This window comes from Nocardia sp. NPDC051929, from assembly GCF_044548645.1.
GTDB lineage: Bacteria > Actinomycetota > Actinomycetes > Mycobacteriales > Mycobacteriaceae > Nocardia > Nocardia sichangensis.
The window spans coordinates 163300-220621 of the sequence record NZ_JBIUCG010000015.1; the positions used below are offsets into that span (position 1 = coordinate 163300).

A 57322-nucleotide genomic window follows, 5' to 3' on the forward strand; every position below is an offset into this window, starting at 1 on the left:
GGCCCCGTGGTCGGCGTTCGCGCCGCGGCCGGTGCGGCTGCCCAACGGGCGCATCGTGGTCGAGACGGCCTTCACCAAGCTGACCGGGCGCTCGCCGATCCTGCTCGCGGGCATGACTCCGACCACGGTCGACGCGAAGATCGTCGCGGCCGCGGCGAACGCGGGCCACTGGGCGGAGCTGGCCGGCGGCGGGCAGGTGACCGAGCAGATCTTCGCCGACCGGGTGGCCGAGCTGCGGACGCTGCTGCACCCGGGGCGCTCGGTGCAGTTCAACTCCTTGTTCCTCGACCCCTACCTGTGGAAGCTGCAGCTGGGCGGAAAGCGACTGGTGCAGCGGGCCCGCACGGCAGGCGCCCCGTTCGACGGCGTCATCGTGACGGCGGGCATTCCCGAGCTGGAGGAAGCTGTCGCGCTGATCCAGGAACTCACCGAGGTCGGGATCAGCCACGTCGCGTTCAAGCCGGGCACGGTCGCCCAGATCCGGGCCGTGCTGCGCATCGCCGACGAGGTCCCGGACTACCCGGTGATCATGCACATCGAGGGCGGCAAGGCCGGTGGTCACCACTCCTGGGAGGACCTGGACGACCTGCTGCTGGACACCTACTCCGAGCTGCGCAACCGCGCCAATGTCGTGGTGTGCGTCGGCGGTGGCATCGGAACCCCCGAGCGCGCGACGGAGTACCTCACCGGCCAGTGGGCGGTCCGGCACGGCTACCCGGTGATGCCGCTGGACGGCGTGCTGGTCGGCACGGCGGCCATGGCCACGCTGGAGGCCACCACCGCGCCGGAGGTCAAGCAACTGCTCGTGGACACTCCCGGCACGCCCGACTGGGTCGGTGCGGGCACCGCGTCCGGCGGCATGGCCTCGGGCCGCAGCCAGCTGGGCGCCGACATCCACGAGATCGACAACGCCGCTTCGCGCACCGGCCGACTGCTGGACGAGGTCGCGGGCGACGCGGAGGCGGTCGCGGCGCGTCGCGACGAGATCATCGCGGCGCTGAACGCCACCGCCAAGCCGTACTTCGGCGACCTGGCCACCATGACCTACCAGGACTGGCTGGAGCGCTACGTCGAGCTCGCGGTCGGGCTGGACCGGCGCAAGGACTTCGACTGCGGCAGCGACCTGGGCGACGCGATCGCCGAGGCGACGCGTTCGGTGTGGTTGGACATCACCTGGCGGGACCGGTTCGCGGAGATGGTGCGCCGCACCGAATCCCGGCTGCACCCGGCCGACCGCGGCGAGATCCCCACGCTGTTCGCGAGTGACGACGACTTCGAGAACCCGGTCGCGGCGCTGTGCGCCTTGAAGGACGCCTATCCCGCCACGGCGCAGACGCTGCTGCACCCGGCCGACGTCCCGTTCTTCATCGCGTTGTGCAAGACCCCGGGCAAGCCGGTGAACTTCGTGCCCGTCGTGGACGGCGACGTGCGTCGCTGGTGGCGCTCGGATTCACTGTGGCAGGCGCACGATCCGCGCTACTCGGCCGATCAGGTGTGCGTCATCCCCGGCACGGTCGCGGTCGCGGGCATCACCCGGGTCGACGAGCCGGTCGGCGAACTGCTCGACCGCTTCGAACAGGACACGGCGTACTCCCTGGTGCGCGCGGGCGTGGCGCCAACCCCGGTGGACGCGCGTCGCACGGCGGGCGTCACGAGCGGCCCGATCGACGCCGTGCTGGCCGCCCCGGACGTGCAGTGGGCCGGACGCACCGCGATCAGCCCGGTGCACCGGCTCGGTGACCTGTCCGAGTGGGTCGTCGACGGCAAGGGTGCGGTGCATCCGCCCACCGGCGCGACGCTGGTCGAGACCGCAGGCGCCGAGCCGGAGCACGCCTACGTGGAGCTGACCGTCCCGCTGCTGGCGGGCAACGCGGTGCGCATCCGGATCACCGTGCCGACCTCGGTCTACAACGGTGGCGCCCCGGTCGTCACCGAGGCCGACGCCGACGAGGCCATGGCCGCGCTGCTCGCGGTCGCCGCGGGCCAGGATCTGCCCGAGGTCAAGGGCAAGGTCGCCCACGTGAATCTGGCCTGGACGCCGGATCTCATCGCCGATCACGCCGGGGTCACCGGCTCCGGCCTGCCCGCCACGCTGAGCACGCTCGGCCGCACCGTGCCGGACGTGCTGGTCGGCGCGTGCTGGCCCGCCGTGTTCGCGGTGCTCGGCGCGACCCGCACCGCGAAGGGCGAGAGCGTCATCGAGGGCATGCTCGACCTGGTGCACCTGGACCACCAAGTGCACCTCGCCGGTGCGCTGCCCGCCGAGACCAGTGTGCTGGCGGTGCGCGCGGAGGCCGGTGAGACCGTCGACACCGACCTGGGCCGGGTCGTCGAGGTGCACGTGCGGATCACCGCCATGCTGGACAAGCCCGAGACCGGGATGTCGATGCCGGTGCTGGCCACCCTCACCGAGCGGTTCGCGATCCGCGGGCGCAACGGCGCGGGCGAACTGGCCGATCCGCCGCGCGCGGCTGGCACGGTGTCCGACGCGGCCACCGACACCCCGCGCAGGCGTCGCCGCGACGTCACGATCGTGGCTCCGCGCACCATGCACGCCTTCGCCGCCGTCTCCGGCGACCACAACCCGATCCACACCAGCGATGCCGCGGCGAAGCTCGCCGGGCTCGGCAGCCCGATCGTGCACGGCATGTGGCTGTCGGCGGCCGCGCAGCACGTCGTGTCGGCGGTCGATCCCACGAGTTCGGTACCCGCGCGGACGGTGACCGCGTGGACCACCCGGTTCCTCGGCATGGTCCGTCCCGGGGCGCAGATCGATGTGCGCGTCGAGCGGGTAGCGCTCGACGCGGGCAGCGAGGTCGTCGAGGTCTCCTGCCGCACCGAAGGCGAGCTGGTGATGACCGCGACCGGTCGCACCGTGGCGCCGAAGACCGTCTACGCCTTCCCCGGACAGGGCATCCAGCGCAAGGGGATGGGGCTGGACGCCCGCTCCCGGTCGAAGGCGGCCAAGGAGATCTGGGACCGCGCGGACAAGCATACCCGTGCGGCGCTCGGCTTCTCGATTCTCGCCGTGGTGCGCGACAACCCGACCTACCTGAAGGCGCGCGGCGTCGAACACCGCCACCCGGACGGCGTGCTGCACCTGACCCAGTTCACCCAGGTCGCCATGGCGACCCTCGGCGTCGCCCAGGTGGCGGAACTGCGCGAGTCCGGTGCGTTCGTCGAGGGCGCGCTGCTCGCGGGCCACTCGGTGGGCGAGTACAACGCGCTCGCCGCCGTCGCCGGAGTGCTGCCGCTGGAGGCGGTGCTCGAGGTCGTGTTCCAGCGCGGTTCCGCGATGCACGAGCTGGTGCCGCGGGATGCGCAGGGACGCAGCGACTATCGGATGGCTGCGATCCGGCCCTCACAGATCGGATTGCCCGACGCGGAGGTCGTCGGCTTCGTCAAGGAAGTCGGCGATCGGGTCGGGGAGTTCCTCGAGGTGGTCAACCTGAACCTGCGCGGTTCGCAGTACGCGATCGCGGGCACGGTGGCCGGGCTGGACGCGCTGGAGCAGGAGATCGACCGTCGTCGCGCCGAATTCGGCGGCAAGCGGGCGTTCATCCTGGTCCCCGGCATCGACGTGCCGTTCCACTCGACGGTGCTGCGCAAGGGCGTTCCGGAGTTCCGGCAGAAGCTCGAGCAGCTGCTGCCGGTGGATCTGCGCCCGGAGACCTTGATCGGCCGCTACATCCCGAACCTGGTGCCGAGGCTTTTCACACTCGAGCGGGCGTTCGTGCAGGAGATCGCGGACCTGGTGCCGTCCGAACCGCTCGCGGAGGTGCTGGCCGACTTCGACAGCTGGGCCGCCCGGCCGACCGAGTTGTGCCGCGTGGTGCTGATCGAGTTGCTCGCGTGGCAGTTCGCCAGCCCGGTGCGCTGGATCGAGACCCAGGACCTGCTGTTCACCGACCCCGCACAGGGCGGCCTCGGCATCGAGCGGTTCATCGAGATCGGTCTCGGCGCGACGCCGACGGTGGCCAACCTGGCCAGCCAGACGTTGAAGCTCCCCGCTTTCGGCGGAGCCAAGGTGGAAGTGCTCAACATCGAGCGCGAGGCGGCGATCGTCTACGCGACCGACACCGATCCCGCCCCGGTCGACGAGCCGGTGGAGGAGCCTGCCGCCGCAGCGGCTCCGGCAGCGGCCGTCGCCGCCGCACCCGTGGCCGCGCCCGCCCCGAGTTCGGGCGGCCCGCGTCCGGACGACATCGCGTTCACCGCCGCCGACGCCACGCGCGTGCTGATCGCGCTGTGGACCAAGTTGCGGCTGGACCAGATCGGCCCGGTGGACACCATCGAGGGCCTGTGCGACGGCGTTTCCTCCCGGCGTAACCAGCTGCTGGTCGACCTCGGCTCCGAGCTCTCGCTCGGCGCGATCGACGGCGCGGCCGACGCCGACATGGGTGCGCTGTCCGCGACGGTGGAGCGGCTCGCCCGTACCTACCGTCCGTTCGGCACGGTGCTCACCGACGCCATCGGCGACCATCTGCGCAAGGTGTTCGGGCCGTCCGGCAAGCGTCCGGCCGCCATCGCGGACCGGGTCAAGAAGGTCTGGGAACTCGGTGACGGGTGGGCCAGCCACGTGACCGCCGAGGTGTCGCTGGGCACCAGGGAAGGCACCAGCGTGCGTGGTGGCGACCTGGGCGGCCTCGTCTCCGGCGCGCTGGGCGACGCCGCCTCGGTCGACGCGGCCATCGATGCCGCCGTGCAGGCCGTCGCGGCCCGTCGCGGTGTCGCGGTGTCGCTGCCCTCGGCGGGCGGCGGTGGCGGTGCGACCGTCGACGCCGCCGCGCTGGGCGAGTTCACCGAGCAGATCACCGGACGCGACGGCGTGCTCGCCACGGCCGCGCGCGTCGTACTGGAACAGCTCGGACTTTCCGAGCGCGTCTCCGCGCCGGAAGCGACCGACAACTCCCTGGTCGATCTGGTGTCGGCCGAACTCGGTTCGGACTGGCCGCGTCTGGTGGCGCCCGCGTTCGACGCCCGCAAGGCGGTGCTGCTGGACGACCGGTGGGCCACGGCGCGCGAGGACTTGGCCCGGCTGTGGCTCGCCGACGACGCAGGCAGCGCGAACGGACCGGTCACCGGGTTCATCGGTGCGGGGGAAGCCGTTGCGGCGCAGGCGAACTGGTGGCGGCAGCGGGCGATGCACGAAGCGCGCTCGGTGCTGGCCGGCCTGTACGAGCGCATCGCCGAGGCGGCGCTGAGCACGGAGGAGCCCGGGCTGTGGTCCTCCGACATCGCGGTGATCACCGGCGCCAGCAAGGGATCCATCGCGGCGGCGACGACCGGCAGGCTGCTCAGCGGTGGCGCCACAGTCGTGGTCACCACGTCGTCGCTGAACGACGAACGCCTCGCCTTCTACCGGAAGCTCTACCGCGACAACGCCCGGCACGGCGCGGCTCTGTGGGTGGTGCCCGCCAACATGGCGTCCTACCAGGACGTCGACGCCCTGATCGACTGGATCGGCACCGAGCAGGTCGACAGCGCGGGCGGCGCGAAGATCAAGGTCAAGGACGCGATGACGCCCACGCTGCTGCTGCCGTTCGCGGCGCCGCGAGTGGCCGGTGACCTCGCGGACGCGGGCGCGCGCGCCGAAATGGAGATGCGCGTGCTGCTCTGGTCGGTCGAACGGCTGATCGGCGGGCTGTCCAAGCTGGGCGCCGATCACGACGTGGACGCGAAACTGCACGTGGTGCTGCCGGGTTCGCCCAACCGCGGCATGTTCGGCGGCGACGGCGCCTACGGCGAGTCGAAGGCGGCGCTGGACGCGGTGGTCGCCAAGTGGCGGGCCGAGAAGTCGTGGTCGACCCGGGTCACCCTGGTGCACGCGCTGATCGGCTGGGTGCGCGGCACCGGCCTGATGGGCCACAACGACCCGATGGTCGAGGCGGTCGAGAAGGCGGGTGTGCAGACCTGGTCCACCGCGGAGATGGCCGACGAGTTGCTCAAGTGGTGCACCTCGCGGGCCCGCCAGGTGACCGCGACCGGCCCGCAGCAGATCGACCTGACCGGTGGGTTGGCCAGGGCCAAGCTGGACCTGCCCGCGCTGGCCAAGCAGGCCGCGGAGCAGGCGGAGGCGGAGACCGACGCGGACGCGGGTCGCACGATCGCCGCACTGCCGGCGCCGCCGACCGTGACCTCCGCGCTGCCGGTGCCCGAGTGGGGCGAGGTGACGGTGGATCCGGCCGACATGGTGGTCATCGTCGGCGCGGGCGAGCTGGGCCCGTACGGCTCGGCGCGCACCCGATTCGAGATGGAGGTCTCCGACGAACTGTCGGCGGCGGGCGTGCTGGAACTGGCTTGGACCACCGGCATGGTCACCTGGGAGAACGACCCGAAGCCGGGCTGGTACGACGCCGCGTCCGGTGACTACGTCCCCGAGCACGAGCTGGCCGAGCGTTACCACGACGCCGTGGTCGCCCGTTGCGGTGTGCGCCGCTACGAGGACGACGGCGCCATGACCGACAATTCGGCCCCACTGATGACCTCGGTCTTCCTCGACCAGGACCTGTCGTTCACGGTGGGCGGCGAGGCCGAGGCGCGTGCCTTCCACGCCGCCGATCCGGAGCACACGGTGATCACACCGGTCGCGGACTCCGGCGACTGGACGGTGACGCGCCGAGCGGGCACGGAGATCCGCGTGCCGCGCCGGGCCAAGCTCTCGCGCACCGTCGGCGGCCAGATCCCGACCGGCTGGGACCCGACCATCTGGGGCATCTCGCCCGATATGGCCGCTTCGGTGGACCGGGTCGCGCTGTGGAACATCGTCTGCACGGTCGACGCGTTCATCGGCTCCGGGTTCAGCCCCGCTGAGCTGATGAGCTGGGTGCACCCCTCGCTGGTCGCCAACACGCAGGGCACCGGCATGGGCGGCATGTCCTCGATGCGCTCGCTGTACATCGACAACCTGCTCGGTGAGTCGCGGCCGAACGACATCCTGCAGGAGGCGCTGCCGAACGTGGCGCTGGCGCACGTGGTGCAGTCCTACGTCGGCAGCTACGGCGCGATGGTGCATCCGGTGGCGGCCTGCGCGACCGCCGCGGTGTCGGTCGAGGAGGGCGTCGACAAGATCCGGCTGGGCAAGGCCGATCTGGTCGTGGCAGGCGGCTACGACGATCTCGGCATCGAAGGCATCGTCGGCTTCGGTGACATGTCGGCCACCGCGGATTCCGCGGCCATGAGCGCCAAGGGCATCAGCGACCGGTACTTCTCCCGCGCCAACGATCGCCGCCGCGGCGGGTTCATCGAATCGCAGGGCGGCGGCACGGTCCTGCTGGCGCGCGGCAGCGTCGCGCTGGAGATGGGCCTGCCGGTGCTGGGCGTGGTGGCCTACGCGCAGTCCTTCGCCGACGGCGTGCACACGTCCATCCCGGCTCCGGGCCTGGGCGCGCTGGGCGCCGGTCGTGGCGGGACGGAATCCCGGCTGGCGACCGAACTGCGCAAGCTCGGCGTCACCCCGGACGAGATCGCGGTGGTGTCCAAGCACGACACCTCGACGGCCGCCAACGACCCGAACGAGTCGGAACTGCACGAGCGGCTCGCGACGGCCATCGGGCGCTCGGACGGCGCTCCGCTGTTCGTCGTCTCGCAGAAGACCCTCACCGGGCACGCGAAGGGCGGGGCGGCCGCATTCCAGCTCATCGGCCTGTGCCAGGTGCTGGAGCAGGGCGTCATCCCGCCGAACCGCAGCCTCGACTGCGTCGACGAGAAGATGCTGGCCTTCCCGCACCTGGTGTGGCTGCGCGAACCGCTGCGGCTGGGCGGGCGCCTTCCGCTGAAGGCGGGTCTGGTCACCTCGCTCGGCTTCGGCCACGTGAACGGTCTGCTGGCGATCGTGCACCCGGAGGCGTTCATCCAGGCCATCGAGCCGGGACGGCGCGAGGAGTACCAGCGCACGGCGCAGGAGCGTCAGCTGACCGGCCGCCAGCGGTTCGTGGAGGCGATGTGCGGCGGCGCGCCGCTGTACGAACGTCCCGCGGATCGCAGGCTCGGCGGGGAGGGCACCCCGTCCCAGCGGGCGCGTCAGCTGGAGGCCGACGTGCTGCTCTCGCCGGAGGCGCGCCTGGATCAGGACGGCGCCTACCGCGCGAAGGGCATCGGATGCGCGTAACCGGAAGCGCGGCGGGGCAACTCGCCGCGCCGGGTCCGTGCGCGGGCTCGCCGAGGACGTCGTAGGCTGGCCGCCTATGACGATCCTCGGTATCGGCTTGGACTTGGTGACCATCTCCGAGTTCGCCGAACAGCTCGAACGCGCCGGAACGACGATGCTCCGGGAAAGTTTCACCGCGGGTGAGCGGCGCTACTGCCAGAGCAAAGGGACCGACCCGGCGCGCAGCTACGCGGCGCGGTGGGCGGCGAAAGAGGCGGTGCTCAAAGCATGGGCGTCGTCGCGGTTCGCCCGCCGCCCGCAGATCGGGGACAACCCCTATCCGCTGATCGAGGTGGTCAACGACGCGTGGGGCAGGCCGAGCATCAAGCTGCACGGCCTGGCCGCCGAATTCCTGCCCCGGGTAAGGGTTCACCTGTCGCTGACCCACGACGGCGACACCGCCGCCGCGATGGTGGTGCTGGAGGACCCGGGCGAGCTGGCCGACCTCATCGAAGGCCGCGAGAGCGCCGGTTGAGTCGCGCGGTTGGTCCCGGTTCCGGCCGGGACCACCACTTATTTTTGGCCGCCGGTCCGCGATTCCTTCTCCGCGACCAGCAGGTAGGCGACCATCAGCCGCTTGAGTTCGGCGACCGCTTCGGCGCTGCTCTGCTCGTCCTGCACGGAGAAGTTGAGCATCGAATAGACCACGTGCACCAGCACTTCCGCCATCATGGTGCGCCGTGCCCGCGGAGTGCGCGGCGTGAGCGGGCGCAGCATCTGCGACACGACCTCGGCGAACTGCTTCTCGTGGATCGCCCCGGTGGCCCGGGTGGACGGCGTGGACTGCATGGCCAGCCACACCTCCCGCCGGGACGGGTCGGTCATCCAGAGGTTGGCCAGGTGGTCGACGAACTGGTTCATGTGCCGCAACCAGTCCAGCGAGGGAATCTCACCGTGGAAGTCGGCCAGCTCCTGGGAAACGGCAACCAGATCTTGGCGATTCAGCTCACAGACGATGACGTACTTGTTGGCGAAGAACTGGTACAGCGTGCCGATCGGCACCTCCGCCCTGGCCGCCACCTCCTCGCAGGTGAACGACTCGAACCCGACCTCGACGAGCAGCTCCCTGGACGCCTGGAGTAAGGCGTCGAACTTTCGTTTGCTGCGTTCCTGCGTCGGCCGGCGTCGCGGCATGAGCTCCTGTGGGTCGTCCTGCAGCTCCAACGCAGGGTCCAGACGGTGCTTCACCCTGGCCTCCGCGCGTACTTCCACGCATCCAGGCTAACGGTAGGGACAAGCGTGCGATACGCGCATCCGCCGTTCGCGTCCAGCTGACTTGATTTCCGCTACCCATCCGTAACCGATGCGGCATCGAACATATACCGAGCGCGCGTGCATCGCGACGTGTGTTCCGAGCAGGGGAATCCATGGGGCTCATGGCTTTCGGCAAGCCCGTGAGCTCGGTCAATGCACAGAGGGGAAGGCGTGATCAGTGGTAGCTGAATCTGTGGTGACTCTCGGCGTTTCGACCGAACGCGGTGCCGTGCACGCGGTAGCGCTCGCCGACGGCAGGAAGCTGGCCGATCGGGTGCTGCTGCGCCGGATCGAGCGAACGGACGGCGACAGCAAGGCGGACGTGGCCGAGGCGGTCGAGACCGCGCTGGACGCCCTGGCCGCCGGGCTGGGCTCGGAGCGGGAAGTCGGTGGCGTAGCCGTCGCCTATCGGGACGCCGCGGAGCGGCGCGCCATCGTGACCCGGCTGGCGGCAGGCCCGTGGCACAGCGCCTCGCTGGTCTCGGTGAAATCGGCCCACCTGAGCGTGGCGAGCATGATGACGTGGCTCGACGCCTACGACAACCTGCTGGTGTGCGAGGTGGTGCCCGGGTACCACGCGTTCACCCTGGTCGACCGGGGCCGCCGCCGGGTGCTCGCCGCCGTGGGGCAGGCGGGCCGGGCGACGCCCCGGTCGCTGGGCATCGGCGTCACGGCGGCGTGGGATCAGCTGGACGCGGCCGGCGCGCGGCCGGACGCGGTGGCGCTGATCGGCTCGGCGGGCGCGGGCTCCGCGGTGCTGAGGGCGGTCGAGAAATTCGGGGCTCCGGTGATCCCCTGCACCGTAGGCGCTTTCGCGTCCGCCGCGGGCGCGGCGTTGAGCGCCCGGCTGGAGCAGGACAGCTACGTCGGGCCGGTGAGCGAGTCGAGTCGGGCGCGCGGCGGCGTCGCGGTGTTCGCCGCGGCCGGTGTGCTGGCAAGCGGAATGGTCGTCGGCGGGAGCTATCTGCTGAACGATTCCGCGCAGCCGACACCGACCGTCGTGGCGGACGCCCGGATCGAGGGCGCAGGCGCGACGCATCCGGTAGAGCCGGTCCGTCCCGCGGACACCGAGGCGGACGAGTCGTTCGACGGGCCGCGGGGCGGCGACGCCACCACGACCGGAGTGTGGCTTCCGGACCAGCGCGGGGGGCTCGCCCCGCGGCATCGTCCGTTGCCGTTGGTCGCCGCAGACGCGACAACCAGGCCGGAGACGGAAACCCCGGAGCCGCTCCTGCCGGGGACCGGGGTCCCGACCGATCGTAAGGTGGGCGCACCCGACGCCGCGTTGCTGTTCCCCGGTGAGGCCCCACCACCCGCCGTGTTCACCCCGGAAGCCGCGGACTGGTGGGACGAGCACCTTCGCCTGATGGCGCAGTGGGCAGCCCAGCAGGTGTGGCAGGTCTGATCCGATCCACCCGACTTCGGCCCGGCGCCCCTGCGGCGCCGGGCTTTTCGTTGCCCGCGCTACACCGACAGATCGCGGCGCAACTTGGCGACGTGGCCGGTGGCGCGGACGTTGTACTGCGCGACGGCGATCTTGCCCGCTTCGTCCACCAGGAAGGTCGAGCGGATGACGCCGACGACCGTCTTGCCGTACATGGTCTTCTCTCCGTACGCGCCCCACGCGGTGAGCACGGCGCGATCGGGATCCGACAGCAGCGGGAAGGTCAGCCGTTCCGCGTCGCGGAACTTGGCCAGCTTGGCGGGCTTGTCCGGTGAGATGCCGACGACGTCGATGCCCGCGCCGTCCAGGTCGGCCAGGTTGTCGCGGAAGTCGCAGGCTTGCTTGGTGCAGCCGGGCGTGCTCGCGGCGGGGTAGACGTACACGATCACCTTGCGACCGCGGTAGTCCGACAGCGAGACGTCCTTGCCGTCGGCGTCGGGAAGCGTGAAGTCGGGGGCGGTGTCGCCCGGGGAGAGTCGTTGGTTGGTGGTCACCTTCTGCACGGTATCCGAAGGTCCCGACCGGAGATCCTCGCGCGGCCGGATAGCGGCGCGTGGCGGCGGATAGACTCGTCCGCGAGCCCCGGGTGCTCCGCGAACGGCCGAGCGTGCGGCCCGATTCGTGCACCGGGTGCGGCAATCGACAACAGGAGGGTGGAACGTGGCAAGGGATACCGAGCGGATCGAGCAGGAGATCGAGGCCGCCCGCACTCGGCTGGCGAGCACGCTCGACGAACTCGCGGTACGCGCGGACCCGCATCGGATCGCGGACGACACCAAGCAGATCGTGGTCTCGAAGCTGAACGAGCCGAAGGTGAAATACAGCCTGATCGGCGCCGCCGCGGTCGTCGTCGGGCTGGTGCTGCTCAAGATCTTCCGCTGAGCTGGAAAAACGACGACACCCGGTGTGGCGATGCCCACCGGGTGTCGTCGTTTCGCGGTCGGTTCAGACCGTCGGGCAGGCGAAGCCGTCGCCGTCGGGATCCAGGTGCGGGCCGTAGCCCGGTTCGCCGCGGAACAGCGGCGCGTGTCCCGCGGCGCGGGCGTCGTCGCAGTTGGCGTAGGCGCCACCGGCCGAACCGGTCTGCGACAGACCGGCCGAGCCGGTCGCGGCGGAGCCGGTGTCGACGGCCGAGGAGCCGGTTCCGGCGGATCCGGACGGAGGGGCGGCTAGGGCGGCAGGAGCCGCGAGAAAGGTCAATCCCGCGATGGCCGCGCTGACGGAGAGCCGGCGAACGTTCATGTATTCCTCTATGTATGTGGTTGCTGCGGTGGATGGGCGTCCGACCGGACGCCGCATCCACTGTTGTGACGGGCCGCTCTCTTGTCAACCTCGCGGGGACGGAACTAGGGGATTAGGGGATCGCACCCAGTGCCGTGGCTCAGGGGGCCGTCCCGATGCCGCGGATGTGTTCCGCTGGGATGTTTCCCATGCGTCCGGCCTGGTAGTCCTCCATCGCTTCGATGATCTCCGCGCGAGTGTTCATCACGAACGGCCCGTACTGCACCACCGGTTCGCGGATCGGCTGTCCGCCGAGCAGCAGGACTTCGAGCGCTCCGGTCCGATTGTCTTGGCGCGCATCGGCTGTCACGCTGATCGCGTCTCCGCGGCCGAAGACCGCGAGCTGCCCCTCGTTCAGCGGCCTGCGCTCCGCGCCCACCGTGCCGCTGCCGGATAGCACGTACGCCATCGCCGTGAACTCTTGCGGCCAAGGTGTTTCGAGGATTCCGCCGGGCGTGATCGACGCGTGGGCGTAGGCGATCGGGGTGTATGTCGAACCGGGGCCGGTGAATCCGCCGACCTCTCCGGCGATGAGCCGCACCAGCGCGCCGCCGTCGTGCGAACTCACCAGCGTCAGTTCGCGAGCGCGCAGGTCCTGGTAGCGCGGCGTGGCGAACTTGAGCGCGCGCGGCAGGTTCACCCACAGCTGGATGCCGTGGAACCAGCCGCCGGAGGCGACCATCTCCTCCGGCGGGACCTCGTCGTGCAGGATGCCGGAGCCCGCGGTCATCCACTGGGTGTCGCCTTCGCCGATGACGCCGCCGCCGCCCTGCGAGTCGTGGTGCACCATGGTGCCGTCGAGCATGTAGGTGACCGTCTCGAAGCCGCGGTGCGGATGCCACGGTGCACCCTTCGCCTCGTGCGGTTCGTAGGCGACCGGACCCATCTGGTCGAGCAGGATGAAGGGATCGGCCGTGCGCAGATCCATGCTGGGGAACGGCCTGCGCACCTCGAATCCCGCGCCTTCGCGCTGTTTGTGCGCGGTGACCACGCTCCGGACCGGCCGTTGGCGCAGGGTCGCGTCCGGGCGGGGGAGGCGTGGCAGGACCATGATGTCGGGAACAGTGACGGCGGGCATGGGGACCTCCTCGGGAGTTGGTGTCCATGTCAACCAACGGTGACTACACTTCATTCCCATGGTCCGGTGGTTGAGTGACGACGAGCAGGCGACGTGGCAGGCCTACGTGCGGCTGCGCCAGCGTTTGGACGGGGCGATTTCCGCCGGGCTGGCCGAGGACGGCCTGTCCCTGGCGGACTACGAGCTGATGGTGGCGTTGTCGGCAGCCGCCAACGGGTGTCTGCGCGCCAAAGAGCTCGCCACCGAGGTGTGCTGGGAGAAGAGCCGGCTGTCCAAGCATCTGGCCAGGATGGACGCGCGCGGACTGGTCGAGCGGCGCCCCGCCGAGGAGGATGCCCGCGGCATCATCGTGCAGCTCACGCCGCAAGGGCGGGTGGCGCTGGAGCGGGCCGCGCCCAACCATGTCGATCTGGTCCGTCGCGTCTTCGTCGAGCTGATGACGCCGGGTGAGGCGCGTGCGTTGCGCGCGCTGGCGGACAAGGTGGTCACCGAGGTCGAGCAGGTGACCGAACTCGGCGCCTGATCGCCGTTCCCGCCGCTATCCGGCTTCGGTGTCGTGCCGCCGCCATCGACGCCACCACTGGCGGCGTGGACGCGGCGCGATGCGGCCGGCCTGCGCTCCGGCGGGGCCGGTGGCTTCGAGGCTGGGTTGCGCGCGTTTCGGCCCTGCGACCTCGCGTGCGCGCCTCCATTGCTCGACGATCTCGTCCGCGTTCACCGGAGCGATCGGCACGAACGGTCCTTGCGGCATCCGCAGCCACTCCACGATGCGTTTGTTGAGTTCGCTCACGGCGGCTCGCACCTCCCGCTCGCCGGTCGCATCACGCACGGTCTCGGGCAAGTGCTCGATATCGCGTCGCAGCAACAGCGACGGGGGCAGCAGCGCGTCACCGCTGACGCCTTCGCGACGCAGATATGCGCGCAGCCACCAGTCCTCGTCGGGAGCCGTGCCCACTCCGGGAATCGGTTTGCCGGTACCGGGCAGATTGTCGAATTCGCCGCGCTCGGCCGCCTCGCGGATCTGCTTGTCGATCCACGATTCGAAGGTCTGCTTCGGCGGCTTGCGCTCGGTCATCGTGGCGGCTGAGTCGGCGGGTGCATGACGCTAGTCTACGGAAGTCTGTAGTAGACGCAGAAAACGTTGAATCGCAAAGACTTTCGCGGAAATTCAGGACCACGGCGTGATCGGCGGCTTCACCCAGAGCAGTTTCTCGTCGGTGTGCTCGCGCCGGGCAGCGGGATGCCGCGGATGTCGGGCGGCCCAGTCGTCCTTCTCCGTCAGCAGCCGTGCCACCGCGGTCCAGGTCTCGTCGGTGCTCGGCGGATTCGTTCCGGCCGCCCTGGCCAGTTTGCGCCGTACCGGCGCGGGCATCGCGAGCACCTCGGAGCCGGTGATGCCACGGGGCCAGAGGTAACTCGCCAACCGGCGTGCTTTCTCGGCGCGGCTCTTGGCCGCCGCGTCGTTGTGTGCGTAGTCGGTCACGGCAAGGTCCAAGGGGTCGCGGGTATGTGGACCATTATTGCCGAGCCGCAGATACGCCTGCCCGACCGCGCGGACACGGCCGGAAAGCGGCGCAGCCTCCCCATCCGATGGATGGGGAGGCTGCGTGACGGTGTGGATCAGTACGCGCTGTTGACGTTGTCCATCGAGCCGTAGCGGTGCGCCGCGTAGTTGCAGGCGGCGGCGATGTTGGCGACCGGGTCCCAGATGTCGAAGGGCGTGCCGGCGACGTGGTAGGCGGCGAAGGTGGGGTCGATCACCTGGAGCAGGCCCTTGGACGGGATGCCCATGGCGGCGTTGGAGTCCCACAGGTTGATGGCCTGGGGGTTGCCCGTCGACTCGCGCATGATGTTGCGGTAGATGCCGTTGTAGGTGCCGGGGATGCCGTTCGCCGACATGATGTCGAGCGCCTGGCGGATCCAGCCGTCCAGGTTGTCCGCGTAGACCGGCGGGGCCGGGGCGGGCATCGGGGCCGGGACCGGGGCCGCCTCCGGAGCGGGCGCGGGGGCGGGGGCGGGCGCGGGTGCGGGCATCGGCGCGGGGATCGCCTCGGCCGCCGGTGCGGCGACCGGAGCGGCGGCGGCCTCGGGCTGCTGCTCGGCCACCATGGCGATGCGAGACGGGACGCTGTTGTCGGCAACGGACGCCGCGGAGCAGGCGGCCACGGCGACGACACCCGCGGCGGCGAAGGCGACGGTGACGGTTTCGCGGAGCGAGGGGCGGCGAAGGGTGGAAAGGCGTCTGTCAGGCATTGCGAATCGGTTCCTTGATCGGGGACTTACTCGATCCGGCCGCAGTTGGGCAGCACGGATCCTGCGGCGTACGCTCGTGTGCGTTCGCCGAAACGGCCATGTGCTTTTGTGTGGTTTTGTTGTGGGGGACGCTGATGTCCCCGGAACGCGACGCTTCTGCGTGCGGCACCGGATCGCCCTCGGTGGGCTCGGCCGCTTGTCGCGCGAGACCCGCATCCTCGATGCGGTGAGACGGGCGGAAGTATGGGATTGCGGGTCCGTTGCCGGATTCCGCTCCGCCGATCACGTGGCGGGCAGGGTGCCTGCCGTGTGATCGTTACCGAATCGGTGTCTACAACTCCTCGGGCTGACCAAACTTCAGGTCGCTTTGTGACCTGATTGCAGAATGGTCACGCATGGTTAACGGACGGTGAACTGATCATGAACGGCAGGCGCTGACGATCTTGGAAAGCCCAAGACGCGGTTGCCGAATCGTTATCCAAGCTGGGAGTTTGCCGTTAAACCTCTTGTGCCGTAGGTCACAGAAATTTTCGGGCGTACAGGTGGATTTCGCGGCGATCGCGGGCGTATAGCTGTCCGAATTGAGACCACTGGTGCAACTGGGAAAAACTCCAGGTCACGGTGATGTCACGGAAATCGGGGCCATCGTGGAGACGAAGAAAACCGTGCCCTTGCCAGCCGATGACTGACAAGGGCACGGTTTGCGTGTTGTGCGCCATCAGGGACTCGAACCCCGAACCCGCTGATTAAGAGTCAGCTGCTCTGCCAATTGAGCTAATGGCGCTTGCTCCGTGTTCCGGTGCGGGACAAACCTTAACAGGCCGGGGCCGCAGAAGTGAAATCGTGTCCTGACCGGCGCGGATGTGATGCTCTCCGCCGCCGTAACGCGTGGGTTCGCCGCGGTGATCTAGTGGTGGTAACGCTGCAGTGACGGACTAGGTGTTCACATTGGCCAGGACGTGACGCACTGGCAGAATGTCCGATTGTGGTTTCGACCGCCCGCGTACACGGCGGGGTGAGCGGCGTGGCGGTCGGTATCCGAAGCCCTCGGTGTGTCCTGGAGCGCCGAGACTTTGAAACGGGGTTGAAATGAGTTTTGGTCGAGGTCGGCACGTGCGCAAGCCGACTACGAGGCGGTCGCTACGCACGTTCGCGGGACCGGTGATAGTTGTCGCGGTCGCCGCGCTGGCATTGACCGGATGTTCGGCATCCGACGCCAAGGACGCGGCTCAGGTGGCCATCGACCGCAACCCCATCACAGAACTGATCAAGCCGAAGTTGTTGTCGCCGGTGAAAGATGGCGAGGTAGGGGTATCGCCGGGCGTCCCGTTGGCGCTCAAGGTGGAAGACGGCAAGTTCACCAACGTGAGCTTGGTCAGCCCGCAGGGCAAGGCGGTGGAGGGCAGGCTCGCCGCCGACGGGCGTTCGTGGGAGACCACCGAGGTGCTCGGCTACGGCAAGACCTACCGATTGAAGGCCGACGCGATCGGGCTCGGCGGGGCGAACTCCGCGACGCTGAGTTTCACCACGAGTTCGCCCGGTAACCAGACCAAGCCCTACCTGGTGCCCGGCGAGGCGGAGGTCGTCGGTATCGGACAGCCGGTGGCCGTCCAGTTCGACGAGAACATCCCCGACCGGAAGGCCGCGCAGGATGCGATCAAGATCACCACGGAGCCGCCGGTGGAGGGCGCGTTCTACTGGGTGAACAACCGCGAGGTGCGCTGGCGGCCGGAGCATTTCTGGGCGCCGGGATCGAAGATCACCGTCGATGTGAACGTCTACGGACGTAATCTCGGCAACGGCCTGTACGGGCAGGACAACATCCACTCGTTCTTCACCATCGGCGACGCGATGGTCTTCACCGCCGACGACAACACCAAGCAGGTGACCGTCGAGTTGAACGGCCAGGTGATCCGCACCATGCCGACCTCGATGGGCAAGGACAGCACCCCCACCGACAACGGGGTCTACATCGTGGCCGACCGCCACGAGAAGATCATCATGGACTCCTCGACCTACGGCGTGGCGGTCAACGCGCCCGACGGGTACAAGACGCCGGTCGACTTCGCGACGCGACTGTCCTACAGCGGCATCTTCTTCCACTCGGCGCCCTGGTCGGTCGGTGCGCAGGGGTACAGCAACACCAGTCACGGCTGCCTGAACCTCAGTCCGGCGAACGCGCAGTGGGTCTTCCAGAACGCCAAGCGCGGTGACATCACGATCGTGAAGAACACCGTGGGCGGCACCCTGTCCGGTGTGGACGGCTTGGGTGACTGGAACATCCCGTGGTCGGTCTGGAAAGCGGGCAACGCCGAAGACAATCGCTGAGCCGAAGCGGAACGCCGAACGGGCCACCGGAGCGATCCGGTGGCCCGTTCGGCGTTCAGGGGGTCACGGCAGCATGTTGCAACCCAACTGGGCGTCGCCCAGGATCGCGATGGCGCTGCCGGTGGCGGCGCACAGCAGCTTGCTGCCCGCCGATCCGGTGCCGGAGGAGCCGGTGGTGGCCAGGCCGCCCGCCGATCCGCTCGACGCCGAGCCGGAGTCGGGCAGCGGGGGAAGTCCGATTCCCGCGACCGCGGTTCCGCTGGATCCGGTGAGGAGAGTGGCGCCGACGAAGGCTGCGATAACCGCGGAACGCATCACGAGGTGTGTCTTTCTGGTCGAACCGGGAAGGCGCCCCAGCGACACCGTCCCACGTGCACCGCAGTCTACGGACGCGTGGCGGATTCTGGAGTGGTTTCGTTTCACATCGCGGCGAGTGCCTGCGGCAAAAGGTCTGGGGCGCAGTGAAAGAGCCTTGCGCGGAGTGTCAGCCGCGCCCGATCGAGCCGACTCGGCTCTCGGTGGGGACGTGGGCCGGTTTCCTCGATCGGCGGCGCGAAGCGATGCCCGCGACGAACGCGTCAGGACCCGGCCGGTGCGGCGAGGCGGGTCATGCGGGCGCTCGGCCTCTGCGGAAGACGATTTCCATAGGCGCCGAGACCTTCGGTGGTCGGCCGTGGCAGGAGGGCGCGCTCAGGCATGAAATGGCACGCCGCATCGTGACGCATTTCGCATGTGGACCCATTCGAGTGCAGGCGCTTGCCGATGGCTTGGGGTCTTCGGGACATGATCGCCGCCTCGGAGAGATACGGACGGCTATTTCACGTCGCGCGCCGATGCGGGGAATGAACAGAGTAGAGAAAGCGCCAGCCGTAGTGTGCGAACCGCCTCAGAGGACGGTTCGCACACCGCGACACCTGGGGTGAGCGACGGGACTCGAACCCGCGACAGCCAGGATCACAACCTGGTGCTCTACCAACTGAACTACGCTCACCATCGCCGGTGAAGAACCGGCGGGCTAGATATTAGCGTGTCTACCCGCCCACTCCCTAATCGTTATCTGGCGAGCCGTTGACCTGCGCCGATTCGGTCCGCTGTTCGGCGGTCTCGGAGACCTCGGCGGCGACGGCGGCGATTTCGGTGGTGGAGGGACCGGGCGGCGCGACGAACGCGGTCCGCCGGTAGTACTCCAGTTCCCGGATGGACTCCTGGATGTCGGCCAGTGCGCGATGGCTCAGGCCCTTCTCCGGCTGGCCGAAGTAGATGCGCGGGTACCAGCGGCGGCACAGCTCCTTGATCGAGCTCACGTCGACCATCCGGTAGTGCAGGTGGGCATCCAGCAGCGGCATGTCCCTGGCGATGAAACCGCGGTCGGTGGCGATCGAGTTGCCTGCCAGCGGCACGGTGCGCGGGGTGGGGATGTACTGGCGGATGTAGTCGAGCACGCGCTGCTCGGCCTCTTCGAGGGTGACGGTGGAGCGACGGACCTCGTCGGTCAGCCCGGAGCGCGCGTGCATCTCGGCGACCACGGCAGGCATCGCGGCCAGCGCGTCGTCGTCGGCGTGGATGACGATGTCCACGCCCTCGCCGAGGATGTTGAGATCGCTGTCGGTCACGAGTGCGGCCACCTCGATCAGCTTGTCGCTGTCCAAGCGCAAGCCGGTCATCTCGCAATCCATCCACACCATGTATTTGTCGGACACCCGTGCAACATTAGCCGGGCGAAGGTCCGGTGCCCGCGATACGGCTCGGCAACCCCGAAGCCGCCGATGCGGACGGGAATCCGACCGGTGGCGATACAGTTTCTTCCAGATCGTCACCCGGCGTTTTCGGTGCGGCAGCAAACATTGAGTGAAGCAGCCCGGTCGAGCCAGGACGGAGACGTGCGATGACCACCCCGAAGGAGAAGGCGGCCGCGGCGCGCAAAGCGGCCGACGAGGCGGCGCGGATCGCGGCGGAGGCGTCCGCCGCCGCGGAGGCCGCGGAACGTGAACTGGCCGAGCAGACGGCGGGTGGAGCCGGTGCTGCCGAAGGAAGAGACGCACCGTCCCCGGGCTCGACCGCCGCACAAGAGATCGCCGCGGGCTACGCGTTCGAGGGCGCTGCGCTGGACCTGGGCACCGTGGTGGTCGACGGGAGGGTGGATTCCGGCGCGCGCGTCCGTATCCCGATGCGGATGATGAACCGGCACGGTCTGGTCGCGGGGGCGACCGGCACGGGGAAGACGAAGACCCTCCAAGGCATCGCGGAGCAACTGTCGAGCGCCGGGGTTCCGGTGGTGCTGGCCGATATCAAAGGCGACCTGTCGGGTTTGGCCGAGCCGGGCCGATCGAGCGAAAGACTCGCCACGCGGATCGCGGAGACCGGCGCCGCGGACTGGGCGGCGACCGGCTTCCCCACCGAGTTCGTGTCGCTGGGCACCACCGGGGCAGGGCTTCCGATCCGCGCCACGATCAGTTCGTTCGGCCCGGTTCTGCTGAGCAAGGTGCTCGGGCTGAACGAGACGCAGGAATCCACCCTCGGACTGATCTTCCACTGGGCCGACCGCAATGGCCTCGCGCTGCTGGACCTGAAGGACCTGCGCGCCGTGATCACTCATCTGACCAGCTCCGAGGGAAAGGATGACCTGAAAGGCATCGGCGGTGTCTCCGCGGCCACCGCGGGCGTGATCCTGCGCGCCTTGGCGAATCTGGAGGCCGACGGCGGCGACACGTTCTTCGGCGAGCCGGAACTCGATCCGGCCGACCTGGTGCGGGTGGTGGACGGAAAAGGGGTGATCACACTCTTCGAGCTGGGTGCCGAGGCGGCGCGGCCGGTGATGTTCTCCACATTCCTGATGTGGGTGCTGGCCGACCTGTTCCAGACCCTGCCGGAGGTCGGCGACGTGGAGCGTCCCGAGCTGGTGTTCATCTTCGACGAGGCGCACCTCCTGTTCTCCGACGCCTCGAAGGCGTTCTTGGATCAGGTGGAGCAGACCGTCAAACTGATCAGGTCCAAGGGAGTGGGCGTGTTCTTCTGCACACAGTTGCCCACCGATATCCCGAACCCGGTGTTGTCCCAGCTCGGCGCGCGCATCCAGCACGCGCTGCGCGCGTTCACCCCGGACGACCAGAAGGCGTTGGCCAAGACCGTCCGCACCTACCCCAGGACCGGTGTATACGACCTGGAGCAGGCGCTGACCTCCCTCGGCACCGGCGAGGCGATCGTGACGGTGCTCTCCGAGCAGGGCGCGCCGACGCCGGTGGCCTGGACCAGGATGCGGCCACCCCGGTCGCTGATGGACACCATCGGCGTGGACGCGATCCGGTCGGGGGCGCTGTCCAGCCCGCTGGCCTCGAAGTACGCCCGGACCATCGACCGGGAATCGGCCTACGAACTGCTGGCCGCCAAGATGGCCGACGCGACGCGGGAGCCGGAACCGGCACCCGTCCCCGGCCGTAACGTGAACCGCGCGGAAGAGGAGTCCGCCGCCGAGCGGATCATGCGGAACCCCGCGGTCCGCGGCTTCCTGCGCTCGGCCGCCACCGCGGCGGGACGCGAGATCACCCGCAGCCTGTTCGGCACCCGGCGCCGTTGAGCGCGCCGGTCATCCGACCTCGCGGGCGAGCAGGTCCGCCGTCGTCTCCCTGCGGATCAGTTCGCGGGCGCGGCCGTGTCGAACGGCGATGATCGGCGGCCGCCCGACAGTGTTGTAGGACGAGGCAAGGCTGTGATGGTAGGCGCCGGTGCACGGCATCGCGAGCACCTCGCCGGGGCGCAGGTCGGCAGGCAGCCGGACGTCGGCGGCGAGGATGTCGCCCGCCTCGCAGAAGCGACCGGCGACCGTCGCGGTCATCTGCGGACCGCACGGGTGGCGGCTGGCGACCACGACCTCGTAGCGCGCGCCGTAGAGCGCGACGCGCGGGTTGTCGCTCATCCCGCCGTCCACGGTGACGTAGGTGTGCCCGCCTTCGACGTGCTTGATCGAGAGCACTCGGTACAGCGTCACCCCGGCCCTGGCGACGACGGCGCGGCCGGGTTCCAGCGCGAGGACCGGGCGTGGGAAGTGGTGGCGGGCGCAGGCGGCGTCGAGGGCGTCCTCGAGGATGTCGGCGAGTTCGGCGAGATTCATGTCGGCCTCACCGGCGCGATAGGCCACCGCGTGACCGCCGCCGAGATCCAGTTGGGTCAGCAAGACGCCGTGGTCTTGCCGCACCTGCGCCATCGCGGCGACCAAGCGCCGTACCGCCTCGCCGTAGTGATCCGGGTTGTAGATCTGCGAGCCCAGATGGCAGTGGAAGCCGACCAGGGTGAGGTTCGGTTGGCGCAGCACACGGTCGATCGCCTCGGCGGCCGAATCGCTGCCGAGGGGGAAGCCGAACTTCTGGTCGTGCACACCGGTGCGCACCGCGGGATGACCGTGGACATCGATGCCGGGGGACAGCCGCAGCAACACCTGCTGTGGCTTCGTGGCCAGGGCGGACAGCAGCGTGATCTCGGTGTGCGAGTCGATCACGATCCGGCCGACCCCGCTGCGCACGGCGGTGGCCAGTTCGTCGAACGACTTTCCGTTGCCGTGCAGGACGATGCGCGCGGGGTCCACACCGGCCGCCAGCGCGACGGCCAGTTCGCCCGCCGAGCACACGTCGACCGAAAGGCCTTCCTGGGTAACCCAATCCAGCACCGACCGGGTCATCAGGGCCTTGCCCGCGTAGATGATCTCGGCCTCGGGAAAAGCTTTGCGATAGGCCCGGCAGCGGGACCGTACCTCCTGCTCGTCCAGGACGTAGGTGGGCGTCCCGTACTGATCGGCGATGTCGGCGAGGGCGACGCCGCCGAGGGTGATCCCGCCGTCGCCGTCGTAGTGCGTGTCTCGCGGCCAGACCGCGGCATCCAGGCGCGAAGGTGATCCCGACCGCAATGACGGGAGGATGTCGAGCAGCGTCACGATGTTCTCCTGGGTCGCCCCCGCTTTCTCGAATTGCGGGGCCGATGCCAGGACTACGCCGGGTGCGGGGCCGGTGGGCCGGTCATTTGCGGATCCTTGACCACCGGGCGTCGCTTCTTGACAGCTCGCTGACGCGGCTGGCTCAGCTGCCGAGTTTCTTGTAGAACGCGCCGGCGATGGGAGCGGTGACCGCGCGCGGGCCGTACTGTCCCGCCACACTCATTCCCTTGCTGATCAGGCCGGGGACAACGCGCATCTTGTTGCGGGCGAGCGCGTCGATGGACACCTTCGCGGTGGCTTCCGAGGAGACCCACATGAAGTCGGGCACCATCCGGTCGACGATGGAGGCGTCGGCGGGATCCGGGGTCTCGGTGCGGACCGGGCCGGGCGCGAGCAGGGTGACGTGCACCCCGGAGCCTTTCAGCTCGCCGCGCAGCGATTCGGAGAAGGTGTTGGCGAACGCCTTGCTCGCGGCGTAGGTGGCGTTGTTCGGGATCGGCATGTTGCCCGCGGCCGAGCCGCTGATCAGGATGCCGCCGCTGCCGCGGGCGAGCATGCCGGGCAACACGGCCAGCGTCAGGTCGTGCACGGCGACGGCGTTGAGTTCCATCTGCGCGCGCTCGTAGGCCGGGTCGAGTTCGGCGATCGCGCCGAAGGTCGCGATGCCCGCGTTGTTGCACAAGACGGCGATCTCGCGGGTCGCCAGTTCTTTCACCAGTACAGCGCGCTGCTCGCGGTCGGCCAGATCGACCGCGCGCACCTCGGCGGTGATGCCGTGGGCCAGGGTCAGTCGCTGCGCGAGCTCGGTGAGCAGCTCCTCGCGGCGGGCGACCAGGATCAGCGAGTAGCCGCGGGCGGCGAGTTCGGCGGCGAGCGCGGTGCCGATGCCGGAGGAGGCGCCGGTGACGACCGCGCGGTTCTCGGAAGTGGGGGAGGGCAGGCTCACCCGATGCAGCCTAGGCGACGTGACCCGGTGGTCCGCCGCACGATCCCCGGCGGGGTTCCGTGCCGCGGTCACGGCGGCCGGGCGTCCGGGCCCGGCCGCCGCTCGCTCACAGCCGTGCGGCCAGCCGGGTGCCCTGGTCGATGGCTCGTTTGGCGTCCAGCTCGGCGGCCAGTTCGGCGCCGCCGATGAGGTGCGGGCTCATCCCGGCGGCGCGCAGCGGGGCCTCCAGGTCGCGCACGGATTCCTGGCCCGCGCAGACGATGACGTTGTCGACCGGGATCAATTGGGGCCGTTGTCGCTTCTCTCCGAAGCTGATGTGCAGGCCGTTGTCGTCGATGCGCTCATAGTTCACACCGCCGATCTGCTCGACGCCCTTGGCCTTCAGCGCGGCCCGATGCACCCACCCGGAGGTCTTGCCCAGGTCCTTCCCGAACGGAGTGGTCTTGCGTTGCAACAGAACGACTTCGCGCGCCGCCGGAGCCGGCCTGGGCGTAGTGAGCTGCCCGGGAACCTGCTCGTCGTCGGAGGTGACGCCCCACTCCTCCTTCCACTCGTCCAGCTTGAGGGCGGGATGCCCTTCCACGGTGAGGAATTCGCTGACGTCGTAGCCGATGCCGCCCGCGCCGATCACGGCGACGCGCTTGCCGACCGGCTTCTCCTCCCGCACCAGTTCGGCGTAGGACAGCACCATGGGGTGGTCGATACCGGGGATGTCCGGGATCCGCGGCTGTACGCCGGTGGCGAGCACGACCTCGTCGTAGCCGCCCGCGATGAGTTCTGCGGCGCCGACCCGCTTGTTCAGGTGCACCGTGACGCCGGTGAGCTCGAGCATCCGGGTGTAGTACCGGATCGACTCACTGAATTCTTCCTTGCCCGGGATGCGGCGGGCGATGTCGAACTGGCCGCCGATCTTGTCGTCGGCCTCGAACAGGTCGACGCGATGGCCGCGTTCGGCGAGGCTCACCGCCGCCGAGAGCCCGGCCGGGCCCGCGCCGACCACGGCGATGCGCTTGCTGCGGCGGGTCGGCAGCAGTTTCAGCTCGGTCTCGTGCCCGGCGCGCGGATTGAGCAGGCAGGACACCGTCTTGCGCTGGAAGGCGTGATCCAGGCACGCCTGGTTGCACGCGATGCAGGTGTTGATCTCGTCGACGCGATCCTGGGCGGCCTTGTTCACCCACTCCGGATCGGTGAGGAAGGGACGGGCCAGCGAAATCAGCTGCGCGTCACCGCGGGTCAAGATCTCCTCGGCCACCTCGGGCATGTTGATCCGGTTCGACGCGCACACCGGGATGGTCACCCGCGCGGTGATCTTCGCGGTGAATTCGACGAAGGCGGCACGGGGTACCGAGGTGACGATGGTGGGCACCCGCGCTTCGTGCCAGCCGATGTCGGTGTTGAGGATGTTCACCCCGGCGGCTTCGAGTTCCACGGCCAGCGCGACGATCTCGTCGAAGCTCTGTCCCTTCTCCACCAGTTCGGCCATGGACAGCCGGAACACGATGATGAAGTCCGGGCCGACCGCGGCGCGGGTGCGGCGCACGATCTCCACCGCGATCCGGCGCCGGTTCTCCGGGGAGCCGCCCCACGCGTCCGTGCGCTTGTTGGTGCGCGGCGCGAGGAACTGGTTGATGAAATATCCTTCACCGCCCATGATCTCGCAGCCGTCGTAGCCCGCGAACTGGGCCAGCTTCGCGCAGCGGGCGTAGTCGTCGATGGTGCGCTCGACGCCTTTGGCCGACAGCGCGCGCGGCCGGAACGGGTTGATGGGCGCCTTGATGGACGACGCCGACACACTGCCCGGCATGTAGGAGTAGCGACCCGCGTGCAGGATCTGGATGGCGATCTTGCCGCCGTGCTCGTGCACCGCTTTGGTGATCGCGCGGTGCCGGTACGCTTCGGTTTTGTTGGTCAGCTTGGCGCCGAAAGGCAGCAGCCAGCCTGCGCGATTCGGCGCGTAGCCGCCGGTGATGATCAGGCCCGCGCCGCCGCGTGCTCGTTCGGCGAAGTAGGCGGCCAGTTTGTTGGTGTCCCAGGCGCGGTCCTCCAGCCCGGTGTGCATCGAACCCATCACCACGCGGTTGCGCAGGGTGGTGAAGCCGAGATCGAGCGGCTCGAACAAATGGGGGAAGGAGCTCATGGGGCAGGTCGCCTTTCTCCGTCCGCGTGCGGGGCTGTCGCGCGCGGGTGTAGTGCTTGCAGAACTTCGTCGCACCATTCGACGAATCCGGCCTCCACGCGGATGCCCGCGCGCAGGACGAGGTACTGGTGCAGGGCCGTCCCGGCGAGCCGCTCGGGAGCGGGGAAGTCGTGTTTCTCGATGTGCCGGTACAGCTCGAGCCGCTGGGCGTGCTGGTCGCGGTGGCGGGCCACCTCCGCGCGCAACGCGGTGATGTCGCCGTACGCGGCGGCGCGGATCTTCACGGCGAGTTCGTTGCGCGGAGTGGCGGAATCGCTCGGTTCGGCGATCCAGCGCGCGAGTTCGGCGCGTCCGGTCTCGCTCACCGAGTAGACCTTCTTGTCCGGCCTGCCCTCCTGGATCACCGTCTCGCCGTCGACCCAGCCGGACTCCTCCATGCGCTTGAGGACGCGATAGATCTGCTGGTGGGTCGCGCTCCAGAAGTAGCCGATGGACTTGTCGAAGCGGCGCGCCAGCTCGTACCCCGAGCCGGCGCGCTCGGTCAGCGATACCAGCAACGCATGCTCGAGTGCCATGCGGTGAGGATAGCCGTGACACTCGGTACTATGCAACTAGGTGCATAAGTACCCTCCGTTTCGTCACGGCCGGACCCGATTTCGGCCCGCCTCGTCACCGTCTCGCGCATTAAGCTGCGCGGCATGACCGAGGTGAACGCCCAGGCGACAGTCGGGCAGGCCGCCGGGCGCGGGCAAGTGGTGGCGTGGGGGCTGTGGGATTGGGGATCTTCGGCATTCAACGCCGTGATCCTCACCTTCGTCTTCTCGGTGTATCTCACCGACAAGGTCGGCGACGATCTGCCCGGCGGTGTCTCCGCCAGCGCGTGGCTTGGGTGGGCGCTGGGCATCGCGGGCCTGATCGTGGCGTTGACCGCGCCGGTCAGCGGACAGCGCTTCGACGCGTCCGCGAAACGCAAGGGCTCGCTCGGTGCGCTGACCGCGCTGACCGTCGCGGCGATGACGCTGATGTTCTTCGTGCACGACGACTACCACGACCTGTGGTTCGGCTTGGCGCTGCTGGCGTTCGCGTCGACCTGCTTCGAACTGGCGAACGTGCCGTACAACGCGATGCTGCGGCAGGTCTCCACGCCGCAGACCGTTGGCCGGGTCTCCGGATTCGGTTGGGCGATGGGTTATTTCGGCGGCATCTTGCTGCTGCTGATCTGCTATTTCGGCTTCATATCCGGCGAGGGAGACAACCGCGGGCTGCTCGGCGTGCCCACCGATCAGGGACTCAACATCCGGCTGGTCGCCGTGCTCGCCGCCGTCTGGTTCGCCGCCTTCGCGTTGCCGGTGCTGTTCGCGGTCCCCGAACTGCCACGGACGAACGCCGATCCCGGCGCGGCGAGCGCGGGATTCCTCGGCTCGTACCGGGTGTTGTGGCGTGACCTGCGCGAGCTGTGGCGCGTCGACCGGCGCACGGTCGGCTTCCTGGTGGCCAGCGCCGTCTTCCGGGACGGCCTCGCCGGGGTGTTCACCTTCGGTGCGGTGCTCGCCGTGCGCGTCTACGGGATCGCCGACTCGGATGTGCTGCTGTTCGGCATCGCGGCCAATGTCGTTGCGGCGCTGGGTGCGATCGTCGCGGGGCGCTTCGACGACCGGGCCGGGCCGAAGATCGTCATCGTGGTGTCCCTGGCCGCGATGCTGGTGTGCGGGCTGGCGCTGCTGGTGGTGTCCGGCCCACTGATGTTCTGGATCTTCGGCTTGCTGCTCACCGTCTTCGTCGGCCCGGCGCAGGCGGCGGCGCGCTCGTTCCTGACCCGCCTCGCGCCGCCGGGCCGGGAGGGGCAGCTCTTCGGCTTGTATACGACCACCGGGCGCGCGGTGTCCTTCCTCGCCCCGAGCCTGTTCGGCTTGTTCGTCTGGCTGTTCGGTTCGGACCGGGCGGGGATCGCGGGCCTGTTGGTCGTGCTCGCGGCCGGGCTCGCGGTGCTGCTGCCGGTGCGGTCACCGGATCCGGTCACGGTGCGCGGCGATGTCGAGGAGCCCCGGCCCGCCGAGTGAGTTCGGCGGATTCGGTCGCGGCGGGCGGCGGCGTCGAGGAGTCACGGCCCGCCGAGTGAGTTCGGCGGCGGATCAGCGCCGCTTCGGTGGCCGCCAGCCGCCCATGCCGAGTGCGATCAAACGCATCTGCTGGACGGTGCGGTCGATGATCGCCTGCTCGTCGCGCGGCGCGGCCGACACGTAGGCGGCGATCCCGTCGGTCACCGTGCTGACCATCAAATCGGCGGCGATCTCCAGGTCTCGTGGCGTCCAGGAGTCCAGGGCCCGGATGCGGGAGAGGTCGGCGACGAGCTCTCGGACGATCAGTTGGATCTCCCGGGCGATGGCCGTGCGCAAGGCGGCGGACCCGCCGTGGCGCTCCCTGGTGAGGAAGCCGAACAGCTCACGTTTGGGGCCCACTTGCGCGAACACGAAGCGGACCGTGTCCGACAGGCCCGCGTCGGCATTGCGGCGGACTTCGCGCAGCGCCAGCCGCAGCGCGGTGACGCCGTCGTCGACCAGCGTGGCGCCGAGGTCCTCCAGCGACGCGAAGTGCCGGTAGAACGCCGTCGGCACGATGCCGGCCGAGCGGGCGATCTCCCGCAGGCTGAGCGCGGCGAATCCGCGTTCGGCGGCCAGCGCGAGCGTGCCGTCCAGGAGCGCCTGCCTGGTCCGCTCCTTGCGTTCGCCTCGGGTAGCCGCCTGCTCACTCATCTCGGTGAGCATACATCCGTTCACCATTCGACCTATCCCCAGATGTAGTTCGAGTCACATGTTTCGCCGGTTGACACCTAGCCCCGGTCATCCGTCACACTAGTTGAGTGTACAGACGTGCACTGAAATTCCAGCCGCACGTCGTCAGTCCGACAAGAGGTACGGAGAACAAATGGTGGATCTCATCAACTTGGTGCAGACCCTGACCTCGCCGCACCCGCTGGATCGGTACCTCGAGCTGGTCCGCCCCACCCTCACGGTGCGGGACATGCGGGCCGAGATCACTCACGTGCGCCGCTCGGCGCCCGGCTCGGTGACGCTCACGCTGCGCCCCACCCGGCACTGGCAGGGCCACGTCGCCGGACAGTACGTCCAGATCGGCGTGGTGATCGACGGCGTGCGGCACACGCGGTGCTACTCGCCGGTGAACCCGGAAGGCGGTCGGGATCGTCATATCGAGCTGACCGTGAAAGCGCATCCGGACGGTTTGGTGTCGCAGTACCTGTACCGTCACGCCGCCCCCGGCATGGTGGTCGACCTGGCACCCGCCGACGGCGTGTTCCGGCTGCCCGAGTCGCGGCCGCGGCGCGTCCTGCTGATCAGCGGTGGCAGCGGCATCACGCCGGTGCTGTCCATGCTGCGCACGCTCGCCGCGGAGGACCATTCGGGTGAGGTCGTCTTCCTGCACTACGCCAAGTCGCCCGCTGTGCTGCCGCACCGAGCGGAACTGGACGCGATCGCTGCACGGCATCCGAACTTCCGCATCGAGCTGCGCTATCCGCATCGCATGCCGGATCTGGCGCCGCGGGCGGATTCCGGTGCGCCGTGGGTGGATCTCGCCCGGCCGAAGGGCAGCGGGTACTTCGACTACGACGAGCTGGAGCGCGTCGCGCCTTGGTTCGCCGACGCGCAGACCTTCGTCTGCGGCCCGCCGTCGCTGATGGACGCGGTGCGCACGGTCTATCAGGCCGAGCAACTCGAGGACCGGCTGCACTCCGAGGAGTTCACGCTGTCGGTCGCGCCGGTGGACGCCGCCGACGCACACGGCACCGTCAGTTTCTCGGCCAGCGGCGTGAGCGCCGACAACACCGGAGCCACGTTGCTCGAGCAAGCCGAATCCGCCGGTCTCACGCCCGAGTACGGCTGCCGCATGGGGATCTGCTTCTCCTGCACAGCGGTGCGCCGCTCCGGCTGCACGCGCAATCTGCGCACCGGCGAGACCGACACCGACCCCGACCAGCCGATCCAGCTGTGCATCAGCGCGCCGGTCGGCGACGTCGACATCGACATCTGATTCACGAAGGGGAGCCAATTATGACCATCCTGACCGAAACCGAGAACGGACCGCTGGTCCTGAGCCCGGACCAGATCGAGGAACTCGGCCGTGAACTCGACGAGCTGCGCGCGGCCATCGTCGCCGACCTCGGCGAGCGCGACCGGGAATACCTGTACTCGATCATCAAGGCGCAGCGGGGATTCGAGATCGCCGGGCGCGGCCTGATGTATCTCGGCTTCCTTCCGCCCTTCTGGCTGGCCGCCGTGGCGGCGCTGAGTGTGTCGAAGATCCTGGACAACATGGAGATCGGCCACAACGTCATGCACGGCCAGTACGACTGGATGCGCGAGCCCGGCCTGAATTCCCGCGTGTTCGAATGGGACACGGTCTGCCCGGCCGACCAGTGGAAGCACTCGCACAACTACCTGCACCACACCTACACCAACATCCACAACAAGGACCGCGACATCGGCTACTCCATCCTGCGCATGGACGAGGCGCAGGAGTGGAACGTGCTCCGGCTCGGCCAGCCGCTGTACGCCTTCGTGCTCATGATGCTGTTCGAGTGGGGTGTGATGGGCCACGACCTCGAGGTCGAGCACATCCTGGCGGGTAAGAAGAAGTGGCCGGAGGTCAAGAACCTGATCCTCGGTCAGTGGCGCAAGGCGGGCAAGCAGGTGCTCAAGGACTACCTGGTGTTCCCCGCGCTGACCGGACCGCTGTTCTTCCACACGCTGGCGGGTAACGTCACCGCCAACCTGGTGCGCAACGTGTGGGCCTTCGCCATCATCTTCTGCGGTCACTTCCCGGCCGGCGTACAGACGTTCACCGAGGAGGAGACCGCGGACGAGACCCGCGGCGAGTGGTACATCCGGCAGATGCTCGGCTCGGCCAACATCACCGGCAGCAAGCTGTTCCACATCATGTCCGGGAATTTGTCGCATCAGATCGAACACCATCTGTTTCCCGATCTGCCCGCGAGCCGTTATCCGGAGATGGCGCCTACGGTCCGCGCACTGTGTGAAAAGTACGGTTTGCCGTACAACACCGGCTCGCTCGGTAAGCAGATCGGCTCGGTATGGAAGAAGATTTTCAAGCTGGCACTTCCGCCGCGCTGGGTCGAGAGCGAACCGTCCCCCGGTGTTATCGTGATGCGTCAGCGAAAGGCGAGCGAAGCGGGCGTGTGAATGATCGGGAAATTCGAGAGCAACAAGGATCTCATTCAGGAATTGACGTCTTCCGGTGCCAGGCACGTCGGCAATATCGCCAACATCATCACGGGGACGGTCGCCGAGGTCACCAAGGAGATCGGTGAGTGGATCACCGACGCCATCGAGATGAACGAGGCGGCGGCCGCGGCGCGCCGGGACGCGGAGGCACAGCGGGATCTCGATCGTGACCTCGACACCGAGACCGAGGTCACGGTCACGAAACCGCGGGCGGACGCGACGGAGGCGTTCCTCGACGCCGAAGTCGTCGAGCCGGGCGTCGACGAGCCGCGCTGATCACCAGACCGGCAGCCTGCGCCGATGCTCGATGACGTCGGTGATCAGATCCTGATAGCCGTCGACCAGCTCGGCCAGCCTGGACCACTGCAGGTGGGCCTCACCGCCCGCCTGCCCCGGGTGCGGCCCGGTCGTGATCTCGTCGTCCAAAGAGTGTCGGGCCGAAACCCATTTGGCCGCGATTCGGTCGATGACCGCGCCGAGTGTCTCGGTATGCAGGGAGGCGCCCTCTCGGTGCTGCACATTCTCCGCCACCCATGCGTCGATCCGCCCGATCCATTCCGCGCGGCAGCCGTCGATGTCCTCCACTTGCTGGGTGCAGGCGGCGACCCGGGTGCTGGATGCCTCCGGGGCGTGTGATCGCTCGAGTGCCCGCTGCCGTCGCTCATGGCAGTCGACGAGCTTCCGCGCGGCGTGCAGCACGCTGTGCCGGTGCTGGTTCTCGCCGGGTTCGCGAATCGCGCGAAGCAGTGCGGCGGGCGGCGGCAGCTCTTGGGCTCCGAAACTGCGCTGAGCGTATTCGGTGGGCATGACTTACCTCTGCGACACGACGAATCCTGGATGCGCCAGGGCCGAGGGGGATTTCGGGGAGGGGCGCCCCTCGGCTCCGGCGCAGTCCCGCACCCGGATGCCATCCCGCGTTCCACCAGCACGGCAGAGAAACCGGGAAATCCGCGACGATGCGGGAGAAGACGGTCCGAGAAATCAGGACACTTTCAGGAAAGCGCGGTAACCGAAGCCGCGCAATACTCTGGTCTGTGAATCCGAAAGCTGCCGGGAAATCGTTATATTCCGTTACGGATCGGTCACCCGGACCGGCGCTCGGCGGTGCGTTCTCGAAATTGTCGAGCGTATGAGCAGCAACCGATTCGGTGCGTGCGCTGCGCGCCACCGCCGCATGGGCTAGCCTCGGTATTCGTGCCCGCCTACGTGTCATCGCCGGAGCTGACATTCGGCTTCATGTTCGCGCTGGAAGACCCTGAGCGAATCGCGGAGGTCGTGCGTGATCTGATCGTCCGCAAGACCGTCTCGGTCTTCCGTCTCGCCCGGCTGTCCGACGACGACGGCCCGCCGGAGCGCTACGTGGTCAACTGGGCGGTCATCCCGCAGATCTCGATCACCACCGCCGCGCCGGACGAGGAGGAGCTGCGAACCACCCGCACCATGCTGGTCAACGCTTTTCTCAGTGAGGGTGGCGAGGTCAGCCTGTATTCGGCGCAGTCGAGCGGACCGGCCTGAGGCGGACCGTCCCGGAGGCGCACATCCAGGACAGTCCGATCGATCACCCGACCGGTAGCGGTGCGTCGAGCCGTCCGGAGCGGGCGAGCGCGAACAGCCCCGCCGCCGCGGCTGCTCCCACGGCGACGAGCGCGGCCCACGCCAGTGCGCTCATCCCGGCCTCGCGCGTGCGGTCCAGCAGCGTTCCGATGCCCAGATTCCCGAGCAGGATGCCGATACCGACGATGGTGTTGTAGAGGCCGTAGTGCGTCGCCACCAGGCGGTTGCCCGACAACGCGACCACGGTGTCCATTTCGAACGGAAAGACCGCTGCCGCACCGATTCCCAGCGCGACCGCGGTCAACAGCAGTGCGCCGATCGCGGGCCCCACGCCGAAGCCGGTGCCCGGGATCACCACCAGCGGCACGAACGCGGACGCGAGTATCGCCATGCCGAGCGCCAGGCTGTGCGCGCGGCCCCACCGCTGCCCGAACCAGCGGGTGATGCGCAGTTGCCCGGCGATCGCGATCAACCCGGACAGTACGAACACCGCCGTCATCAGCACGGTGGCCGAGTCGCCCGCGATCCGTGCGGCGTGCACCGGCAACGCCAGGTAGACCTGGAAGGCCAGGACCGAGGAACTGATCATCGCCGCGGCGAACAGCAGGAACGGGCGGTTGGCCAGCACCACGCGCCAATCGTCCAGCACCGAGGTGGTTTTCGGCTCGGCGCGGTGCTGCGGCAGCGCGCGTAACTGGGCCAGCGTCAGCACGCCGAACACCACCGCGGCGCCCGTGGCGGTCGCGCGGAAGTCGACGGCCATCAGCGCGAGCCCGGCGATCGGGCCGAACAGTATGCCCGCCTGGTAGAAGACGTTGAACACGGCGAACGCCTCCACCCGGCGCTCGCCCGAGTCGACCGCCAGATACGCGCGGACCGCCGGGTTGAACAACGCGCCCGCGAAGCCGGTCGCGGCCGAGGCCACCAGCAGCGCGGGCAGCGTGTCCGCGACCGCGAGCAGCGCGAAACCGCCGGTGCGCAGCAGGCATCCGGTCACGATGAGCGGCTTGTAGCCGAGTCGATCGGCCAGCGTGCCGCCGACGAGGAACATGCCCTGCTGGGAGAAGTTGCGGATACCGAGGACGAGCCCGACCGCCCACGCGGCCAGCCCGAGCGGACCGGCCAGGTAACCGGCCAGGTAGGGCATCAGCATGTAGAAGCCGGTGTTGATGGCGAACTGATTGACCATCAGCATCCGGCTGGGACGGTTGAAGCCGCGGTAGGTGGCGATCAGATCGGTCATCGCGTCCGCTCCTTCCCGGCGGCGGCGCGGGGATCGACGACCGTCGTGCACCGGGTCCACGAGAGCGCGACGGCGTCGGACGGATGCGCGATGCGCAGCGGTGCGGTGGGTGGTGCGACGTCGAGCAAGCCGTGCTCGCGGCAGTAGTCGTCGTTGTACACCGTGTCGAAGTAGCGCAGCGGTCCGTCGGGAAAGACCGCGGCGATCCGCGTGGCCGGATCGCCGGTGCGGGCGAGCCAGCCCGCGACCAGGGCGACCGCGCCGACGCTCCAGCCGCCGCTGGCGTGGTGTGTCGCGGCGAGTCTGCGGCAGGCCCAGACCGCCTCCGCGGGCGCGACCCAGTGCACCTCGTCGAACGCCGAATAGTCGACGTTGTCCGGGTGGATACTCGAACCCAGCCCGCGCATCAGCCGTGGCCCCGCGGGCTGTCCGAAGATCGTGGACGCCACCGTGTCGACGCCGACCAAGCGCAGGTGCGGAAAGTATCGGCGCAGCGTGCGGGTGATCCCCGCGGAATGGCCGCCGGTGCCGACCGAGCAGACCAGGGCGTCGATCCTGCCCAGCTGGGCGACCAACTCGAGCGCCAGGGTCTCGTAGGCGTCCTGGTTGTCGGGGTTGCGGTACTGGTCCGGGCACCAAGCCCGCGGATCGCGCGCCAGCAGTTCGGCGACGCGGTCGCGCCGCGCCTGCTGCCAGCCGCCGGTGGGGTGCGGCTCGGTGACCAGTTCCACCCGCGCGCCGTAGGCCGCGAGCATCCGGTGCATGAGCGGTTCCAAGCCGGGGTCGGTGACCAGCGTGACCGGGTGGCGATACACCATTCCCGCCAGCGCCAGGCCCAGACCGAGCGTGCCGCTGGTGGATTCGATGATCGGAGCGCCAGGTGCGAGCGCACCGCGCGCGATGGCGCGCTCGACCATGTGCAGCGCGGGCCGGTCCTTCATGCCGCCGGGGTTGGCGCCCTCCAGCTTGGCCCAGAAGCCGAGGCCGTCCGGTCGCGTTGTGCCGCCGAGCGGTTCGGTGATCCAGAGCACGGGCGTGTTGCCCACCATGGTCGCCGGACGCGGACAGCGCTGGGCCGCCGTCAGGAGACTCGCCGGGCTCGCGAGCGGGGTCGTCTCCGGTTCGCGCGGAGCGGGATCGGGCACAGCCGGGTTCTGCAGCGCAGAAGTCATAGGGAATCGTCGATTCTGTGCGGTCGCTGTCGCAGCGACGGTGTGAGTGCGGACTTCGCACGAACACCGGCCGGGCCCCGGCAGGCTCCGGCCTGACGCTGACCGATCAGTTCCGATCGATGCCGAATCGAGTGAGTCTGTCTCTGCCCGGATATACCGGGAGGGTCGCGACCGGGGGTGCGCGCACGCCGCCCCCGAGCGCGGACCCAGGGGCCGCGAGCAGCACCGACACGGACGCGATCAACAGCAACAGCAGCAGCGAGACAGCGCGCGGCAGGGCGGCGAGCACACCATCGGCGGGCACATGCCGGTCCGGTTCGGCGGCGTGCTGATGCCGGTCGACGAGGATCGCCGGGGAGACGATAGAGGCCACGACGGGCCCGGACGCTTCGATGTGGGCGTGTGACGCGACAGCGTGGCCGAAGACATGGCATTGGGGCACCGCCATGGCGACCACCCAGACGGTGTACGTGAGAGCCACGATCATCCGGATCACCGGTAGCCGCAGCGCGCCGAACGTCACGCTGTCCGATGGTACAAGTTCGCCCGCGCGACGATCCGCGGGCGGGAACGACGATGCGGTCGCGGTGCGGGTGATATCGGCTGCGGCACAACGCCGGTCGTTTGCCGAAGACCGAATGCACCCCGATTCGTTGGCATGTCGGTATCAGATGGTGCCGTTCGCCGGCGGCCGAATACGCGACAATCAGGACACCTACTGGTTGTGGCATGGATCACAGCAACCGTAAGGAGCGTTGCTCATGGAACTCGAGAAGCCCGTCACGCCGCCCAGCCCGATTCGTGTTCGAGGCGATCTGGACTCCGCGCTGTCGCGGTGGCTGTGGCTGGTCAAGTGGCTACTGGCGATTCCGCACTACGTCGTGCTGTTCTTCCTACACATCGCGTACGCCGTGCTCACGGTGGTGGCCTTCTTCGCCATCCTGATCACCGGCAAGTACCCGCGGGGACTGTTCGACTTCAACGTGGGCGTCATGCGCTGGGGATGGCGGGTGACTTTCTACGCGCTCTCGGTACTGGGCACCGACAAGTACCCGCCGTTCAGCCTGCAACCGAACGCGGACTACCCGGCCGACCTGGAGATCGACTATCCGGAGACCTTGCACCGCGGCCTGGTGCTGGTGAAGTGGTGGCTGCTCGCCATTCCGCACTACCTGATCGTCGGCGCGGTGCTCAGCGGCGGCATCGCGATCGCGGGGAGCGACGGTGACGACTGGGGCGGCGGCTCGATCTCGTTGCTGAGCATCCTGCTGATCGTCGCGTTGATCGGGTTGCTGTTCACGGCGCGCTACCCGCAGGGCATCTACGACTTCGTGATGGGCGTCAATCGCTGGATCATCCGCGTGCAGGCCTATGCCGGTTTGATGCGGGACGAGTACCCGCCCTTCCGGCTCGACCAGGGCGCTCGCGAGCCCGACTGAACCGGTACCGAATCCGCCCGCCTGTTCAGCGGGCGGATTCGTATATCCGCCGGACGACGTCCTCGATCTCGGGCTCCTCGATCGACAGGTCCCGCACTTCGGCGCGCTCCGACACCGCGGCCAGTAATTGCGCGGCCGTGATCTGCTCGGGATCGAAGGCCAGCCGCTGCCGCATGCCGTCGCCTTCGGTGCCGAGCAGCTGGGCGCAGCGTAGATCGTCGAGGTCGGGCGCCGGTTCGGCCAGGTCGACCACCAGTACCCGGCGCGCGCCGACGGTGGCCGCCAGGCCGGTCAGCGACCCGTCGTACACCAAGTGGCCGTGATCCACGACGAGCACACGCTCGCAAAGCCTTTCGATATCGCCCATATCGTGGGTGGTGAGCAGCAGGGTCGTACCGCGCTCGGCCCGCTCCGTGCGCAGGAACTCGCGCAGCCGTTGTTTGGACAGCACATCGAGGCCGATCGTGGGCTCGTCCAGGATGACCAACTCGGGCGAATGCAGCAGTGCCGCGGCGACTTCCGCGCGCATGCGCTGGCCCAGCGAGAGCTGGCGCACCGGTGTGTCGAGTGTGTCGGCCATTTCCAGCTGCTCGATCAGTTCGTGCGCGCGCTTGCGCGCGGCGCCCGGCTCCAACCGGTGGATCGCGGCGAGGATCGAGAACGACTCGCGCAGGGGCAGATCCCACCACAGTTGCGAGCGCTGGCCGAACACCACGCCGATCCGCCCGGCCAGTTCACGTCGCTGCCGCACGGGATCCAGCCCGCAGGTGCGCACGGTGCCCGCGGTGGGGACCAGGATGCCGGTGAGCATTTTGATCGTGGTGGACTTGCCCGCGCCGTTGGCGCCGATGTAGCCGACGGCGGCGCCCCGCTCGATCCGGACGGTCATCCCGTCGACGGCGGTGAGCGTCTCGCGGCGCCTGCGCCAGCGGCGGCCGTTTTTGCGATACAGGATGAACTGCCTGGTGAGGCTCTCCATGTCGATGATCGCCTCCGGGCTGCCCGTGCTCATCCGCCGCCTCCCTGGTAGTGCCGAGTGCCCGATCGCCACAAACCCAGCGCCAGCAGCCAGACCCACAGCGCCGCCGCCGGGGTGAGCCAGGCCAGCCAGGCGGGCAGCAGCGGAGGGCCGGGCAAGCCGAGCAGCGCGAGGGTGGGCAGATAGGCCGTGAACGAGACCGGAATCGCGAACCCGAACAGCAGCCGCATGGGGGTGGGGAACACCGACGCCGGTTGCGTCGCCGCGAACGAGCCGCCGTAAGTGAAACTGTTGGTGAGCTCGGAGCCGTCGATCAGATAGAACTGCAATCCGGCGGCGCAGACGAACACCCCGCCGAACAGTGCGATACCGCCGACCAGCGTGAGTGCGAGCAGCGCGGCCGTGGTCGAACTCCAGGCGATGTCGTTGCGTGCCGCACCGGTCACCAGCGCGACGACCGAGACCGAGGCGCGAGCGAACCGGCGCAGGGAGATGTCGCTGGTGATCAATTGCAGCAGCAGTGGTTGCGGCCGCAGGTGGTAGGCGTCGAGCTGGCCCATCCGGATCAGCACCGGCAGCGTGTCGAGGTGGCCGAAAAGCACCTGGGACAGCGCGAAACTCGTGTTGCTCAACCCGAACAGAAGCAGTGCGCCGTCCAGGTCGAGGCCGCCGAGGACGCGTGCGGTGCGGAAGATGAGCCACACCTCGGCCAATTCGACCAGGCCCACCAGAAATGCGCTCAGAAGCTCACTGGCGAACGACAACCGGTAGCTGCGCTGCGCCCGGATCCTGGAGCGCAACACGGCCACGTAGGGCGTCGACCACGACTCGGTGCGCGGGGCAACGATGTCACCCACCCTGCACCTCCAGCCTGCGCCGGCCCGCGACGAGCAGCACGCGTCCGGCGATCGCGGTGACCACCACCCAGAACACTTGGATCCCGACGACCGAGAGTGCTTCCGCGCCGGTGATCCGTCCCGAGAGCACGTCGATCGGAGATTGCAGAATCGACGGGAAAGGCGTGGCCGCCGCGATGGCGCCCAGCCACGATGGGAACATGTGCACCGGCACGAACAGTCCGGCCAGGAACGTGCCCGCGGCGTAGTACAGCACCCGGATGCCGCGGGTTTCCACGACCCAGAATCCGATCAGCACCACGAGGAACCGGCACAGGAACGAGATGACCACCGCCAGCAGGACACTCACCGCTCCGAGCAGGTAGGGACCGGGCGTGACCGGCATCGCCAGCCCGAAGGTGAGCGTGCCCACCAGCACGCTCGGCACTCCGCGCGGCAGGAAGGTGCACGCCGCGCGCCCGAGATCATCGGCGAGATAGCCGCATTGGATGTCGACCGGGCGCAGGAAGTCGATCGCGATGTCGCCGTTCTTCACCCGATCGTCCAGCGGTCCCAGCGGTCCCATGAACTGCACCGCGCCGAGCAGCCCCTGGGAGAGCCACACGTAGGCGCCGACGCTGCCCCGGTCGTACCCGCCGAAGTCGCCCGCGGCATCCACCGCCGCGGCGAGGACGGCCGCGCGGACGAACCCGAACACGCAGTTGGTGAACAGCCCCGCGAACATGGCCATTTTGTATTGCCACTGTCTGCGGAATCCGGCGCCCACGAGGGATGTGTAGAGGGCGACGGCGCTGCGAAATCGTTCCCTGACGGCACGCTGTCCGCCCCCCTCCGGTCTGCCGCGCACAAGGAGTTGACTCTACTGGCCGCGGCGCGGAGCGGGAAAGGCTTCGGCGCGTTTTGAAGAAAAGGCCACATCCGGGCTGCGTCGATGTTAGAAACACTCTCACTTCAGATTGTGGAGCGCTCGCGCACGACGAGTAAGGAACGCCGATGACCGTCGCCGAGATGACTGTTTTCGAGGCACTCGAATCGAACGTGCGCGGGTACTGTCGCTGCTGGCCCGCCGTCTTCGACACCGCCAGCGGAGCGTGGTTGCGCGACGAGAACGGCAAGGAGTACTTGGATTTCTTCGCGGGCGCGGGCTCACTCAACTACGGCCACAACAACCCCGTACTCAAGCGGGCGCTGCTCGACTACATCGCCGGGGACGGCATCACCCACGGGCTGGACATGTCCACCGTCGCCAAGCGGCGGTTGCTGGAAGTGTTGCGCGACAACGTCCTCGCCCCGCGCGGGCTGGATTGGAAAGTCCAGTTCCCCGGGCCGACCGGAGCCAACGCGGTCGAGGCCGCGTTGAAGCTCGCGCGCAAGGTGACCGGGCGGCAGACCGTGCTGAGCTTCACCAACGCTTTCCACGGGATGTCGCTGGGCGCGCTGGCGGTGACCGGGAACGCCGCGAAGCGGTCGGGTGCAGGGGTGTCGCTCGGGCACGCGATGCCGATGCCATACGACGGGTATCTCGGTGTCGCCGACGATCTGCTGTGGATGCGTAAGGCGCTGGATGATCCGTCATCGGGGTTGGACAAGCCTGCGGCGGTGATCGTGGAGACGGTGCAGGGCGAAGGCGGCATCAATGTGGCCCGGGCGGAGTGGTTGCGCGGACTGGCCGAATTGTGTTCGGCCCGCGGCATTCTGTTGATCGTCGACGACGTGCAGATGGGTTGCGGCCGTACCGGGCCGTTCTTCTCTTTCGAGGTCGCCGGGATCACGCCCGATATCGTGACGTTGTCGAAGTCGATCGGCGGCTACGGTCTGCCGATGGCGTTGGTGTTGTTTCGGCCGGAGCTCGATCAGTGGGCGCCCGGTGAGCACAATGGCACCTTCCGGGGCAACAACGCGGCGTTCGTGACGGGGCGTGTCGCGCTCGAGCACTATTGGTCGGATTCCGCACTGGAACTCGCGACCGTCGCCAAGGGGGAGCGGATCGCGCGAGCCCTGGGCGAATTCGTCTCGACCTTCCCCGGAGTCTCGACGCGGGGGCGGGGCCTGGTGCACGGCGTCGCGTTCGAGGACACGTCTCTCGCGGAAAAGGTCGGCCGGGCCGCTTTCGATCGTGGCTTGCTCGTGGAGACGTCCGGTTCGATGGACGAGGTGATCAAATTGATGCCGCCCCTGACGATCGCCGACGACGAGATCGACCACGGCATCCGGCTATTGGCGGCAGCGATGGAAGCGGTGTGCGGATGAAGGCTTTCCGTACGTGTTGCGAAACTATCTCAGCGATGCCCGCGTGGCGGTGAGGAGCGAGTAATCGCGTTGCGACGAAGGCAAAAGAGTCGCGACACTGTACTAATCCGGACGCAACAGTCCGGTGGTGTCCTGGTAGCCATGCGAATGCCCTCCTGGCTCGGGAAGAGCAAGACAACCAGCAGCATCTACGACCAGATCGGCGGTCACGCGGCACTCGAGGTCGTCGTGGAAGATTTCTATACCCGCGTGCTCGCCGACGGTGAACTGGCCGGATTCTTCACCGGCACGAACATGTCGCGCTTGAAGGGAAAACAGGTCGAGTTCTTCGCCGCGGCCCTCGGCGGTCCCATCCCGTACACCGGTGCTCCGATGAAGCAGGTACACCAGGGCCGGGGTATCACCATGCAGCACTTCGGCTTGGTAGCGGGGCATCTGGAGGCGTCGCTCACCGCGGCGGGCGTGCCCGCCGATCTGGTCGCCCAGATCCTGGGCGCCATCGCCCCGCTGGCCGACGACATCGCCTCGTCGACCGCGACGATCTAGCCGCCGGGTCCGGTGGCGTGCCCGCTTCCGGTGGCGGGCAGGCGGGCTCGGCGACTGCGGTCCGCGCCCTACGCCGTAGTCGCCGCACTTTTCGGGTCCTGGCGGTTGCGCACCACGGTGTGATTCACGCGCGTTCGAAGGCGTCGACTATGTGGCCGACGAGGCCGGGGAATCGGGCCTCGATATCGTTGCGGCGCAGTGATGTCCAGCGCTTGGTGCCTTCGTCTCGCTGGTGGATCAGGCCGGCTTCGCGTAGGACACGGAAGTGATGGCTGAGCGTCGAGGGCGCGACATCCACGGGAAAGGTGCCGCAAACCCGCTCCGGCCCGGTCCACAGCGTCCGCACGATCGTCATTCTGGTCCGGTCGGACAGCGCGTGCAGGATGTCGAGGAGGTCCAGCTCGGCGACGTCGGGGTGCCGCGGTGGGGCCGTGTTCCGTTGCGATCGGGCCATGTGCGCACTCCCTCCTCCTTGGTGAAAGCAGGCTACCGTGCTTATTCTATGTTCGACGAACATCGAACATCGAATAAGGGGTCCTCATGCGGGCAGTGCAGCTGACCGGTCCGGCGCCGGATGCCACCACGACGCGGGTCGTCTCGACCGACGAGCCGCGCCCGGGTCCGGGCGAGCTGGCGATCGAGGTCGCCTACGCAGGTATCAACTTCATGGATGTCATGGCGCGACGCGGCGACGCGGGATATGCCTCCGGCTGGCCGTACACGCCCGGGCTGGAGGTGGCGGGCCGGGTGCGCGCGCTCGGCGCGGGGGTCGACCGTTTCGCCGTCGGAGACCGCGTCGCCGCGTTGACCCGCGCGGGCGGGCTGGCCGAGGTCGCACTCGCTTCCGCCGACGTGGTCACCGCGGTACCCGCCGCCGTACCGCTACCGGTCGCGGCCGCCGCGCCGCTCGTGCTGTCGACCGCCACGTTGTTGCTGCGCGATGCCGCCCGGCTGCGGCCCGGCGACTCGGTGCTCATGCACTCGGCCAGCGGGGGAGTCGGCCACGCGGTCGCGCGACTGGCGGCCGCCGACGGCGCGGGCCCGCGGTTGGGCACGGTGGGCAGGCCGGACAAGATCGCGGACGGGCTCGCGGCGGGGTGGGATGTCGTCACCGCGCGCGGCGAGGATGTCGTCGCCGCGGTGCGGGCCGCGGCCCCGGGCGGGGTGGACGTCATCCTCGATCCGACCGGTACCGCGAATCTCGAGCTCGACCTGGAACTGGCCGCGCCCGGTGCGCGAATCGTGCTGTTCGGCAACGCGACCGGTGGCACGCCCACGCCGTTGCCGCCGTTGGCCCGGCTCATCGGCGGCAACGTCGCCCTGATCGGGTTCAGCATCAGCCGGCTGCGGGACACGGTGCCGCACAGAGTCGCCGCGGCCCTCGCCGACGGTCTGGCCAAGGTCGGTGACGGCGGACTGGAACTGCCGGTGACGGTGGTCGACTCGCTGGACCGGGTCGCTGAAATACACGATCTGCTTGCCACTGGACGAGGTTCCGGCAAGTACGTCGTCGCGATCGGCGGCGAGTGAGGCTTCGGTGATCTCGGCTCGAGACACGGACCTAGACGAAGTGCTCGATGTGCGGGAACCCGGCCCAGCCGGGATCACCGGTGTGCACGAACGCAGCGCAGGCCTGCTGCACTTTCATGGTCAGTCGCCGCAGGTCGGCCGGGTCCGCGCCGGCCAGCATCGGCGCCGTGCGCCAGGCCTCGAGACGGCCGAACACGAAGGGTAGGTCGATGCAGTGGCAGGCTCGGAACAGGCTGTCCGGCGGAGACCAGTCGAACCGGAAAGCGAAGGCCGATCGGGTCGGCAGGCCGTCGAGGCCGAAGAACCGTTCGGTCAGCTCCGCAGGCCCGTCGGGGAAGAACGCGCGGGCTTCGTCGCGGGTCGTGCCGACCAGCATCGGCAGGTCATGGGGCAGTCCGCCCACCAGGTCGGCGGACACCCCACCCGCGGCGACCAGTTGGAACGGCGGTGTCACGTCCAGCGGTACGGCCCGCCGCCGGGCCAGCTCTCCCTGCGCGGACAGCAATCGGCCGATCGACACGGCCCGTAGCCGATCCGCCTTCTCGGGGTGCAGGCCGAGTACCTCGAGGAATTGCCGCCCGATCCCGGCGGCCGCGGCCGGGGCGTACGGCCGCGTCCCTGTCGGCGTGCTCTGCAGGATGACCTGCCGGAACAGCCCTACACCGGCCGGGTGGCGGAGCAGTGCGAGCGCCGACAGCGCCCCGGCCGACTGACCTGCCAGCGTGACGCGTCTCGGGTCGCCGCCGAACGCCGCGATGTTCTCCCGCACCCAGCGCAACGCCGCGACCTGGTCCAGCAAGCCCACATTGGGCGGGCCGTATTCCGGCGCCAAGTACAGGTACCCCAATACGCCGAGTCGGTAGTTGACCGTGACGACCACCATCCGCCCACGCTCGGCCAACAGGGAGCCGTCGTACCAGGCTTCGGCGCCCGAACCGCTGGAGAACCCGCCGCCGTGCAGCCAGACCAGCACCGGCAGCCCGGTGCCGCCCGGTGTCCATACGTTCAGCGACAGGCAGTCCTCGCTTCTGTCGAGTGCACTGCCCGGCCCCATCACCCGTTCCAGCCGCGAGCGTGGCTGTGGAGACGCCGGACCCGGCCGCCGAGCATCGCGTATCCCGGTCCAGGCGGCAGCGGGCCCCGGCGCGGCGAACCGCGCGGCCCGGCCGAACGGGATGCCGCGAAACGCGGTCACCGACCCGCTGCTGACACCGCGCAATGCCCCGGCGGGCGCGTGTACCAGTTCGTTCATCGCTCATGCCGCCAGGAAGGCGACCGCCCCGCCGCGGGCCTCGGCAGCCCCGACAAAGAATCCCCCGGGCAGCTCGCGCACGGTGAAACCGTTGCCAACCACCAGTTTCCGCGCGGCGTCGAGATCGGCGACGGCGACGGCCTGGCCCGCGAGGTAGGGCAGTGCGGGCACCGGCTCCCCGGGCAGGACCACCTCGAAGTCGGAGACCGCGACGATCTCCATCCGGCCCACTGTCAGCGGCAGGACCGTCAGCGGCGGCTCGGTCAGCGGCCGGACGTCGAGGATGCGGGCGTAGCGGTCGACGGTCGCCGCCAGTTCCGTGTCGTCCACGACGAGCAGCACACTGTGCAAGTGGGTGGCGCCGTTGGCGTGGTCCAGGTAGCGGGACTGATGGATCAGTTCGGGCGTCAGATGCCGGGCGATGTGGATCAGCCCCTCGGGGGTCAGCGCGCGGTCGAGGTGCACCGCCTCGAACCGCGCGGTCGCCGGGCCGTCGGGGGTGTCCACGTCGCGTTGCAGCGGCAGCACCCCGGACGACGACAGATCGGCCGCGCGCAGCCGGCGCTCGACCGCTTCGGCGTCCGCGCAGCCGAACGAGCAGCCGTGCAGACCCTCGTATTGTGCGATCAGGGGCCGGATCTGCCACGGATCGACCGAACCGTCCCCGAACAGCCCGAGCAGTTCCAGGTAGGTCGAGCCGAACAGCGCGCACCGGTTGCCCGCACCCATCGGTTTGCGCTCACCACCGGGCCGATCCGAGCCCATGTGCATGGACAGCGGCGTGAGGGTGAAGCCGAGCGCCTCGTATGTTCCGGCGGTGGCATCCATGTCGGTGGTGTAGAGGACGGAGTGGTCGATGCGATCGATGTCGGTCATGCCCAAAAGGCTGGGCCGCCGTGGGGCACCTGTTCCAGTCACCGCCCGTTGATTGCGGGATTTCGACATATTGCCGTCTGCAATGGTGGAATCGCTCACCCGGCCACGCAACGGCTCCCGCCCGGACTGTGCACCGAATAGGGCGGAAGTATGTGTCGCGCTCAGCGGCGTGTTCGGGTGAGGGCTGCGCCGACTCGCTTGCTGTTACGGATGACCGGAGCGCTCTCCACGCCGCGGATGCCCGGTAGGTTGCCGATGCCCTGTTCGAGAAAGTCGTAGAGGGCGTCCACATCGCGGCAGGCCGCGAACAGCAGCAGGTTGGTGGGGCCGGTGGTGGCGGCGGCGAAGGCGACGTCGGGATGCGCGGCGATCGCCTCGGCGGCCTGCCGCACCCGTGCCGGGTCGACGGTCAGCCACAGGATCGCCAGCGTCTCGAATCCCAGCAGTACCGGATCGATATCCACGTCGAAGAACAACGCACCGTCCTCGCGTAACTGGGCCAGGCGGCGTTTGGCCGTCATCTCGGACCACCCGGTCGCCCGGGCGATGTCGGAGTAACCGACGCGACCGTCCTGCGCGAGGATGGCGAACAATTCCTCGTCGCCCTCCGCAGGCGCTGTCGACGCCTGTTGAGACGGGGCCAGCGCGGCGATCTGCTCGGCGGTGAGCGAGTCGGCCCGGCCGTGCCAGCCGGCCGGACCGCCCGCGAAGACGCGCAGCAGGCAGTGCGCGGTGACGCCGGTGACCCGCGGCGTCTTCGGCAACTGCCCGAGCAGCAGGGCATCGCTCTCTCGGGAACTGCGGGTGCGGGTGACGCAGACGATCTGCGTGCCGCCCGAGGTGAGGCAGACCCACGAGGTATCCGGCCGCCGGGCCAGCGCATCGGCGACAGCCACCGCCGCGTCGGGGGTCACCTGGACCCGGACGAACCACTCCACCCACCCCAGTCGCCGGGAGTTCGGCAGGCCGACCACCCGCAGTTGCCCGGTGGCGCGCAGCCTGCGATACCGCCGTGCGACCGTCTGATCGGACACGCCGAGCACCGCTGCGATGCGGCTGAACGGTGCGCGCCCGTCGATGTGCAGCGCGTGCACGATCGCGCGATCGATGTGGTCCAGGACCGGAGAACTCACCGGCGACAGCGTACTGCGGCCCTCCGCGACCGAATCCTCATCATGGGCGTGCTCACCCACGGCGATCTTCCGGGCCACCTTCGGCGTGCCGCCGTACTTCCTGGCCGGCTGCTCCGAAGCGGTGCCGCAACTCGGTCGCGAAGTCGTCGGCGAACTCGGCCGGATCGTCGAAATTACGCTCCGGATAGAGAAGCCGACTGGGCAATGTTCTTTGGTGTTTGAGCGTCGCGCTCGGTGGGTACTACCCCTGTGACCCGTTGTATGTACAGGTCACAGGGGTTGTTGCGCCCCCGGCAGGAATCGAACCTGCGACCTAGGGATTAGAAGGCCCTTGCTCTATCCAACTGAGCTACGGAGGCAGCGGGTTCTACGATGGCCGACATTGGCCGTGCTGTCCAGCGAGTCGATTATAGCGAGCGTCCAGGTGGCCGGATTCTTAGCGTTAGCAACGTTTCAGCCATCCCGAACAGTAGGTGACGCGCCGTGGTGATCGGGGCCAAGGATATCGGTACAAACCCGACCGGGCCACGGAATACTCGCCGAACTACGCTCAGTCGTATGTCCTCCGCCCCCACCTCGTCCGCCGCTCCCCGAGTCGAGGCCGCTCGGTCGGGGGCGACGTTCGGCACGATCACCGCGCTGGCCGGCGCCACCGCGGCCGTGGTCGCGGCGCTGGTGGTGGGGTTGTCGGCGGCGCAGGCACTGAGCCTGCTCGGCATCCCCGACCCGGGTGCGGCGACCACCTACGGACTGCCCGCGGTCCGGGCGCTCGCCGACCTGTCGGCCGCGCTGACAGTCGGCTCGCTGTTGTTCGCGGCCTTCCTGGTGCCGCCGCAGTCGAACGGGCTGCTGGACGTCGGCGGGTATCGCGCGGTGCGCAGGGCGTCGAATTTCGCGGTGGTCTGGGCGTGTTGCGCGGCGCTGCTGGTGCCGCTGACGGTTTCGGACACCACCGGACGGCCGGTGGGGGATGTTCTGCGCCCGCAGGAACTGTGGCAGGCGATCGATCGAATCGAGTTGGCCGGAGCTTGGCGGACGACCGTCGTTTTCGCCCTGATCGTCGCCGTGGGCTGCCGCCTCGCATTGCGCTGGGGCTGGACTCCGGTCCTGCTCGGGGCCGCGATCGCCACCATGATGCCGCTGGCGTTGACCGGCCATTCCTCCTCGGGCGGGTCGCACGACGTGGCGACCAACAGCCTGATCCTGCATCTGGTCTCGTCCGCCGTCTGGGTCGGCGGCCTGTTCGCGGTGCTCGCGCACGCCCTGCGCGGCGGTGCGTACACCGACGTCGCGGCCCGGCGTTTCTCGTCGACCGCCACGGTCGCCTTCGCCGTGATCGCGGTCAGCGGCGTGATCAACTCCTGGGTCCGCGTGCCGCTGGACGAACTGCTCTCCAGCACCTACGGCAGGCTGGTGCTGGCCAAGGCCGCCGCGCTGGCGGTGCTCGGTGTGTTCGGTTACGTGCAGCGCCGCGCCTCGTTGCCCGCCTTGGCGGCCGATCCCGGCGACCGGTTGGCCCTGGTGCGGTACGCGGGCGTCGAAGTATTGATCTTCGCCGCGACCATCGGCCTCGCGGTCGGGCTCGGCCGTACGCCGCCGCCACCGCCGGATTCCGTTCCGACGCCGGTCGAAGTGGAGCTGGGCTACAACCTGGCCGGGCCGCCCAGCTTCGCCCGCCTGGCGTTCGACTGGCGGTTCGATCTGATCTTCGGAACGCTGTCCATCGTGCTCGCGGTGCTGTACCTGCTCGGCGTGCGGCGGCTGCGAGCGCGGGGTGACGCGTGGCCGGCCGGGCGGACGTTCGCCTGGCTGTCCGGTTGTGTGGTGCTGCTCGTCGCCACCTCTTCCGGCGTCGGCCGGTACTCCCCCGCGATGTTCAGCGTGCATATGGGAGCCCATATGGCGCTGTCCATGCTCGCGCCGATCCTGTTGGCGCTCGGTGGCGCGGTGACGCTGGCGCTGCGCGCGCTGCCGCCGGCCGGCCGCGGTGGCGTGCCGGGTCCGCGGGAATGGCTACTGGCCGCGGTACACAACCCGGTCTCGCGTTTCCTGACCCACCCGATCGTGGCGTCGGCGATCTTCGTCGGCGGCTTCTACGCGCTGTACCTGGGCGGCATCTTCGACGCCTACGCCGACTCGCACGCGGCGCACCTGCTGATGAACGTGCACTTCCTGCTCAGCGGTTACCTGTTCTACTGGGTGGTGATCGGCATCGATCCCAAGCCGAGGCAGGTGGAGCCGTTGACCAAGCTCGCCATGGTGTTCGGCTCGCTGCCGTTCCACGCGTTCTTCGGCATCGCGCTGATGAGCATGACCACGGTGCTCGGCGGCTGGTTCTACCACGGCCTCGGTCTCGGCTGGAACGGCGATCTGCTCGGCGACCAGCGCACCGGCGGCAGCCTCGCGTGGGCGAGCGGTGAGGTCCCTCTGGTGGTGGTGATGCTGGCGTTGCTGATCCAATGGTCGCGCAGCGATCAGCGACTCGCGCAGCGCACCGATCGAGCCGCCGAACGCGACAACGACGCCGCACTCGCCGCACACAACGCGATGTTCGCCGAACTGGCCAAGCGAGATGGAGAAGTGCGTAAGTGAGTGAACGCGCCACCACGGTCTCCCCACACAGACCGGCCGGGCGGGTGGAACGGTCGGACGTGCGATCCGCACGCAAGCGGCTGGCGGGGCAGATCCGTAAGACGCCGGTCTTCCACACCTCCATCGCGAGCCCGTCCGGTCCCGTCCCGGTGACGATCAAGCTCGAGCACCTCCAGCACGGCGGGACGTTCAAAGTACGCGGCAGCCTCAACGCGCTGCTCGAGTCGGGCGCCGGGGTCGATCAGGTGGTGATCGCCTCCGGCGGCAACGCGGGTATCGCGGCTGCGCTGGCCGCGGCGCGGCTCGGAAAATCCTGCACCGTCGTCGTCCCGGAGACGGCGCCGCACACCAAGGTCGCCGCGATGTGGTCGCACGGCGCGGAGGTGCTCTGGCACGGCACCTGCTACGCCGAGGCCTTGCAGCACGCGACCGAGCTGGCCACCGAACGGGGCGCGCTGCTGCTGCACGGCTACGACCTGCCCGCGGTGGTCGCGGGCATCGGTGTGGTGGGGCTGGAACTCGAGGAGCAGGTACGTGGTCGGCCACCGGTGCTGGCCGCGGTGGGCGGTGGCGGACTGGTCGCGGGCATCGCGGCCGCGGTCGGGCGGCGTCAGCGGGTGATCGGGGTGGAACCCGACGGCGCCGCGATCCTGCGCGCGGCGTTGGCGGCCGAGCGTCCGGTGGACATTGTCGGGTCCGGGATCACCGTCGACTCGCTGGGGCCGACCCGGATCGGTGACATCGCACTCGACGTCGCCCGCCGCCACGGCGTGCGCTCGGTGCTGGTCAGCGACGACGCGATCAGCGCGGCGCGGGAATATCTGTGGCGCGAATTCCGCATCCTGGTGGAAGTGTCCGGCGCCACGGCGCTGGCCGCAGTGCACAGCGGCGTCTACGTTCCCGCGCCGGACGAGCGACCGGTCGTGGTCCTCTGCGGCGCCAATACCGACGTGGCGGTGTTCTGACCACGCGGGCGTGAAAGCTCGGTCTTCACATTTCGGGAAGTTGTGCACATTCCCGGATCGGATCGCTCGGGTCCGCGAAATCGGCGCACGCTGGAAGTGCCTCCTGGAGGGGGAGGACATTCCGGGCGGTTCCGGATCCGAATGTGAAGGGGCGTAGCTATGTACGAGGCGAATGCGACCGTGATCGGAACGATCGCCACCCATCCGGTCAAGCGTGATCTGACCAATGGCGAGCAGGTGGTCACCTTCCGGTTGGCCAGCAATTCCCGCCGATTGGACCAGACGTCGGGGCAATGGGTGGACAACGGCACCCTCTATCTCACCGTCAGCTGCTGGCGCAGGCTGGTGGCAGGTGTCGACGCGTCACTGCGGCGCGGCGATCCGATCATCGCCTACGGCCAGCTGCGCTCCCACGAGTACCGGAGCAAGGACGGTGTGGAGCGACGGGATCTGGAGATGCGCGCCACCGCGGTCGGACCGGACCTGTCCCGCTGTGTCGCGCACTTGACGCGGCTGTCCGACCTGCCGCCACGGAATACTTCCGCGATCGCGAGCGCTGAAGGTCAGGTGCCGGTGGGCGACGCGCCGGGGGAGAATATCGTTGCCGCCGATTCGGCACCGCCGCGCGGCAACGCGCCCGAGCCGGTCGACGCTTGATCGCATGGCCGGTTTTCGTCCCGGCGGCAGGGTAGCTCTGCTTCGTCCCCCCATCTCTCGCACCGATAGGCTTCACACTTATGGCTGAGTTCATCTACCAAATGAAGAAGGTTCGTAAGGCGCACGGCGACAAAGTCGTGCTCGACGATGTCACCTTGAACTTCCTTCCCGGCGCCAAGATCGGCGTCGTCGGCCCGAACGGCGCGGGTAAATCCAGCGTGCTGAAGATCATGGCCGGACTGGACCAGCCGAACAACGGTGACGCGTTCCTCGCCGCCGGCGCCACCGTCGGGATCCTCCAGCAGGAGCCGCCGCTCAACGAGGAGAAGACCGTCCGCGGCAACGTCGAGGAGGGCATGGGCGAGATCAAGGTGAAGCTGGATCGCTTCAACGAGATCGCCGAGCTGATGGCCACCGACTACTCCGACGAGCTCATGGAGGAGATGGGCAAGCTGCAGGAGGACCTGGATCACGCCGACGCGTGGGACCTGGACTCCCAGCTCGAGCAGGCAATGGACGCGCTGCGCTGCCCGCCGCCGGACGAGCCGGTCACCAACCTCTCCGGTGGTGAGCGCCGCCGCGTGGCGCTGTGCAAGTTGCTGCTGAGCAAGCCCGACCTGCTGCTGCTCGACGAGCCGACCAACCACCTGGACGCCGAGAGCGTGAACTGGCTCGAACAGCACCTGGCGCAGTACCAGGGCGCCGTGCTCGCGGTCACCCACGACCGGTACTTCCTGGACAACGTCGCCCAGTGGATTCTGGAGCTGGACCGCGGCCGCGCCTACCCGTACGAGGGCAACTACTCCACCTACCTCGAGAAGAAGGCCGAGCGGCTCGAGGTCCAGGGCAAGAAGGACCAGAAGCTGCAGAAGCGGCTCAAGGAAGAGCTCGCCTGGGTCCGTTCCGGCGCCAAGGCCAGGCAGGCCAAGAACAAGGCTCGCCTCGGCCGGTACGAGGAGATGGCGGCCGAGGCCGAGAAGATGCGGAAGCTCGACTTCGAGGAGATCCAGATTCCCGCGGGCCCGCGCTTGGGCAACGTGGTGGTCGAGGTCGAGCACTTGGACAAGGGCTTCGGCGACCGTCAGTTGATCAAGGACCTGTCGTTCACCCTGCCGCGTAACGGCATCGTCGGCGTGATCGGGCCCAACGGCGTCGGTAAGACCACGCTCTTCAAGACCATCGTCGGGCTCGAGTCGCCGGACAGCGGCGAGGTGAAGGTCGGCGAGACGGTCAAGCTGAGCTACGTCGACCAGAATCGCGCGGGCATCGACCCCAAGAAGACGGTTTGGCAGGTGGTCTCCGACGGCCTCGACTACATCGAGGTCGGCCAGCAGGAGATGCCGTCGCGCGCCTACGTGAGCGCGTTCGGCTTCAAGGGCCCCGACCAGCAGAAGCCCGCGGGCGTTCTGTCCGGCGGTGAACGCAACCGGCTGAACCTGGCGATGACGCTCAAACAGGGCGGCAACCTGATCCTGCTGGACGAGCCGACCAACGACCTCGACGTCGAGACCCTCGGCTCGCTGGAGAACGCGCTGGAGAAGTTCCCCGGCTGCGCCGTGGTCATCTCGCACGACCGCTGGTTCCTGGACCGCACCTGCACCCACATCCTCGCGTGGGAGGGCGACTCCGACAACGAGGCCAAGTGGTTCTGGTTCGAGGGCAACTTCGAAGCGTACGAAGCCAACAAGGTCGAGCGGCTCGGCCCGGAAGCGGCCCGCCCGCACCGGGTTACGCACCGCAAACTCACCCGCGGCTGAGTTCGTCGGCGTAGGCGGGTGCACGGTGCGGCCGCACCCGCCCTACGTGTCGCACTGCCTGGATGCTGTGGCCGGGCGAGGTCGACAACGCCGCGAAAGCCCGGATTTCGGCGGATCCCACGGTTCGACTTCGGGCGGCGCAGGACCTCGCCTGTGGAGGGCCCCGGTCGGCGGTGGTTGCTGGGGGCCATAGGGGGCAAGACAGGGACGTCGGACGCATATGTTCCCGGGGTGGGTCACTCGGATACAGTTCGCCCCGCGCAGCGTAAACCTTGTTGGGCCTGGTCGGTGAGCGGGGAAGGGCTCCGACTGTTCGATATACGTCCGGGGCACCTTCACCGCCGCTGGATCTGGTGTCGGCGAGGTTTCTCCTTGCCAGGGTGCCCGCCTGCCTGCCATGAGCGAGTGCGCGCTGCCTGGCGTTTGCTGGTGTGCCATGCGGGGCCGGTTGAGCCGGAGTTCGGGTCGAGAGCGGGGGCGACGGCCGCGGTGGGGTGGCGCGAAAAGTCTTTCCGGGGAACGCGGAACAGGAGTGACACCTACCCACGCGTAGCTCGCTAGGGTGGGAGTCGTGAATGCGCAGGCGCAGTTCGAGCAATCGGTGGCTTCGACCGCCGACGCGGTGGTCGAGCTGACCCGAGGTACCGGTGCGGCGCCGCTGCCGCCACGGATACGACCTGTCGCGCTCACCTGACGTTCGCGGGTCCGACTTCTGTGCTGTGCCCGAGGTTGTCGCGTGTGATCTCGGCACACGAGCGGCGAACTCCGCCGTCGTGGTGAACCACCGGATGTGAAAAGGGAATTCACCCACGCGTCATCGGCGCACAGTTACTCTCGGACCGGCGTCACTTTGTTACGGAACCGATATCCGAGGGAGTTGGCGAAAAATGACCGTCTCGTCCGAATTGTCCAGCGCGGCGTGGGCCGCGGGTTTGCCGCAGTCACTGCGCGGCGAACTCGCGACGCTCGAGGAGGCGTACTTCCGCCACGTCGACGCGGGCGATGTGGACTGTGCGATCACCGGCATCACCCAGATCTTCCGAAGGCACTTGGAGTTGGCGGTGACGCGCCGCCCCGGTCGCGCACTGGTGCGGGTGTACCACCCGGACGACGGCTCCGGAATCGGTGCGGCGGTGCAGATCGTCACCGATGACATGGCGCTGCTGGTCGAGTCGATCAGCTCGTCGCTGAGCCGGATCGGCGCCAGCGTCAGCGAGATCATCCACCCGATCTTCGAGGTCGAGCGGGACGAGGAGGGGCGGCTGACGCACGCCGCCGCGCACGAGGTGGACGGCACCGGCGGGGCGGGACTGCGGGAGTCCTGGATGCACGTGCAATTGCACCCGTCGACCAGTGCGGCGCTGCTGGCCAAGATCGAATCCGCGGTGCCGGACGTGGTGGACGACGTGCGTCAGGTGATCGGCGACACCGAGGCCATCGAAGACGTGCAGAGCAGACTGGCCGACGATCTCGAATCGGCCGCGCAATCCGGGTCCGCGCCGTTCCAGCCGACCGAACTGACCGACACCGCTCACTTGCTGCGTTGGCTGGCCGGGGGGAACTTCACCCTGCTCGGCTACGCGCGCTACCGACTGAGCACCGACCAGGGCCGCGAGATGTCCACCGTCGTGCCCGACACCTGCCTCGGCGTGCTGCGGCCCGACGTGGGCACCGACTTCCACGTGCCGGTCAACGGCGGTGACCGTCCGCTGCTCACGCTGACCCAGGGGCTGGTCCCCGCCACCGTGCATCGTGCGGTGTATCCCTATTTCGTCGGTGTCGCCGATTTCGACGCCGACGGAACCATCGTCGGTGAACACCTGTTCATCGGCGTCTTCACCGTCACCGCCGTGCACGAGAACGTTCTGGACATCCCGGTGATCGAACGCCGGGTCCGTTCGGCGATCGAGGAGAGCGGATTCGACCTGGACTCGTTCTCCGGTCAGGCCATGCTCGAGGTCATCCAGTCCTTCCCGCGCACCGAGCTGTTCTCCGCCGACAGCGAGACGCTGCGCCGCACCGCCACCGCCGTGCTGAGCGTCAGCCTGCGGCGCCAGGTGCGCCTGTTCCTGCGCGCGGACACCTATGGTCGCTATGTCGCCTGCCTGGTCTACCTGCCGCGGGACCGGTACACCACCAGCGCTCGGCTCGAGATGCAGGAGATCCTGGTCCGCGAACTGGGTGGCGTGTCCATCGACTACTCCGCGCGGGTGGGCGAAAGCGAGTTGGCGCGAGTGTATTTCACCGTGCGCATGCCGGAGGCCGAACTCGGTGTCCCGCGCCGTACGCCGCCCGGCGCCGATACCTCCGAGCCCACCAGGCTGCGCTTGCAGAACCTGCTCGCCGAGGCCAGCCGCACCTGGGAGGACCGGCTGAACGACGAGGTGAGCACGTCGACGGTGCTGGATCCCGCGGTGGTGCAGCGATACGCGGAGGCCTTCCCCGAGGGTTACAAACAGGATTTCGCCGCGGCCCGCGCGCTGAGGGACATCGTGCGCCTGGAACATTTGCGAGACGGCGTCATCGATCAATATCTGTACCGGAAGCCGGATTCGGCGCCGGGCTCGTGGCGTTTCACGCTCTACGTCGGTGGTAGCGGCATCTCCTTGAGCCAGGTGCTTCCGCTGTTGCAGAGCCTCGGTGTGGAGGTGGTCGACGAGCGGCCGTACCAGATCGCGCTGGAGGCGGCGGCGGACGGCACCGGCGGTGAGCGGTGGATCTACGACTTCGGCCTGCTGGCCCGCCCGGAGCTGCTGCGCAGTTCGCTCGACCGCGATCTGGACGCCGAACTGCTCGAGTCCTCCAAACGCGCCGACGTGCTGGAGGCGGAGGTGCGCGGGCTGCGGGAACGGTTCGTGGAAGCCTTCGCGGCCATGTGGTACGGCCGCGCGGAGGCGGACGGGATGAACGAGCTCGTGCTGCGTGCCCGGTTGCCGTGGCGGGCCGTGTCGATCCTGCGCACCTACGCGAAGTACTTGCAGCAGGCCAATTTTCCGTACAGCCAGGCCAACATCTGCCGTGTGCTGCTCACCTATCCGGATATCGCGCGCCTGTTCGTCGACCTGTTCGCGGCGCGCTTCGACCCCGACACCGTCTCCGCCGAGCACGCCGCGGAACTGGAGACCCAGGTGCGCGGGCGGATCGACGAGGTGGTCAGCCTGGACGCGGACCGCATCCTGCGCGCGATCCTCGGCCTGGTCAAAGCGACGCTGCGGACGAACTTCTACGTGACCGACGCGGAAGGCAAACCGCGCGACTTCGTGTCGGTGAAGGTCGAGCCACGGGAGATCGCCGAATTGCCCAAGCCGAAGCCGCAGTTCGAGATCTTCGTGTACTCGCCGCGGGTGGAAGGCGTGCACCTGCGCTTCGGGCCGGTGGCCCGTGGTGGATTGCGGTGGTCGGACCGTTTGGAGGATTTCCGTACGGAGATCTTGGGCCTGGTGAAGGCGCAGGCGGTGAAGAACGCGGTCATCGTGCCGGTCGGCGCCAAGGGCGGTTTCGTGGTGAAGCAACCACCCGCGGCCACCGGTGATCCGGTCGCGGACCGGCAGGCGCTGGGCGCCGAGGGTGTGGCTTGCTATCGCACGTTCATCTCGGGCCTGCTGGATGTCACCGACAACGTGGATCGCGCGAGCGGGGAGGTGCTTCCGCCCGCTCGGGTGGTGCGGCGTGACGGTGACGATACCTATCTGGTCGTTGCGGCCGATAAGGGCACTGCGACGTTCTCCGATATCGCCAACGACGTGGCCCAAAGTTATGGCTTTTGGTTGGGTGATGCGTTCGCTTCCGGTGGTTCGGCGGGTTATGACCACAAGGCGATGGGCATCACCGCCAAGGGTGCGTGGGAGAGTGTCAAGCGGCATTTCCGTGAGATGGAGATCGACACTCAGACCCAGGACTTCACGGTGGTCGGTGTGGGTGACATGAGTGGTGATGTGTTCGGCAACGGCATGTTGTTGTCCGAGCACATTCGTCTGGTGGCCGCTTTCGACCACCGCCACATCTTCCTCGACCCGATTCCCGACGCGGCGCGGTCGTACCGGGAGCGGCAGCGGTTGTTCGCGTTGCCGAGGTCGTCGTGGGCGGATTACGACACGTCGCTGATCAGCCCCGGTGGCGGTGTGTGGGATCGCACCGTGAAGGCCGTGCCGATCAGCCCGCAGGCCAGGGCGGCTCTCGGCCTGGGCGACGACGTCGTATCGCTGTCGCCGCCGGATCTGGTTCGCGCGATCCTGCTCGCTCCGGTGGATCTGTTGTGGAACGGCGGTATCGGCACCTACATCAAGGCGAGCACCGAGACCAACGCCGAGGTGGGCGACAAGTCCAACGACGCGGTCCGGGTCAACGGGGATCAGTTGCGAGTCAAGGTGATCGGCGAGGGCGGCAATCTCGGTGCCACGGCCCTCGGCCGCATCGAGTTCAACCGCAACGGCGGCAAGATCAACACCGACGCGCTGGACAACTCGGCGGGCGTGGATTGCTCCGACCACGAGGTCAACATCAAGATCCTGCTCGACGCCGTGGTCTCCGGCGGTCAGCTGCCGCCGGACGAGCGCAACCCGCTACTGGCCTCCATGACCGACGAGGTCGCCCAGATGGTCCTGCAGGACAATGTGGCGCAGAACTTCCTCATGGGCATCTCGCGCACCGAGGCGCCGCAGATGCTCAGCGTGCAGACGCGGCTCATCGAGGAACTCGAACAGCGTCGCGGCCTGGACCGCGAACTCGAGGCGCTGCCCTCGGACCAGGAGATGAAGCACAGGCTGGAGGAGAACGCCGGACTGGCCTCGCCCGAGCTGGCCAATCTCATGGCGCACGTGAAGCTCTCGCTCAAGGCCGATCTGCTCGATTCCGACCTGCCCGACAGTCAATACTTCGCCGCGCGGCTGCCGGAGTACTTCCCCACGCCGCTGCGCGACCGGTTCGGAGCGGCGATCAAACGCCACCGGCTGCGCCGGGAGATCGTCACCACCATGATCGTCAACGAGATGGTGGACTACGGCGGCATCACCTACGCGCACCGGTTGAACGAAGAGGTCGGCGCCACCACCACCGATGCGGTGCGCGCCTTCGCCGCGGCGAGCGGAATCTTCGACCTGGACGAACGATGGGCGCGAATCCGCGCCTGTGACGCGCCGACCCCGGTGCGCGACCTGCTCGAACTGGAGACGAAGCGGACCCTCGACCGGGCATCCCGGTGGCTGCTGAGCAATCGCCCGCAGCCGATCGCGGTGGGCTCCGAGATCAGCCGGTACCGGGCCGACGTGCGGGAACTCGCCCCCAAGGTGCCGGGATGGCTGCGCGGGCACCACGTGTTCTCGCTCACCGACCGGTCCGCCGAGTTGATCGCTCGCGGTGCGCCGACCGACCTCGCCACCGAGGTGTTCGGTCTGCTCCACCTCTTCCCGCTGCTGGACATCGTGGACATCGCCGACATCACCGACCGGGACGGAGACGAGGTCGGGTCG

At 68.7% G+C, this 57322-nt stretch carries 48 protein-coding genes and 3 tRNA genes (2 of these 51 running past the window's edge); 22 read left to right on the top strand and 29 right to left on the bottom strand.

Annotation, left to right across the window (positions count from 1 at the left end):
- Both ACIHAX_RS21645 and ACIHAX_RS21650 read left to right on the top strand, forming a co-directional pair.
- Nucleotides 1-8110: the 3' portion of a fatty acid synthase subunit beta domain-containing protein gene (locus ACIHAX_RS21645; RefSeq protein ID WP_397279249.1), read on the top strand. 1208 nt of this gene lie to the left of the window's left edge; 8110 of the gene's 9318 nt are visible here — the last part of the coding sequence; its start codon lies off the left edge, out of view; the stop codon is at nucleotides 8108-8110.
- 76 nt (nucleotides 8111-8186) lie between these two features.
- A complete protein-coding gene (locus ACIHAX_RS21650; RefSeq protein ID WP_039796489.1) occupies nucleotides 8187-8624 on the top strand; it encodes a holo-ACP synthase in 438 nt (145 codons plus the stop codon).
- A gap of 38 nt (nucleotides 8625-8662) precedes the next feature.
- Here ACIHAX_RS21650 and ACIHAX_RS21655 read toward each other — a convergent pair whose 3' ends face one another.
- Complete coding sequence (locus ACIHAX_RS21655) at nucleotides 8663-9283, bottom strand: TetR/AcrR family transcriptional regulator (protein WP_355075985.1); 621 nt, start codon at nucleotides 9281-9283, stop codon at nucleotides 8663-8665.
- A gap of 298 nt (nucleotides 9284-9581) precedes the next feature.
- Between ACIHAX_RS21655 and ACIHAX_RS21660 the strand changes: the two genes are divergently transcribed.
- Entirely contained in the window at nucleotides 9582-10808 is a 1227-nt protein-coding gene (locus tag ACIHAX_RS21660) for a hypothetical protein (RefSeq protein ID WP_355075842.1), read from the top strand.
- 59 nt (nucleotides 10809-10867) lie between these two features.
- On the opposite strand, the gene bcp is transcribed toward ACIHAX_RS21660, so the two are convergent.
- A complete protein-coding gene (gene bcp, locus ACIHAX_RS21665) occupies nucleotides 10868-11341 on the bottom strand; it encodes a thioredoxin-dependent thiol peroxidase (RefSeq protein WP_397279252.1) in 474 nt (157 codons plus the stop codon).
- A 166-nt stretch (nucleotides 11342-11507) separates the two neighbouring features.
- On the opposite strand from bcp, the gene ACIHAX_RS21670 reads away from it, so the two are divergent.
- Entirely contained in the window at nucleotides 11508-11729 is a 222-nt protein-coding gene (locus ACIHAX_RS21670) for a DUF3618 domain-containing protein (RefSeq protein WP_067802691.1), read from the top strand.
- A gap of 63 nt (nucleotides 11730-11792) precedes the next feature.
- On the opposite strand, the gene ACIHAX_RS21675 is transcribed toward ACIHAX_RS21670, so the two are convergent.
- Nucleotides 11793-12089 (bottom strand): excalibur calcium-binding domain-containing protein, encoded by a 297-nt coding sequence (locus ACIHAX_RS21675; RefSeq protein WP_355075846.1) that lies wholly within the window; start codon nucleotides 12087-12089, stop codon nucleotides 11793-11795.
- A 139-nt stretch (nucleotides 12090-12228) separates the two neighbouring features.
- Nucleotides 12229-13206 carry a pirin family protein gene (locus tag ACIHAX_RS21680; RefSeq protein WP_355075848.1) on the bottom strand — a complete coding sequence of 326 codons (978 nt, stop codon included), beginning with the start codon at nucleotides 13204-13206 and terminating at the stop codon, nucleotides 12229-12231.
- A gap of 70 nt (nucleotides 13207-13276) precedes the next feature.
- Between ACIHAX_RS21680 and ACIHAX_RS21685 the strand changes: the two genes are divergently transcribed.
- Nucleotides 13277-13729 (top strand): MarR family winged helix-turn-helix transcriptional regulator, encoded by a 453-nt coding sequence (locus tag ACIHAX_RS21685; protein ID WP_355075850.1) that lies wholly within the window; start codon nucleotides 13277-13279, stop codon nucleotides 13727-13729.
- Between the two features lie 15 nt (nucleotides 13730-13744).
- Here the strand turns inward: ACIHAX_RS21685 and ACIHAX_RS21690 are convergent, their stop codons facing one another.
- The 5 genes from ACIHAX_RS21690 to ACIHAX_RS21710 form a co-directional block, all read right to left on the bottom strand.
- Entirely contained in the window at nucleotides 13745-14281 is a 537-nt protein-coding gene (locus ACIHAX_RS21690) for a DUF1992 domain-containing protein (protein WP_355075851.1), read from the bottom strand.
- Nucleotides 14282-14374: 93 nt separating this feature from the next.
- Nucleotides 14375-14689, bottom strand: a complete 315-nt coding sequence (locus ACIHAX_RS21695; protein WP_356968314.1) for a hypothetical protein — start codon at nucleotides 14687-14689, stop codon at nucleotides 14375-14377.
- 137 nt (nucleotides 14690-14826) lie between these two features.
- Complete coding sequence (locus ACIHAX_RS21700; protein WP_356968312.1) at nucleotides 14827-15459, bottom strand: transglycosylase SLT domain-containing protein; 633 nt, start codon at nucleotides 15457-15459, stop codon at nucleotides 14827-14829.
- 518 nt (nucleotides 15460-15977) lie between these two features.
- Nucleotides 15978-16178 carry a hypothetical protein gene (locus ACIHAX_RS21705; RefSeq protein ID WP_397279254.1) on the bottom strand — a complete coding sequence of 67 codons (201 nt, stop codon included), beginning with the start codon at nucleotides 16176-16178 and terminating at the stop codon, nucleotides 15978-15980.
- Nucleotides 16171-16243 (bottom strand) — tRNA-Lys (locus ACIHAX_RS21710). The genes ACIHAX_RS21705 and ACIHAX_RS21710 overlap by 8 nt, the downstream gene beginning before the upstream one ends.
- Nucleotides 16244-16548: 305 nt before the next feature.
- Between ACIHAX_RS21710 and ACIHAX_RS21715 the strand changes: the two genes are divergently transcribed.
- Complete coding sequence (locus ACIHAX_RS21715; protein ID WP_397279256.1) at nucleotides 16549-17787, top strand: Ig-like domain-containing protein; 1239 nt, start codon at nucleotides 16549-16551, stop codon at nucleotides 17785-17787.
- Nucleotides 17788-17850: 63 nt separating this feature from the next.
- On the opposite strand, the gene ACIHAX_RS21720 is transcribed toward ACIHAX_RS21715, so the two are convergent.
- The 3 genes from ACIHAX_RS21720 to orn all read right to left on the bottom strand — a co-directional run bounded on the left by ACIHAX_RS21720 (nucleotide 17851) and on the right by orn (nucleotide 19472).
- Entirely contained in the window at nucleotides 17851-18102 is a 252-nt protein-coding gene (locus tag ACIHAX_RS21720; protein WP_355075858.1) for a hypothetical protein, read from the bottom strand.
- Between the two features lie 600 nt (nucleotides 18103-18702).
- Nucleotides 18703-18778, bottom strand: a tRNA-His gene (locus ACIHAX_RS21725).
- Between the two features lie 55 nt (nucleotides 18779-18833).
- The gene (gene orn / locus ACIHAX_RS21730) at nucleotides 18834-19472 is read right to left on the bottom strand and encodes an oligoribonuclease (RefSeq protein WP_397279306.1); all 639 of its coding nucleotides are present in this window, start codon (nucleotides 19470-19472) and stop codon (nucleotides 18834-18836) included.
- Between the two features lie 200 nt (nucleotides 19473-19672).
- Between orn and ACIHAX_RS21735 the strand changes: the two genes are divergently transcribed.
- Nucleotides 19673-21361 (top strand): helicase HerA-like domain-containing protein, encoded by a 1689-nt coding sequence (locus ACIHAX_RS21735; protein ID WP_397279258.1) that lies wholly within the window; start codon nucleotides 19673-19675, stop codon nucleotides 21359-21361.
- Between the two features lie 9 nt (nucleotides 21362-21370).
- On the opposite strand, the gene lysA is transcribed toward ACIHAX_RS21735, so the two are convergent.
- From lysA to ACIHAX_RS21755, 4 genes are all read right to left on the bottom strand, one after another.
- Complete coding sequence (lysA, locus tag ACIHAX_RS21740; protein WP_397279260.1) at nucleotides 21371-22711, bottom strand: diaminopimelate decarboxylase; 1341 nt, start codon at nucleotides 22709-22711, stop codon at nucleotides 21371-21373.
- Nucleotides 22712-22853: 142 nt separating this feature from the next.
- Nucleotides 22854-23657, bottom strand: coding sequence for a mycolate reductase (gene cmrA, locus ACIHAX_RS21745; protein WP_355075865.1), 804 nt, complete (start codon nucleotides 23655-23657; stop codon nucleotides 22854-22856).
- Nucleotides 23658-23763: 106 nt separating this feature from the next.
- Nucleotides 23764-25794, bottom strand: coding sequence for an FAD-dependent oxidoreductase (locus tag ACIHAX_RS21750; protein ID WP_397279263.1), 2031 nt, complete (start codon nucleotides 25792-25794; stop codon nucleotides 23764-23766).
- Entirely contained in the window at nucleotides 25791-26369 is a 579-nt protein-coding gene (locus tag ACIHAX_RS21755) for a PadR family transcriptional regulator (protein WP_355075869.1), read from the bottom strand. The genes ACIHAX_RS21750 and ACIHAX_RS21755 overlap by 4 nt, the downstream gene beginning before the upstream one ends.
- A 123-nt stretch (nucleotides 26370-26492) precedes the next feature.
- Here ACIHAX_RS21755 and ACIHAX_RS21760 point away from each other — a divergent pair, with 123 nt between their 5' ends.
- A complete protein-coding gene (locus ACIHAX_RS21760) occupies nucleotides 26493-27854 on the top strand; it encodes an MFS transporter (protein ID WP_397279265.1) in 1362 nt (453 codons plus the stop codon).
- A gap of 72 nt (nucleotides 27855-27926) precedes the next feature.
- On the opposite strand, the gene ACIHAX_RS21765 is transcribed toward ACIHAX_RS21760, so the two are convergent.
- Nucleotides 27927-28547 carry a TetR family transcriptional regulator gene (locus tag ACIHAX_RS21765; protein WP_355075873.1) on the bottom strand — a complete coding sequence of 207 codons (621 nt, stop codon included), beginning with the start codon at nucleotides 28545-28547 and terminating at the stop codon, nucleotides 27927-27929.
- 172 nt (nucleotides 28548-28719) lie between these two features.
- Between ACIHAX_RS21765 and ACIHAX_RS21770 the strand changes: the two genes are divergently transcribed.
- From ACIHAX_RS21770 to ACIHAX_RS21780, 3 genes are read left to right on the top strand one after another with little or no spacing between them, the layout of a single operon-like run.
- On the top strand, nucleotides 28720-29841 hold the full coding sequence (locus ACIHAX_RS21770) for a ferredoxin reductase (RefSeq protein WP_355075875.1): 1122 nt from the start codon (nucleotides 28720-28722) through the stop codon (nucleotides 29839-29841).
- Between the two features lie 20 nt (nucleotides 29842-29861).
- A complete protein-coding gene (locus ACIHAX_RS21775) occupies nucleotides 29862-31010 on the top strand; it encodes an acyl-CoA desaturase (protein WP_355075877.1) in 1149 nt (382 codons plus the stop codon).
- The gene (locus ACIHAX_RS21780; protein ID WP_355075879.1) at nucleotides 31011-31328 is read left to right on the top strand and encodes a hypothetical protein; all 318 of its coding nucleotides are present in this window, start codon (nucleotides 31011-31013) and stop codon (nucleotides 31326-31328) included.
- Here the strand turns inward: ACIHAX_RS21780 and ACIHAX_RS21785 are convergent, their stop codons facing one another.
- Nucleotides 31329-31859, bottom strand: a complete 531-nt coding sequence (locus tag ACIHAX_RS21785) for a DUF4254 domain-containing protein (RefSeq protein ID WP_355075881.1) — start codon at nucleotides 31857-31859, stop codon at nucleotides 31329-31331.
- A gap of 387 nt (nucleotides 31860-32246) precedes the next feature.
- Between ACIHAX_RS21785 and ACIHAX_RS21790 the strand changes: the two genes are divergently transcribed.
- Complete coding sequence (locus ACIHAX_RS21790; protein WP_355075883.1) at nucleotides 32247-32567, top strand: hypothetical protein; 321 nt, start codon at nucleotides 32247-32249, stop codon at nucleotides 32565-32567.
- A gap of 43 nt (nucleotides 32568-32610) precedes the next feature.
- Here ACIHAX_RS21790 and ACIHAX_RS21795 read toward each other — a convergent pair whose 3' ends face one another.
- From ACIHAX_RS21795 to ACIHAX_RS21805, 3 genes are all read right to left on the bottom strand, one after another.
- The gene (locus ACIHAX_RS21795; RefSeq protein ID WP_356968292.1) at nucleotides 32611-33849 is read right to left on the bottom strand and encodes an MFS transporter; all 1239 of its coding nucleotides are present in this window, start codon (nucleotides 33847-33849) and stop codon (nucleotides 32611-32613) included.
- Complete coding sequence (locus ACIHAX_RS21800) at nucleotides 33846-34898, bottom strand: PLP-dependent cysteine synthase family protein (RefSeq protein ID WP_397279308.1); 1053 nt, start codon at nucleotides 34896-34898, stop codon at nucleotides 33846-33848. Before ACIHAX_RS21800 ends, ACIHAX_RS21795 begins: the two co-directional genes overlap by 4 nt.
- A 229-nt stretch (nucleotides 34899-35127) precedes the next feature.
- Nucleotides 35128-35544, bottom strand: coding sequence for a hypothetical protein (locus ACIHAX_RS21805; RefSeq protein ID WP_355075889.1), 417 nt, complete (start codon nucleotides 35542-35544; stop codon nucleotides 35128-35130).
- Nucleotides 35545-35782: 238 nt separating this feature from the next.
- On the opposite strand from ACIHAX_RS21805, the gene ACIHAX_RS21810 reads away from it, so the two are divergent.
- The gene (locus ACIHAX_RS21810; protein ID WP_355075891.1) at nucleotides 35783-36460 is read left to right on the top strand and encodes a DUF4389 domain-containing protein; all 678 of its coding nucleotides are present in this window, start codon (nucleotides 35783-35785) and stop codon (nucleotides 36458-36460) included.
- Between the two features lie 25 nt (nucleotides 36461-36485).
- Here the strand turns inward: ACIHAX_RS21810 and ACIHAX_RS21815 are convergent, their stop codons facing one another.
- Genes ACIHAX_RS21815 through ACIHAX_RS21825 form a run of 3 tightly spaced genes read right to left on the bottom strand, consistent with a single transcriptional unit; the run spans nucleotide 36486 to nucleotide 39062 of the window.
- Nucleotides 36486-37472, bottom strand: coding sequence for an ATP-binding cassette domain-containing protein (locus ACIHAX_RS21815; protein ID WP_355075893.1), 987 nt, complete (start codon nucleotides 37470-37472; stop codon nucleotides 36486-36488).
- Entirely contained in the window at nucleotides 37469-38296 is an 828-nt protein-coding gene (locus ACIHAX_RS21820) for an ABC-2 family transporter protein (protein WP_364429736.1), read from the bottom strand. The genes ACIHAX_RS21815 and ACIHAX_RS21820 overlap by 4 nt, the downstream gene beginning before the upstream one ends.
- Entirely contained in the window at nucleotides 38289-39062 is a 774-nt protein-coding gene (locus ACIHAX_RS21825) for an ABC-2 family transporter protein (RefSeq protein WP_355075897.1), read from the bottom strand. The genes ACIHAX_RS21820 and ACIHAX_RS21825 overlap by 8 nt, the downstream gene beginning before the upstream one ends.
- A 227-nt stretch (nucleotides 39063-39289) precedes the next feature.
- On the opposite strand from ACIHAX_RS21825, the gene ectB reads away from it, so the two are divergent.
- Nucleotides 39290-40546 (top strand): diaminobutyrate--2-oxoglutarate transaminase, encoded by a 1257-nt coding sequence (ectB, locus tag ACIHAX_RS21830; RefSeq protein WP_364429732.1) that lies wholly within the window; start codon nucleotides 39290-39292, stop codon nucleotides 40544-40546.
- A gap of 147 nt (nucleotides 40547-40693) precedes the next feature.
- Nucleotides 40694-41092 carry a group 1 truncated hemoglobin gene (locus ACIHAX_RS21835; RefSeq protein WP_355075990.1) on the top strand — a complete coding sequence of 133 codons (399 nt, stop codon included), beginning with the start codon at nucleotides 40694-40696 and terminating at the stop codon, nucleotides 41090-41092.
- Between the two features lie 124 nt (nucleotides 41093-41216).
- On the opposite strand, the gene ACIHAX_RS21840 is transcribed toward ACIHAX_RS21835, so the two are convergent.
- The gene (locus ACIHAX_RS21840) at nucleotides 41217-41546 is read right to left on the bottom strand and encodes a metalloregulator ArsR/SmtB family transcription factor (RefSeq protein ID WP_356968276.1); all 330 of its coding nucleotides are present in this window, start codon (nucleotides 41544-41546) and stop codon (nucleotides 41217-41219) included.
- Nucleotides 41547-41632: 86 nt separating this feature from the next.
- Between ACIHAX_RS21840 and ACIHAX_RS21845 the strand changes: the two genes are divergently transcribed.
- On the top strand, nucleotides 41633-42622 hold the full coding sequence (locus ACIHAX_RS21845; protein WP_397279271.1) for a zinc-binding alcohol dehydrogenase family protein: 990 nt from the start codon (nucleotides 41633-41635) through the stop codon (nucleotides 42620-42622).
- Between the two features lie 31 nt (nucleotides 42623-42653).
- Here the strand turns inward: ACIHAX_RS21845 and ACIHAX_RS21850 are convergent, their stop codons facing one another.
- The 4 genes from ACIHAX_RS21850 to ACIHAX_RS21865 form a co-directional block, all read right to left on the bottom strand.
- Nucleotides 42654-43874 (bottom strand): carboxylesterase family protein, encoded by a 1221-nt coding sequence (locus ACIHAX_RS21850; RefSeq protein WP_397279273.1) that lies wholly within the window; start codon nucleotides 43872-43874, stop codon nucleotides 42654-42656.
- A gap of 3 nt (nucleotides 43875-43877) precedes the next feature.
- Nucleotides 43878-44750 (bottom strand): VOC family protein, encoded by an 873-nt coding sequence (locus ACIHAX_RS21855; RefSeq protein WP_397279275.1) that lies wholly within the window; start codon nucleotides 44748-44750, stop codon nucleotides 43878-43880.
- 161 nt (nucleotides 44751-44911) lie between these two features.
- The gene (locus ACIHAX_RS21860; protein ID WP_397279277.1) at nucleotides 44912-45883 is read right to left on the bottom strand and encodes an Lrp/AsnC family transcriptional regulator; all 972 of its coding nucleotides are present in this window, start codon (nucleotides 45881-45883) and stop codon (nucleotides 44912-44914) included.
- Between the two features lie 285 nt (nucleotides 45884-46168).
- Nucleotides 46169-46242: transfer RNA gene (locus ACIHAX_RS21865), tRNA-Arg, on the bottom strand.
- 199 nt (nucleotides 46243-46441) lie between these two features.
- On the opposite strand from ACIHAX_RS21865, the gene ACIHAX_RS21870 reads away from it, so the two are divergent.
- The 6 genes from ACIHAX_RS21870 to ACIHAX_RS21895 form a co-directional block, all read left to right on the top strand.
- Nucleotides 46442-48475 carry a cytochrome c oxidase assembly protein gene (locus ACIHAX_RS21870; RefSeq protein WP_397279279.1) on the top strand — a complete coding sequence of 678 codons (2034 nt, stop codon included), beginning with the start codon at nucleotides 46442-46444 and terminating at the stop codon, nucleotides 48473-48475.
- The gene (locus ACIHAX_RS21875; protein ID WP_355075911.1) at nucleotides 48472-49440 is read left to right on the top strand and encodes a serine/threonine dehydratase; all 969 of its coding nucleotides are present in this window, start codon (nucleotides 48472-48474) and stop codon (nucleotides 49438-49440) included. Before ACIHAX_RS21870 ends, ACIHAX_RS21875 begins: the two co-directional genes overlap by 4 nt.
- 159 nt (nucleotides 49441-49599) lie before the next feature.
- Entirely contained in the window at nucleotides 49600-50097 is a 498-nt protein-coding gene (locus ACIHAX_RS21880; RefSeq protein WP_355075913.1) for a single-stranded DNA-binding protein, read from the top strand.
- An 80-nt stretch (nucleotides 50098-50177) separates the two neighbouring features.
- The gene (gene ettA / locus ACIHAX_RS21885) at nucleotides 50178-51854 is read left to right on the top strand and encodes an energy-dependent translational throttle protein EttA (protein ID WP_039796561.1); all 1677 of its coding nucleotides are present in this window, start codon (nucleotides 50178-50180) and stop codon (nucleotides 51852-51854) included.
- Nucleotides 51855-52425: 571 nt separating this feature from the next.
- Nucleotides 52426-52548: a hypothetical protein gene (locus ACIHAX_RS21890; protein WP_355075915.1), complete on the top strand. Its 123-nt coding sequence runs from the start codon at nucleotides 52426-52428 to the stop codon at nucleotides 52546-52548.
- A 193-nt stretch (nucleotides 52549-52741) separates the two neighbouring features.
- Nucleotides 52742-57322, top strand: the 5' portion of a protein-coding gene (locus ACIHAX_RS21895; RefSeq protein ID WP_397279282.1) for an NAD-glutamate dehydrogenase. It continues 357 nt past the right edge of the window; only the first 4581 of its 4938 coding nucleotides appear in the window; the start codon lies at nucleotides 52742-52744; its stop codon lies beyond the right edge, outside the window.

What these genes read in the sequence shown, in the direction of transcription:
- ACIHAX_RS21650 (WP_039796489.1), top strand. Translation starts at nt 8,187, where the DNA reads ATGACGATCCTCGGTATCGGCTTGGACTTGGTGACCATCTCCGAGTTC.
- ACIHAX_RS21655 (WP_355075985.1), bottom strand. Translation starts at nt 9,283, where the DNA reads ATGCCGCGACGCCGGCCGACGCAGGAACGCAGCAAACGAAAGTTCGAC.
- ACIHAX_RS21675 (WP_355075846.1), bottom strand. Translation starts at nt 12,089, where the DNA reads ATGAACGTTCGCCGGCTCTCCGTCAGCGCGGCCATCGCGGGATTGACC.
- ACIHAX_RS21680 (WP_355075848.1), bottom strand. Translation starts at nt 13,206, where the DNA reads ATGCCCGCCGTCACTGTTCCCGACATCATGGTCCTGCCACGCCTCCCC.
- ACIHAX_RS21690 (WP_355075851.1), bottom strand. Translation starts at nt 14,281, where the DNA reads ATGACCGAGCGCAAGCCGCCGAAGCAGACCTTCGAATCGTGGATCGAC.
- ACIHAX_RS21700 (WP_356968312.1), bottom strand. Translation starts at nt 15,459, where the DNA reads ATGCCTGACAGACGCCTTTCCACCCTTCGCCGCCCCTCGCTCCGCGAA.
- ACIHAX_RS21705 (WP_397279254.1), bottom strand. Translation starts at nt 16,178, where the DNA reads ATGGCGCACAACACGCAAACCGTGCCCTTGTCAGTCATCGGCTGGCAA.
- ACIHAX_RS21715 (WP_397279256.1), top strand. Translation starts at nt 16,549, where the DNA reads ATGAGTTTTGGTCGAGGTCGGCACGTGCGCAAGCCGACTACGAGGCGG.
- ACIHAX_RS21720 (WP_355075858.1), bottom strand. Translation starts at nt 18,102, where the DNA reads ATGCGTTCCGCGGTTATCGCAGCCTTCGTCGGCGCCACTCTCCTCACC.
- orn (WP_397279306.1), bottom strand. Translation starts at nt 19,472, where the DNA reads ATGGTGTGGATGGATTGCGAGATGACCGGCTTGCGCTTGGACAGCGAC.
- ACIHAX_RS21735 (WP_397279258.1), top strand. Translation starts at nt 19,673, where the DNA reads ATGACCACCCCGAAGGAGAAGGCGGCCGCGGCGCGCAAAGCGGCCGAC.
- ACIHAX_RS21750 (WP_397279263.1), bottom strand. Translation starts at nt 25,794, where the DNA reads ATGAGCTCCTTCCCCCATTTGTTCGAGCCGCTCGATCTCGGCTTCACC.
- ACIHAX_RS21755 (WP_355075869.1), bottom strand. Translation starts at nt 26,369, where the DNA reads ATGGCACTCGAGCATGCGTTGCTGGTATCGCTGACCGAGCGCGCCGGC.
- ACIHAX_RS21760 (WP_397279265.1), top strand. Translation starts at nt 26,493, where the DNA reads ATGACCGAGGTGAACGCCCAGGCGACAGTCGGGCAGGCCGCCGGGCGC.
- ACIHAX_RS21765 (WP_355075873.1), bottom strand. Translation starts at nt 28,547, where the DNA reads ATGAGTGAGCAGGCGGCTACCCGAGGCGAACGCAAGGAGCGGACCAGG.
- ACIHAX_RS21770 (WP_355075875.1), top strand. Translation starts at nt 28,720, where the DNA reads ATGGTGGATCTCATCAACTTGGTGCAGACCCTGACCTCGCCGCACCCG.
- ACIHAX_RS21775 (WP_355075877.1), top strand. Translation starts at nt 29,862, where the DNA reads ATGACCATCCTGACCGAAACCGAGAACGGACCGCTGGTCCTGAGCCCG.
- ACIHAX_RS21780 (WP_355075879.1), top strand. Translation starts at nt 31,011, where the DNA reads ATGATCGGGAAATTCGAGAGCAACAAGGATCTCATTCAGGAATTGACG.
- ACIHAX_RS21785 (WP_355075881.1), bottom strand. Translation starts at nt 31,859, where the DNA reads ATGCCCACCGAATACGCTCAGCGCAGTTTCGGAGCCCAAGAGCTGCCG.
- ACIHAX_RS21795 (WP_356968292.1), bottom strand. Translation starts at nt 33,849, where the DNA reads ATGACCGATCTGATCGCCACCTACCGCGGCTTCAACCGTCCCAGCCGG.
- ACIHAX_RS21800 (WP_397279308.1), bottom strand. Translation starts at nt 34,898, where the DNA reads ATGGTGGGCAACACGCCCGTGCTCTGGATCACCGAACCGCTCGGCGGC.
- ACIHAX_RS21810 (WP_355075891.1), top strand. Translation starts at nt 35,783, where the DNA reads ATGGAACTCGAGAAGCCCGTCACGCCGCCCAGCCCGATTCGTGTTCGA.
- ACIHAX_RS21815 (WP_355075893.1), bottom strand. Translation starts at nt 37,472, where the DNA reads ATGAGCACGGGCAGCCCGGAGGCGATCATCGACATGGAGAGCCTCACC.
- ectB (WP_364429732.1), top strand. Translation starts at nt 39,290, where the DNA reads ATGACCGTCGCCGAGATGACTGTTTTCGAGGCACTCGAATCGAACGTG.
- ACIHAX_RS21835 (WP_355075990.1), top strand. Translation starts at nt 40,694, where the DNA reads ATGCCCTCCTGGCTCGGGAAGAGCAAGACAACCAGCAGCATCTACGAC.
- ACIHAX_RS21840 (WP_356968276.1), bottom strand. Translation starts at nt 41,546, where the DNA reads ATGGCCCGATCGCAACGGAACACGGCCCCACCGCGGCACCCCGACGTC.
- ACIHAX_RS21845 (WP_397279271.1), top strand. Translation starts at nt 41,633, where the DNA reads ATGCGGGCAGTGCAGCTGACCGGTCCGGCGCCGGATGCCACCACGACG.
- ACIHAX_RS21850 (WP_397279273.1), bottom strand. Translation starts at nt 43,874, where the DNA reads ATGAACGAACTGGTACACGCGCCCGCCGGGGCATTGCGCGGTGTCAGC.
- ACIHAX_RS21855 (WP_397279275.1), bottom strand. Translation starts at nt 44,750, where the DNA reads ATGACCGACATCGATCGCATCGACCACTCCGTCCTCTACACCACCGAC.
- ACIHAX_RS21870 (WP_397279279.1), top strand. Translation starts at nt 46,442, where the DNA reads ATGTCCTCCGCCCCCACCTCGTCCGCCGCTCCCCGAGTCGAGGCCGCT.
- ACIHAX_RS21880 (WP_355075913.1), top strand. Translation starts at nt 49,600, where the DNA reads ATGTACGAGGCGAATGCGACCGTGATCGGAACGATCGCCACCCATCCG.
- ettA (WP_039796561.1), top strand. Translation starts at nt 50,178, where the DNA reads ATGGCTGAGTTCATCTACCAAATGAAGAAGGTTCGTAAGGCGCACGGC.